The organism is Candidatus Njordibacter sp. Uisw_039 (genome assembly GCF_047730075.1).
GTDB lineage: Bacteria > Pseudomonadota > Gammaproteobacteria > Pseudomonadales > Balneatricaceae > Njordibacter.
In genome coordinates this window covers 275,687-332,500 of the sequence record NZ_CP159831.1, presented here as the reverse complement: position 1 = coordinate 332,500, position 56,814 = coordinate 275,687, and the positions used below count along the sequence as shown (strand labels likewise).

Here is a 56,814-nt window from a genome sequence, read left to right as displayed (position 1 = left end):
CACGAGTCGTCTGTTTGATCGTTGCCTAAATAAAGTTTAGGTCTTATTGCCAATCCAACAAACGCCCACACGAATTACTTGATTAAATTGTTAAAGAGCGGTCGATTAAGTCACTTGCCGTGAGGCCGTGTGCTCAACCGAGGTGGCGTATTCTATAGATCTGAGCTTATTTGTCAACACGCTTTTTCAAAAAAACTTAATTAATACGCAATTTATTAATCCGAAATCAATCTCAGTAATAATTGTTCGAAAACCAACCACTTAGGGGGTTAATGATTTACTCTGCCCAGTGCAACAAGTGGAACAACTTCTTTCCACGCTTTATCACGTGATACCGCCCGTGCAAGCCTGAAGAAGACGTTAAAACCGCTTCAACATTACTCACCTTGTCACCATTCACGCTAACAGCATTATTACCAATAAACTCTCGTGCCATCTTATTAGACTTAGCCAAACCAGAATCAACCAATATCTGAACCAACGTCATGCCTTTCTCGCTTGTCTTCGAAGCTGGCATGCCGTCTAAATAAAGCTGCTGCAAGTCTTCGCTAGTCAATTGCTCAAGCTGTCCAGAAAAAAGTGATTGGCTGATTCTTATGGCGGCTTGCAAGCCTTCCTCTCCATGGACCAAGCGTGTCACTTCAGTAGCCAAAATACTTTGAGCTTGAGGCTTACCCTCTGCTACCTTATCTTGCTCCTCAATGGCAAGCATCTGAACTTCAGTTAAGAAGGTAAAGAAACGTAAGAATTTATAGACGTCTGCATCAGCTGTATTAATCCAGAACTGATAAAAGGCATACTGCGACGTTTTCTTTGCATCTAACCAAATAGTGCCACTTTCGGTTTTACCAAACTTTGTGCCATCAGATTTTGTAACTAAGGGCAGAGTTAAACCAAATACCTGAGCACGATGCTGGCGACGAGTTAAATCAATTCCACCTGTTATGTTGCCCCACTGGTCACTACCACCTATTTGTAGACTACAATTGTATTGCTTGTAGAGCTCCGAGAAATCGAACGACTGCAGAATGATATAGGCAAATTCGGTAAACGAAATACCCTCACCGTCACGCTCTAAACGCTGTTTTACCGATTCTTTTTGAATCATCGCACTCACCGAAAAATGCTTACCCACATCTCGCAAAAACGTTAGGATATCTACATTTTTGGTCCAATCGTAGTTATTCACAACCTCTGCACTATTACCTTGATCATTAAATTCAATAAAAGCAGACACTTGCGCCTTAAGGCGATCTACCCACTGACTGATGATGTCAGTGGCATTGAGCTTGCGTTCTTGAGCCTTAAAGCTTGGGTCGCCAATCATACCCGTAGCACCACCCACCAAAGCCAGTGGTTTGTGGCCTGCTTGCTGGAAACGGCGCAATACCAACAAGGGAACCAAACTACCAATATGCAAACTATCGGCTGTTGGATCAAACCCACAGTACAGCACGCGAGGCTTTTGCAAATGCTTTGTAAGCTCTTCGGGGGAAGTCATTTGATTAACCAATCCGCGCATTTGTAAATCGGCGAGTAAGTTAGTATCTACAGCAGTCATAGTAAGTCGCTTATTTGTACAGTTATTTAAGGCGTTTGAGCCAGCCAATGGTGCGGACTGGAAAAGCGCATATTCTAGCTCGATTTAGGGGTAATAGAAAAGCGCTCCCGCGCGCCTCAATTAGTGTAATTTGGCGTAAAACGGACTATTTTTGCCACTCAGGCGTGTTATCATACGCCACTTACGCTATTTCCTTGTTCAAATTTCTTATATCCACACCTTATGATAGTCCTTTCCAAACTTTTCCAGCACTTCCCAAAACCATATTTGCTAATTCTAATTTTTCTTTTGTTAGTGATGCGAATTATTGTCCTTTGGTCCGACTACGATGAGCCTATCAGCGCAAACACCAGTCAAACCCTCGACTTAAGCCTAAAACTGCCCGTTGAAAGCTCTCAAACCCCAGTGCAACCAAAGACCAAAGCTAAGGTTGAAAACTGGTCCTCTGTTACGGTTAAGTCTGGCGATAGCCTCAGCACCCTATTCCAACGCGTCGGATTATCGGCGCGAGATGTATACCGAGTAACCCAAGCCACCAAAAAGTCTAACTCATTGCGCACCCTGTTCCCCGGAGACACTTTAGACTTTGTAATTAATGCCGGGCAGTTGCAAAAAGTTCGCCTCATCAAAAGCCCTTTGCAGCAGATTATTATCACCCGCCAAGAACAAGGCCCCTACAAGGTTGAAACGATTACTCGCCAACCTGACATCGAAACTCTTTTTATACAAGGAGCTATCAGCAACTCATTGTTTTTAGACGGTCAACGTGCAGGCCTAAGTCAGAAGAAACTCATGGAACTGACCAATATATTTGGCTGGGATATCGACTTCGCTTTGGATATTCGAGTACAAGACCAATTTGCACTCATCTATGAGGAGAAATATCTAGATGACCAGTTCATCGGTGAAGGCCATATCTTAACAGCGCAATTCACCAATCGGGGTCAAGTATTTAATGCCATCCGCCACAGTGACGGTAATTACTACTCCCCAAAAGGCTACAGCATGCGCAAGGCGTTTTTGCGCAGCCCTGTAGACTTCTTTCGCATTAGCTCAAAGTATAATCCAAACCGCAAGCACCCTGTTCTTAAAACCATCCGCCCTCACCGAGGTGTAGACTACGCTGCAGCCACAGGCACCCCAATCAAAGCATCTGGCGATGGCAAAGTGATCTGGCGCGGCACCAAAGGTGGCTATGGGCGCACTATTATCTTACAACATGCTGGTATTTACACCACGCTGTATGCACACATGTCAAAATACAACAGCAAAGTAAAAAAAGGCAGTCGCGTGAAACAAGGGCAAATTATTGGTTATATTGGTTCTTCTGGCCTAGTCACCGGCCCACATTTACACTATGAATTTCGCGCAAACGGCGTACACAAGAACCCACTAAAAGTGAAGTTTCCTAACGTAAAACCACTTAACAAAAAGCAGATGAAAGAATTTAAACCTATGGCCAATGCCATTTTGGCTCAGCTTCAGTCATACCAGCTAGGCAGTCCGTTGGCGTCTAATTAGCAAACCTATATGGAGAAACTTGAACCACAGCCACAGGTTGTGGTTGCGTTGGGGTTGGTGACAGAAAATTGCGATCCTTGTAAACTTTCTTTGTAATCTACCGTGGCTCCCATGAGGTACTGAATCGACATGGCATCCACCACCATAGTTACCTCACCGTTTTCAATCTGAGTATCATCTTCTGCCACTTTATCATCAAAGGTAAAGCCGTAGGAAAACCCAGAGCAGCCGCCACCAGTGACATACACACGCAAACATAAATCCTGGTTATCCTCATCTTCCATGAGGTGAGTTACTTTCTTTGCTGCAGAGTCGGTAAAACCCATCGCTGGTGGCGTAGCATCGGAATAATCGTGTTCGTCAGTGTGGGGCATAACGCTCTCTTCGACATTTTCAGGGCAGGAATTATGCGCTTAACCTAGTAATTTAGTCAAGTATTAGCACCGGCTATCTGCGCCTTAACTAGGCCCACAACTAAGGTGCAAGAGGCACAATATCTAAACCTGCAGTTTCTTCTAGCCCAAGCATCAAGTTCATATTATGAATGGCTTGTCCTGCGGCACCTTTAACCAAGTTATCAATAGCCGACAATATTACCAAGGTATCCTTTCCTTGAGGTTGATGCAAGGCAATACGACAGATATTTGAACCCCGCACGCTACGAGTTTCTGGGTGACTTCCCAGTGGCATAACATCCACAAAAGGGTGATCAATATATCGCGATTCAAACTTTGCCTGAATGGATTCTAGCGATTGTTGGCCGCTGATCAAGCGCGCATACAAGGTGGCATGAATACCACGGATCATAGGCGCTAAATGGGGTACAAAGGTCAACCCTACTGGTCCCCCGCTTGCTATTGATAGGCGTTCTTTTATTTCTGGAAGGTGTCTGTGTCCCGCCACCCCATAAGCTTTAAAGCTATCGCCTGCTTCACACAACAAACTACCCACGGCTGCACCACGCCCAGCACCACTGACACCCGACTTACAGTCGGCGACGAGGTACTGCGTATCAATCAAGCCTTGCTCAATCAAAGGCAACAACCCTAACTGCACAGCCGTTGGGTAACAACCGGGGTTGGCCACTAAACTAGCGCTCTTGATCACACTTTTATTGACCTCCGGCAAACCGTAGATCGCCTGCGTCACCAATTCAGAGCACGCATGTTCCATACCGTACCAGTGAGACCAAATATCGATATCTTGAATACGAAAATCGGCTGCCAAATCAATGACTTTAGTCCCCGAAGCCAGCAAATCAGGCACTTGCTTCATCGCTACACCATTAGGCGTAGCAAAGAAGACTAGATCAGCTTGAGCCAAGGTTGCTGTTGTTGGCTCAGTAAAAGCAAGATGGTACTCACCTCTTAAACTGGGGTATATATCAGCCACCGATTTACCGGCCTCTGAACGAGACGTAATAGCACATACCTCAACGTGAGGATGGCGCGCCAAAAGACGCAACAGCTCAACTCCCGTATACCCAGTACCACCAACAATGGCTACTTTTTTCACACTTATTCCCTTTCCATAAAAGACTCTACTAATGCCATGATAATAGACCCAACAGCAAAGCTAAAGGGGGGGCAAGATAATAATGACTATGTTGCAATTAGTCAGCATGATGAATGTAAGGTAAACTGCATACATCGTCGCTCGTATTTATAAAAACATAATATAATGTATTAACGAGTAATTACCTATGGTCAATCTAAAACAAAAACTGGCTGAGCGCCTAAACCCAATGCACTTCGGGGCTAGCCATTTTCGGCGGCGCCTAGCCTATGACGATGCCCTACCACAAATTTGCTTTCTTGGTTTTGTAAGCGGCGTAGCCGCGGCCTTAGTAATTGTTGCGTTTCGCAGTTTATTTGAAATCCCCCTTGAACATTGGCTCCCAGGCGGCACGGCCGAAAGTTTTGAGAACTTAGACCCTATTTGGTATTTCTTCCTGCCTGTTATTGGCGGTCTGCTACTTGGGCTGTGGCTCATGCTGTTTGCGCCCGATGAGCGCAAAACAGGTGTGGCGCATGTCATGGCTCGCATGGCTTATCACCAAGGAAAAATGCCATTTAAAAACACCATTGTACAATTTTTTGGGGGTGCCATAGCCATTTTGACAGGCCAGTCTGCTGGACGAGAAGGCCCAGCAGTTCACCTAGGTTCTGCCGTGAGCTCACAAATAGGTAGCTTCTTCCATCTACCCCACAACAGCGTACGCCTTATGGTGGGTTGTGGTACTGCAGGTGCTATAGCCGCCTCGTTTAATACCCCAATGGCGGGCGTTATTTTTGCCATGGAAGTGGTAATGCTGGAATACAGCATTATGGGTTTTACACCAGTCATCATCGCAGCAGTTACCGCAACCCTATTACATAACAACCTGTATGGCGCAGAAATGGCCTTTATGGCACCCGATATTAGTATGGCTAATATGAATGAGATGCCACTTATTCTGGTTTATGGGGTGGTACTTGGTGCGATAGCTGCTCTGTTCACCAAAACAGTCACCAGCATTCAAAACTTTGCAGCTCAGCCAGTCCTTGCTCGTATGTTGATAGCAGGCACCTTTACTGGCTCTCTTGCCTACTTTGTACCTCAGGTAATGGGCATGGGCACTGATAGTATTCTGATGGCTATTGAGGGGCAATATGCGTTAGGTTTACTGGTAGCTTTGGCGCTGGCTAAATTGTTTGCTACCGCTATTAGTGTAGGCTTAGGCATGCCTATCGGCTTAATTGGCCCCACCCTTCTTATGGGAGCGTGTGCAGGTTCCGCCCTAGGTCATATTAGTAGCTATGTGCTAGACGGGCCCACATCAGATGCTGGCTTCTACGCTATGCTAGGCATGGGTGCAATGATGAGTGCGGTATTACAAGCGCCCTTAGCCGCCCTGATTGGGCTCATGGAATTAACCCACAATCCTGGCATTATTCTGCCAGGCATGGCCACCATTGTTATCGCAAACGTCAGCTGTAGTTATTTTTTCAAACAAGACTCTGTGTTTGTTGAAGTATTGCGCAAACAAGGTTTAGATTACCAAGCTAATCCAATCACACAGGCGTTAAATCATCAAGGCGTCACCAGCTTAATGCATTATGACGTAAGTCATCATCATGATGATGATATTACTGGTTATCTATCAGCCTTAGATCGAGGCATTAATTGGTTAGTCATTAATAGCGACGATGAAGAAGTCGAGCATGTATTATATCAAAGCCAGATCACAATCGATGAGGATTCTGCAATTGGCCTGATTGAAGCGGCAGGATCCCCAATCCCAGCCTTTGGTTTTTGTTCATCGCGGGCCACCCTTAAGGAGGCTTGGGATTTGTGTAAAAAGCGTGAATACGAGCAACTGCTCATCACCGATGTTGATGGCAGTATTATAGGAGTTCTGCCAGCAGAAGAAATCCTAAAATACACTCAAAAGGATTAGCAGAGAAGGTGTTTTCAGGAGATAATAGCCGCTTAACTTTGTCCTTTGTTGAGATCGCTCTATGTCATCCACCCAAACACCTATTTCTGCCCAACTATTTGAAGCGGCCCAACAACATATCCCAGGCGGTGTAAATTCTCCAGTGCGTGCATTCAAGGGCGTAGGTGGTCATCCGCTGTTTTTTAAACACGGATCTGGTGCTTGGCTAACCGATGAAGACGATCGTCAGTACGTAGATTATGTTGGATCTTGGGGCCCAATGATTTTGGGGCATGCACATCCTAAGGTATTGGCGGCAGTAGCTAAGAGCATTGAAAATGGCTTAGGTTTTGGTGCACCCACACGCGTAGAGACAGCTATGGCCGATAAATTATGCAGCCTGCTGCCACACATGGATATGGTGCGCATGGTAAGTTCGGGCACAGAAGCTACCATGAGCGCAATCCGACTCGCTCGCGGCCACACTGGCCGCGATAAGATCGTTAAATTTGAAGGTTGCTACCACGGCCACTCAGACTCGCTGCTGGTTAAAGCAGGCTCTGGCGCGCTTACTCTTGGTGTTCCTAGTTCTCCTGGCGTTCCAGACAGCATTGCTGAACACACGGTTACCCTCAGCTATAACGACAGCGACAGTGTTAAACAAACCTTCGCCACCATGGGCCAAAAAATAGCCTGTATTATTGTGGAACCGGTGGCAGGCAATATGAACTGTATCGCCCCACAAGATGGTTTTTTGCAGTGCTTACGCGAGGTTTGTGATGCCAGTGGCGCACTATTAATCTTTGATGAAGTGATGACAGGTTTCCGCGTTGGTCCTCAATGTGCTCAAGGGCGCTATGATATCGCACCCGACTTAACCACCTTAGGTAAGGTGATTGGAGGAGGCATGCCCGTGGCGGCTTTTGGAGGGCGCAGTAAAGTTATGCACTCTCTTGCTCCCTTAGGCCCTGTGTATCAAGCAGGCACACTGTCAGGCAACCCCGTGGCCATGAGTGCTGGCTTAGTTATGTTGGATGAGGTTAGCCAGCCCGGTTTTTATGAGCAACTTACAGACTACACCAGTCGACTAATGGCAGGCCTAAAAGAGCGAGCCATTGCAGCTAACGTAGCCTTCCACACCAACCAAGTAGGGGGTATGTTTGGTTTGTTCTTTACTGACCAAACCCAGGTCACCTGCTTTGCAGAAACCATGGCCTGCGATGCAGAAAAATTTAGCCGTTTCTTTCACTTAATGTTGGCGCAAGGTGTGTACTTAGCACCCTCAGCTTTTGAAGCTGGGTTTGTTTCTAATGCACATGGCGAAAAAGAACTAGTGCATACACTAGCTGCAGCCGAACGAGCTTTTGCTCAGCTTTAGCCTATGTTGAGCTTCATTTACCTACTACTGTCGGCCAGCCTTATTGCCTTTGGGGTATTGTTGTGGCGCTTTAAGGGCCTGCACGACACACACAAAACAGCTGCGCTGTGCCTTTGCTTAGGTGCTTATGCGTGCATCACCAATGCACCTGTTTTTAGCCTATTTATTGAGCCTGAGATGGCTATCCTTGGCGTCAATCTCAGTTTGTACGTAGGTGTTCCTATGATGGCATTGGTGTTGTTAGATTTAGCCATTGGCTGGCAGTGGAAGCGAGCTACCTGGGGACGTATTTTTCTCGCTTTGGCAGCCATGTTTGAACTTATGCGACGTGCAGAGGCCGGCAATAATTACGGTAAGTTCATCCTCATGGCCTGCACATTAGCTGTGCTTTTCGCTATCTTTAGGATCACCAAAAGCGCTATACCCAAAGGCCAAGCCATTAACAAACTCTACATTATGTTAGGCTTTTACCTTGGACTGATGCTAGCTAGCCTATGGTCATTTAATACTAGTTTTGCTTTGCTATGGAATGGCTTAAGCCTACTGGCCTTTGGTGGCTATTTATATTTTTTTGCTTCAGCTATGGCCTTGGCTTCGCCTTTAGTATCTCCTAAATGACTTCGGCTGGCGCCAATCAACTTCCAAAAATAATACTGGTAGCTATTTTTATTAGGCACCAATGTCAAACCTTTAAGTGCTAACTGTTCAGCACGTGATGCTTCACCTAAGGATAGCTGCAAGGCTGCTAAACGCGCGTAAACCTTAGGTTCCCGCGGAGCGATTCGCTGAGCTCTTTGAAGCTGAATAACTGCCTGAGTCACCTTACCCTGAGCTTTTAGCTGATCAGCTTCGGCCAACAACTGCTCCACCACGGCTTGATTTGATGGAGGTAACGGCGATTCTTGCACAACCGGCAGTATGATTTCTTGCACCACTGATCCCGTCGCAACTTGGTTTGATATTGGCTGCGCTGTAATAGTAACGTCTGCTTTAGGCGCTACGTAAGGTTTAGGCTTTGCTGTGACTACAAGGGTAGGTGCCTGAGATGTTACTAAGGTATCAGTAGGCGCATTAGTAGATGAAGAAGGCATTCGTTCAGAAGGCCTTGCCTGCACACTCAAATCTTCTACAATAGGGCCATACCCAGGAGCTGCGCAGCCCCCCAAAAAAATCACTAAGCATATAAGTAATAAGTGTTTAAAAGGTGTGATTTCGTTGTTATACATTACTAACTAATATCCACAGGTTGTATTAATGGGGGGTGCTAGAGTTTTAAGCATGGGCAACCAAACACCGTTAGGGCAGTTGTCAGGCATGGCCTTGCCTGTTGTTATATTGAGATAATAATAGTCTATCGATTGGGGTTTGATGTCTTCATGGTCTGTATACGCCAAATGTTGCATCATCTGCCCCCAAACATTTAGTGCTCCCCCTGCACCCGTTAACGGTGTAGGTTTGGCATCTTCCCTACCAAGCCAGACGGTCGCAACATGTCGGCCACTAAAACCTGCAAACCAGCTGTCTCTCTGGTCATTGGTGGTGCCCGTTTTCGCAGCCACTTTTTGTTGCTTGGGTAGGAAACGATAAACTCCTCTGGCCGTCCCTTCCCGTGCCACCATACGCATTTCATGATGTAGTAAATAAATTGAATCATTGCTGGCTGACTGCCGAACCGCAAATGGAAAGTGGCTTAGTAGCCGGCCATTAGCCTCTGTCACTTGGCGAACTAGGCTCAAGGGGCTATAAAAACCATTACTGGCGATGGTCTGATACACTTGATTCACTTGCAAAGGCGACATTTCAACAGCACCCAATAATACTGAAGGATAGGCAGGAATAGACTGCTCTACACCCATTCGCCTCAACTGCTGCAACACCTTATCCACGCCCACCTGCAAACCTAAACGTACATTAGCCTGATTATAAGACTTTACCAAGGTCTCATACATAGGCACCTTGCCGTGGGACTTGTGGTCGTAATTTTGCGGTTGCCACAAGCTCCCATCGGCTTGAGGTAGCGCGATTGGGGCATCATCAATGCTAGTAACAAGGCTATATTGACCAGTTTCTAAAGCAGCAAGGTGCACTACAGGCTTTAATAGAGAACCTACTTGACGGCTTCGGTCCAAGGCCCAGTTATGGCCCGCATAACCACCGTTATGATCGCCCACAAGGGCTAGCAATTCGCCACTACCTCTATGGCTTACAACTGCAGCACCTTGCAAGCCTTCTATATTGCCATGGCGCTGCTTAAGCTTGTTCACTTGCTCAACCATAGCTGTGTCAGCTTGATGTTGCACCCATGGATCTAAACTAGTAAAAATACGTAACCCATGATTAGATAAGGCTGATGCCTGATAGTGTTGTTGTAACTGCTGCCTTACTACATCCATATAGGCCGGATAGCGGCTTACCTGACTGGCCTCAGTCAGGTCTAACGGCAGACCCTGATAGTTCATTTTTTGGGCCTCTGAAATTAAGCCCTGTTGAGCCAAAATAGACAACACCAAGTTGCGCCTTTTAATAGCTCTCTCTGGGTGTCTCTGGGGATTGTAATAAGAAGGACCTTTAACCAAGCCTACCAAGAGCGCAACCTGGTGCAATTTCAATTCACTCAAAGGCTGACCAAAATAAAAACGGCTAGCGAGGCCAAATCCATGAATTGCTCGCTTACCAGCTTGCCCGACAAAGACTTCATTGAGGTAAACTTCTAACACCTCATCTTTACTGTAATGGATATTTAACAATAGTGCCATCGGCGCTTCAATGAGTTTACGCCATAAGGTCTGTCGGTCTGTAAGGTAAAAATTCTTAACTAACTGCTGAGTTAAGGTACTGCCACCTTGCACCACGGCACCCGCCTTAACGTTGGCCCACATTGCTCGCGCAATACCCCAAGGAGAGACCCCATAATGGGAATAATAATGGCGATCTTCCACCGCCAACAAGGTTTCGATAAAACCATTAGGTAAATCATTCAACTGAATTAGCTCTCGGTCTTCATTATGTGCTGGATAAATGCCACCCACTAGCTGTGGTTCAAGTCTTAACAACGCTATACTTGCACCAGAGGTTTGACGCAACCCAGTGATTTTATTTCGTTTTAGGCTCACCTCTACCTCATGGCCTTTTTGATCACCATCAGCGAAACGAAACCCGCGACTAAAAATAACTATACCTTGGTTTGTTTTTTGTACTTGCCCTGGTGCTTTTGCACGGTTTACCCAACGATAACCTAACTGGGTGAGCTCATAGTCTAGCTGTCCTGTGGCCAGCTGTTGGCCGGTGAAAAGTTCGAGTGGACGCGCGTACACTTTAGCTGGCAAAGACCAGCGATGGCCTTCAAATCGGTGTCTAATTTGCGCATCAAGGTACACTAGTGCCACGGCACCCACCACCAACAACACAGTGGCAAACTTGAACAGCCACAACCACGATATCCAACCTCCAGAATTTTTTGGGCTAGCTTTATTTCTCATGCGTCGCTTCGTCAATACACGGCCCCAATTCTGTTATGCTACACATCTATTTATTCCTTATGTTGATCAAACTTATGCCTCCCACTCAACAACCCACGCTGCTTATACGCAGTCACGAGCTTGGGGAAGGCCAAAGCAAAGGGTTTATAATTCACGACACAAATCTGTTTATTGTACGCCATCAAGGCAAAGTCATGGCCTATCGCAATCGCTGCCCTCATCAAAAAGTCCCGTTGGAATGGCTGCCCAACCAATTCTTAGACTACGATAAGCAGTTTATCCAGTGCGCCACTCATGGGGCCTTGTTTACTATTGATGATGGTCTTTGTATTAGCGGGCCATGTAATCAAAAATCTCTCACCAGCCTAAGCGTAGAAGAACGTGATGATAAAATCTACTGCACTATTCCCAAAACTTAAGCTTTAGGCATCATGTTTAGCGGAACAACACGTACCAAACTCATTTCAGTTAAGCTAATCGCTGCTCCATAAGCCATCACTTCCACACCTTGCTCAATAGCCCAAACCAAAGTCTCAGCATAGGCTGGGTCTACATCCCATGCTGGGGATACCTGGGTTATTCCCGTATGAGCAACACAATACACCAATACGGCTCGCTGCCCCTGAGTCACCATGTGCGCTAATTCTCGTAGGTGCTTGCGCCCCCGTTCTGTAATAGCATCAGGAAACAGTCCTTGTCCTTGAGCTGTCATAAGAGTGACATTTTTCACCTCTACATAACAATCTTGCAGATGTTTATGTTGGCTTAAAAAAATATCTATACGACTGTTTTCCAGACCATATTTTACCTCAGTTTGCAGCTTTCCATAGCCCTGTAATTGAGTAATTGTGGCATTATTTATGGCCTCTACAACCAACCCATTAGCTCGCTGGGTATTAATACAAGCCAAGAAACGCTGTTCTATCTCTACTAGTTCCCACGTACATGGATATTTACGCTTTTCGTTTGCTGAATCCCAGAACCAAATTCGACTATTAGCTGCAGCACAGTTCTTCATAGAGCCCGTGTTAGGACAATGTATTGTTAATGGCGTTCCATCGGCTGTCTCCACATCAGCCAAAAACCGTTTATAGCGTCGGTGTAAGGTAGCGGCCTGCAATGGTAATGAAAAGTTCATTTGATATATCCAATGATTAGAACTATGGTATACATAATGTTAATAAGTGCTTTAACTTCGCTTTTGGTAACAGCAACTAAACATAGTGAAGTCTATGAATTATAACTGAAAATACTCTCAATCGGCGGCATCATCAGGTACAATAAGTTGAAAATAGATCTAACACAGACGCATTTTCACTAGATTTAGCAACATTATTCTGCTATTTTGTCGGCCGTAAATCACCTATAGAAATTGGGCTGTGTATTTTAGTAAGAAAACTAAACGCTACCGCCCTCAACAACGAATCAAGTTATGTCAGACGCAAAAGAATCACTGTTAAAACACTTTATCCCTTATAAGGCAAAAAAGGGTGAAGAGTACATGAATTCAGGCCAGCGAGATCACTTTAAAGGGATCTTACACGCCTGGAAACAAGACTTAATGGAAGAGGTTGACCGCACCGTTAACCACCTAAAAGAAGATGCTGCTAACTTTGCTGACCCTAATGACCGTGCCAGTCAAGAGGAAGAGTTCTCTCTTGAACTGAGGGCCCGTGATCGTGAACGCAAGTTAACCAACAAAATCAATGACACGTTAGAGCTCATTGAGCAAGACGAATATGGTTATTGCGACACTTGTGGTGTTGAAATTGGTATCCGTCGGTTAGAAGCCCGCCCTACTGCGACTTTATGTATTGACTGCAAAACCCTTGCAGAAATCAAAGAGAAGCAGCTAGGTAAATAGGCTTAGCATGAGCTATGTAGGCCGCTTTGCTCCAACACCGAGCGGCCCTTTACATTTTGGTTCTTTAGTCGCTGCCGTTGCAAGTTACTTAGATGCCCGTGCTAACAAAGGTCGCTGGCTAGTCCGCATAGAAGATTTAGACCCACCCCGCACTGTCCCTGGTTCCATTGATGCCATTCTCTCCGGCCTAGACACCTTTGGCTTACATTGGGATGGCGAACCTATGCTTCAGAGCCAACGCCAACAAGCCTACTGTGAAGCCCTAGAACTACTTCGACAGGATGGCCAAATTTATACCTGCAGCTGCAGCCGCGCGCAATTTCGCACTAACCCTCTTTACACCTGTCACTGTTTAACCCACCCGCCATCCCAAAAAGATGTAGCAATACGTATTGCACTACCCCACCAAATAATTACCGTAGACGATGTTATCATTGGCCCCCAAAGCCAAAATCTAGCCCATGAAGTGGGCAATTTTGTGGTGCAACGAAAAGACCAACTGTTTTCCTATCAGCTGGCTGTAGTTGTAGATGATGCTGAGCAAAACATAAGTCATATTATTCGTGGCAGTGACCTTTACCATCAAACACCTCGGCAAGTTTGGTTACAAACCTGCCTAAGCTACAAACAACCCATTTATGGACACCTTCCTATCGTTACCAACAACCAAGGACAAAAGCTCAGCAAACAACATTTAGCGAGGCCATTAGATATAACCCAGGCACCCGCTTTATTGTCTGAGGCCCTAGAACGCTTAGGCCAAGCCGCTCCATGCAACTTTCGCCAAGCCCCTGTTGAAGAACAATTAGCTTGGGCAGTGACGCAATGGGATATCAACAACGTGCCCAAGCGTATGCAGGACCCTATTGCCTTTGTCTAGCTAGCAAGGCAATGGTAGAATGCGCGCTACATTTGTTTTTTGATTTTCCACCGAACTGAGTCGACGACTTCTATGGGTTTTATTTCTAAGCTGGTTAACATGGTCAAAGGTGACCAGCCAGCAGCAGCAGCGCCAACCGGTCCCAACGTCATCACCCGCGATCACCATGATATCTCTCGCCGCGACATTAGTGACAATGCCCTAAAGGTGCTTTATCGACTAAAGGATGCGGGCTACCAAGGGTTTCTGGTAGGCGGAGGTGTGCGCGACATTCTCTTGGGCAAGCAACCAAAAGATTTCGATATTGCTACTGATGCACACCCGGAACAAGTGCATAAGCTGTTTAGGAACTCCATTCTTATTGGCCGTCGCTTTCGCCTAGTGCATGTGCGCTTTGGCCGTGAAATCATTGAAGTGGCTACCTTTAGAGCCAGCCATCACACCAGCGAAAATAGCAACCAAGCCAAGCAAGCCGAAAATGGTATGTTATTGCGTGACAATGTTTATGGCACCGTAGATGACGACGCCATGCGTCGAGATTTCACTATCAACGCCATGTATTACAACATTAATGGCTTCACCATCCATGACTTTGCTGGCGGCATTGAAGACATAGAAAAACGTAGTATCCGCATGATTGGTGAACCTCAAGCTCGGTACAGAGAAGACCCCGTGCGTATGCTTAGAGCCATTCGTTTTGCTGCTAAATTGGACTTTGAAATCGATCCAGACACAGCGGAGCCAATTCATACCTTAGGCCACTTGTTGGAACCTATTCCAGCAGCCCGTATGTTTGAAGAAATATTAAAGTTGTTGTTATCTGGCAATGGCGAACAGACCTATTATCTGTTGCGCGATTATGATTTATTTAAGTTCTTATTTCCTGCCACTGACGCTGCCATTGAGAACGACGAAACGGAAGACTTCCAAGTTGAAGATTTTGTTGTTTTAGCCCTGCGCAATTCAGACGAACGTATCGCTCAAGGAAAGAGTGTAACGCCAGCCTATTTGTTGGCCGCATTGTTATGGCACCCTCTCCAGCAAAGGCTGGCTCAAATTCGCAACATGCCACCGATTCCTGCAATGCACCAAGCAGCGCAAGATGTAATTTTACAACAGGTTAAACGCACCTCCATTCCACGACGGTTTAGCACCCCCATGAAGGAAATTTGGGATATGCAGCTAAGACTGCCACGACGCCACGGCAATCGAGCAGCAGAACTGGTAGATAATAAGCGTTTTAGGGCTGCTTATGATTTTATATTATTGCGCGAAGCTAGTGGTGAAGATCTAGAGAACCTAGGTGAATGGTGGACGGAGTACCAGTTTGCCAGCGGTGAGAGACGCGAACAAATGACTAAAGAACTAGGCAAAGCTGCACCAAAAAAACGTGCACCAAAAAAACCAAACGAGAGCGCAGATGGTTAACGCATACATTGGTTTAGGCAGTAATCTGGACAATCCCATAGGCCACGTTAAACAGGCTTTAGAGGACCTAAAGCAACTGCCACAAAGCCAATTACTGTTAGCGTCTAAACTATACTTGAGTAAACCCGTTGGCCCTCAAGACCAAGATAATTTTGTCAATGCTGTGGCCTTGATTATAACTGAGCTTGAGCCTCTGTCCCTGCTGGACGAGTTGCAAACCATAGAGCAACAGCATCAACGTGTACGTGAACGCCACTGGGGACCCCGCACCCTTGACTTAGACCTATTGTTATTCGGTGAACAAAGTATTCAACACCCACGTTTAACTGTGCCTCACGCTCAATTAAGTAGGCGTGATTTTGTTGTTGGCCCGTTACTCGAGCTATGTCCAGAGTTGGTCCTACCTAGCGGCACTCAGTTACAAGAACTCTTGCAGCAATGCCCAATAGATGGTTTGATCTGCATTGACACCTAACTCACTACCCGTGCCTTACTCAACTATTCGGAGGTAATGCCCCATGTCCAAAACCACGTTGCACAGCCTAACTTGCCTGAAAAAAGCCGGTGAAAAAGCAACTTGCATTACCAGCTACGATGCCAGCTTTACCCAGCGAGCGAATCAAGCCGGAGTCGATATCATCTTGGTAGGTGACTCGTTAGGCATGGTATTACAAGGCCACGACTCCACGCTCCCTGTGACCATGGAGCAAATGGTGTATCACACTCGTTGTGTAGAGGCGGGTAATAGCGAAGCCCTGATAATGACCGACATGCCATTTATGAGTTACCGTACCATCGAACAAGCCATGACCAACGCTACAGACTTAATGCAGGCAGGGGCCCAAATCGTTAAATTAGAGGGTGGGCTTTGGCTCAAAGACACTATCCATAAACTCTTTGAACAAGGTATCCCCGTATGTGCCCACCTAGGACTCACGCCTCAAGCTGTAAATAAACTTGGTGGCTATCGAGTGCAAGGAAAAACCCCGGAGCATGCTGCTAGCCTACTGAATGAAGCCGTAAAATTAGAAGCTGCGGGGGCCAGTATGATTTTATTAGAATGTGTACCAAGCAGCTTAGGAAAGGCCATTACTCAAGCTGTTTCTGTGCCTGTTATAGGCATTGGAGCAGGGCCAGACACCGATGCACAAGTCCTTGTCATTTATGACATGTTAGGCATTACACCCAACAAGCCTGCTCGTTTTGTGAAAAACTTCTTACAACAAGAAGGTGACGTCCTAAAAGCATTAGAAGCCTACGTTTCAGAAGTAAAATCCGGCCTTTTTCCTGCGCCAGAACATTGCTTTAGCTAAACCTGCGACACCAAAACTATGTATACCATCGACAGCATCAACCAGCTTCGCAACCACCTTTGGCAAGCCAAACTAGATCATAAGATCATCGCTTTTGTACCTACTATGGGCAATCTCCATGAAGGCCATTTACAGCTCATTGACCGAGCTTTAGAAGAAGCCGATTTAGTTGTTGCGAGCATTTTTGTCAACCCACTGCAGTTTGGTCCTGGGGAAGATTTTAACGGTTACCCACGCACGTTTATGGGGGACCAAGAAAAACTAATGAGCCGCGGCTGCCATGTGTTATTCGCGCCCACTGTAGATGAAATGTACCCCACTACTAACGTTAGTTCGACTGTGGTGAAAGTGCCTCACCTGGATCAGCTTTTATGTGGCGCTAGCCGACCAGGGCACTTCACTGGTGTAGCTACGGTAGTGAGTAAATTATTTGGGATTGTTCAGCCTGATTTGGCTATTTTTGGACTCAAGGATTACCAACAGTTCTTGGTGATTAAACAACTGACCAATGACCTTTGCCTACCGGTAAAAATCATCGGCGCGCCTATTGCGCGTGCAGAAAGTGGTCTAGCGTTAAGCTCACGAAATGGTTACCTAAGTGAGAAGGAATTAAGGCAAGCAGCACAACTATATGGTTGCTTAATAGCCTGCCGAGTGGCCCTTGAATCGGGTGAAACTGAACTATTAAAATTAGAAGAGCAGGCACAATGCCAGCTAGAATCTGCTGGCTTCAAGCGTGACTACTTCAAAATTTGTCGCCAAAGCGACTTGCAACCTGCAAACATTGATGACAATGAACTGGTGATTATAGCCGCCGTTTATTTAGGCAAAGCAAGGCTCATCGATAACATTCGTTTTACCTTGCTGTTATAAAGATTTTGCCTGAGGTTTAAATAGCTAAAGTCCATACATATCTGCCATAGCTTCTAGGCCAACAGGGCGAATTTTACTGGCATTACCCGCCGCACCAAAGGACTCATAACGAGACTGGCACAAGGTCTGCATCGCATTCATTGTAACCGTAAGAAATTTTCGTGGGTCAAACTCGCTTGGATTTTCGGCCAAGAAACGACGTACTGCGCCGGTAGAGGCCAAACGTAAATCCGTATCGATGTTCACTTTACGCACACCGTGCTTAATACCTTCTACGATCTGCTCTACAGGAACACCATAAGTCTCTGGAATAGCGCCACCGAATTCATTAATAACAGCTAACCAATCCTGAGGCACAGAAGAAGAGCCATGCATCACCAGATGGGTGTTTGGAATCTTACTATGAATTTCACGAATACGGTCTATGGCTAAAATATCGCCTGTTGGGGGGCGTGTAAACTTGTAGGCACCGTGGCTGGTACCACATGCAATAGCCAAGGCATCTACTTTGGTTTTGGCTACAAAATCTTCGGCTTCATCTGGGTCTGTTAACATTTGTTCTAAAGTTAATTTACCCGCTGCACCAACACCATCTTCTTCACCTGCCTCGCCTGTTTCTAAAGAACCTAAACAACCCAGCTCACCTTCTACAGAAACACCACATGCATGGGCCATTTCTACCGCACGCTTGGTAACTTCTACATTATAGTCATAATTGGTTGGTGTTTTGGAATCTTCCCCTAAAGAGCCATCCATCATTACTGAAGAGAAACCCATAGCAATGGCCCGCTGACAAGTAGTGGCAGAATTACCATGGTCTAAATGCATACACACAGGAATATGAGGAAATTCTTCAATGGCTGCTAAAATCATATGTTTTAAAAAGTTTGAGCCAGCATACTTACGGGCTCCAGCAGAAGCTTGCACAATAACAGGGCTATCAGTTGCATCGGCCGCCTGCATAATGGCACGCATTTGCTCAAGGTTATTCACATTGTAAGCTGGAATACCGTAACTGTGTTCTGCGGCGTGATCCAACAGTTGACGCATGCTGACTAAAGCCATGGGTGTTCTCCATTCTATCTAAGATAGGGTAAGTTAACTTCTAATTACAGACCACGTTGTTCTAAAATGGCCACTGCAGGCAATTCTTTGCCTTCTACAAATTCAAGGAATGCGCCGCCACCTGTGGAAATATAAGACACTTGATCAGCAATCTCGTATTTGTCTACGGCAGCCAGTGTATCACCACCACCGGCGATAGAAAACGCAGAAGATGCGGCAATGGCGTGAGACAAAATTTCGGTACCCCCACCAAACTGATCAAACTCAAACACCCCCAACGGCCCGTTCCAAATAATCGTACCTGCATCTTTAAGGATACTGGCAAGGTGGTGAGCGGTTTCTGGGCCCACATCCATAATCATATCGTCTGCCATAACATCTGCCGCACTTTGAGTAGTTGCCACAGCAGTTTCGCTAAACTCTTTTGCGGTCACTACATCTGTAGGTAAGGGGATGGAGGTTTTTTCCATCAGTGCTTTTGCGTTAGCTACTAAATTAGCCTCGTATAGAGACTTACCCACGGGAAACCCAGCTGCTGCCAAGAACGTATTGGCTATACCACCACCGACGATCAGCTGATCTACTTTATCAGATAAGGTCTCCAACACAGTGAGCTTAGTAGACACTTTAGAGCCGCCAACGATGGCCACCAATGGTCGTTTAGGGTTATCCAAGGCTTTGCCTAAGGCATCTAGTTCCGCTACTAACAAAGGACCAGCACAGGCTGTTTTTACAAATTTGGCAATGCCATGGGTACTAGCCTGTGCACGGTGGGCAGTGCCAAAAGCATCGTTTACATATACGTCACACAAAGCTGCCATTTTTTTTGCCAAGGCATCATCATTGGCTTTTTCACCAGTGTTAAAACGACAGTTTTCCAAAATCACCAATTCACCGTCAGCAATGTCCACCCCACTTAACCACTCTTTTTGCAACCGTACATTACATTGTAATTTTGCCGCTAGGTAGTTTGCCACTGGCGCTAAAGAAAACTGCTCATCATAAACACCCTCTTTAGGGCGCCCTAGGTGAGACGTCACCATCAGTTTTGCGCCTAAGTGCAAGGCCATTTTAATGCTAGGCAGAGCGGCTCTTAAACGTGCGTCACTACTCACCACGCCATCTTTAATAGGCACATTAAGGTCTTCACGGATCAACACCCGTAGGCCACGCAAATCTAAATCGGTCATTTTAATGATGGTCATGGGTTTTCCTGAGGAGTTAATATGTCTGTCTTTAACATTGCCAAGGCTACGTCAATCATTCTATTGGCGTAGCCCCATTCGTTATCGTACCAAGCTAAAATTTTAATGAGTTGGCCCATTTTCATAGTTTGAGTGGCGTCAAAGGTAGCCGATTTTGAGCAGTGATTAAAATCGACAGACACCAAGGGTTGTTGGTTGTAACCCAGTACATCATGGCTATCATTGGCCACAGCATCCGCTATAATTTGATTTACTTCAGCCACTGTCACATCGCGGCTGGGACGGAATACTAAATCCACTACAGAGACATTGATAGTAGGCACACGCATGGAGATACCGGTAATTTTATCTGCCAATTCTGGCAATACCCAGCCCAAGGCTTCAGTGGCATGGGTAGAGGTGGGTATCATGGATTGGGTTGCTGAACGACCGCGCCGTAGATCGGCCTTATCGATCACTGTGTCCGTGAGTACCTGACCGTTAGTATAAGCGTGAATGGTGGTCATTAGGCCATCTTCAATACCTATGGAATCATTTAATGGTTTGAGTACCGGTGCCATACAATTGGTGGTGCAAGAGGCATTGGAAACGATCCGATGCCACGGTTTAATCTGATCATGGTTAATGCCATAAACCACCGTAAGATCCACATCGGTGCCAGCTGCGGCACCAATCAATACTTTGCTGGCACCAGACATTAAGTGCTGTTCAGAAAGCTTACGGTCGCTCATCTTACCAGAACATTCCAACACTAGATCAATGCCTAAATCACCCCAAGGCAGAGCCGTTGCATCGCCAACTTGTAGCAAGTCAATATCATTGACGGCATCGCCCGAAACAACCTGCATGCCTCGGTCAGTGGCTTCTACCGTAGCAGGAAAAGCACCATGCACCGAATCATAACGTGTTTCATAAACCACGGATTCGGCAATACCTAAGTCATTAATAGCTACTATTTGCAATTGATGCTGCAGGTCGCGTTCTACAATGGCGCGCAGCACTGCACGACCAATGCGACCATAACCATTAATCGCAATGCGTTTGGTTTTATGCATGATAATGAACTCGTTACAACAGTTCAGTTACGGTGGCAGTAATCTTGTCTACTGTGAAACCATATATCTCAAACAATTCATTAGCAGGTGCAGACGCACCAAAATCTGTCATACCAATCACTTTGCCAGCTAAACCCACATACTTGTACCAGTAATCCGCATGGGCTGCTTCAACGGCAACGCGGGCGGTAACGGAGGAAGGTAAAACCTGTGCCTGATAGGTTGCATCTTGGCGCTCAAACAATTCGGTACATGGCAAAGAAACTAAACGCACTTTGTGGCCTTGAGTAGTAAGGACATCTGTGGCTTGTTGGGCGATACCCACTTCGGAACCCGTCGCAATAATGATAGCTTCTGGGGTGCCGTCACAGTCTTGTAAAATGTAACCTCCACGAGCTACATTGGCCAACTGGGCTTCATTACGTTGCTGGTGTGGCAAATTTTGGCGCGAGAAAATCAAGGCTGAAGGGCCATCTGTACGTTGTAGAGACGTCTTCCAAGCCACTGCAGATTCAACCGTGTCACATGGGCGCCATGTATCTAAGTGAGGGGTTAAACGTAGGTTGGCAATTTGTTCGACAGGCTGGTGCGTTGGGCCATCTTCACCCAACCCAATGGAATCATGGGTATAAACAAACAACACACGCTGGCGCATCAGTGCGGCCATCCGCACGGCATTACGCGCGTATTCCATAAACACTAGAAAAGTCGCGCCGTAAGGAATAAACCCACCGTGTAATGCCATACCGTTCATCATGGCAGACATGGCGAATTCACGCACACCATAGTATACGTAGTTACCACTAGCATCGTCTTTGTTGATGGCTTTAGTGCCAGACCATTTAGTCAAGTTAGAGCCTGCAAGATCTGCTGAACCACCTAATAGTTCTGGCAATAAAGGGCCAAAAGCATTAATAGTATTTTGTGAGGCTTTACGACTGGCAATGCTGGAACCTTCAGCTTGTAGCTGCTTAACGTAGGTTTGGGCCTGAACTTCAAAATCTGCTGGCAAATCACCAGCTACACGACGTAACAATTCAGTTGCCAATTCTGGGTGAGCCTGATGGTAGGCATTAAAAGACTGATTCCAAATCTGCTCGGCATCATCACCAGCATCGCAGGCATTCCATTCTTCGTAGATGTCTGCAGGAATATCAAACGCACCATAGGTCCACCCAAGCTCTTTGCGGGTTAAGGTAATTTCGTCAGCACCTAATGGGGCTCCATGACAATCTTCTTTGCCTTCTTTGTTGGGTGAACCAAAACCAATGATAGTTTTACAACAAATTAAGGTAGGTTGATCGATATTACCTTTGGCAGCTTCAATGGCAGCAAACAAAGCGTCGGCATCGTGGCCATCAATGGCAGGAATAACCTGCCAACCATAAGCTTCAAAACGCTTAGGAGTATCGTCGGTAAACCAACCTTCTACTTCACCATCAATAGAAATACCGTTGTCATCATAAAAGGCAATAAGTTTGCCTATGCCTAGGGTTCCAGCTAAAGAACAGGCTTCGTGAGACACACCTTCCATCAAACACCCATCGCCTAAGAACGTATAGGTGTGGTGATCGATAATATTGTGGCCTGGGCGGTTAAACTGAGCAGCCAAGGTTTTTTCTGCCAAAGCCATACCAATGGCGTTGGTAATGCCCTGCCCTAGAGGACCAGTGGTAGTTTCAATGCCCGGTGCGTAGCCATATTCAGGGTGGCCAGCTGTCTTGGAGTGCAGCTGACGGAAATTTTTCACATCATCAATGGATAAGTCATAGCCACTCAAGTGTAACAATGAGTAAAGCAACATAGAGCCATGACCGTTAGACAATACAAAGCGGTCACGGTTTAACCATTCTGGATTAGCCGGGTTATGGCTCATAAAGTCATTCCATAACACTTCAGCGATATCAGCCATTCCCATAGGGGCTCCTGGATGACCAGAATTAGCCTGTTGGACAGCGTCCATACTAAGGGCTCGGATGGCATTAGCTAAATCGCGACGGGTAGGCATGGAAAGCTTCCTTTAAAAGGTTAAATACACTATTCGGGAACAAATTTACGGTGTGTATTTTCCCTTACTCAGGCCTCAGACACAATCAACATAAGACATTCTTGCGGCAATAATCGACATTTTATAGCTCATCTCAACCAGCAGGGGATATTTCGCTAGCAATAGCACCCAATAGCGCTCTCACTTGAAGGGTCGGGTGCGAGTTAGAGAAGCGTGCGACATGACAAACTTGGCCCTTAAAGTAAGCCGTGACCAATTACCAACATGCCCCGGTACCGCATTACCCATATTCAATATCGAGTTGCAAAATGGCTAAAACCAGAAGTTATGACATAATTTAATGATTTTATAAAAATATATCGTTTTATTCTGCTTTAGCAAAAGCTATATTAATACAACAGTCGCTTTTTCGAGTTTAGCCATGCCATCAAGTCAGCGTTCGCATCTCTTTAGCCCCATCCAACTAGGTCATAAAACCCTTAAAAACCGCATTGTGTTTGGAGCCCACACGGCCAACATGTCTGTACAGGGATTACCTGGCGAGCAACACCGGGCTTATTACGAAGAGCGCGCTATGGGTGGAGCAGCCATGATTGTGGTTGAACCCATGCCTGTACATGCATGTGCAGTGTTGACTCGTGGTAATTTTTTAGCCCAAGACGATGCCGTCATCGAGCCTTTTAAGGCCATCGTTCAAGCCTGCCAAGCTCACGGTACGGTGATGATTCAGCAGCTCTATCATGTTGGCCAACATGGCGATGCAGACCTATCATTTGAACCCAACTGGTCACCTTCGGGCCGGCCCTCCTACCATGACTCCGATGGCAGCCATGCCATGAACCAAGCCCAAATTGAAGACACTATTGATGGCTTTATTAAGGCTGCCAAACGTTGCCAGGCCTCTGGTTTTGACGGTATAGAGTTATTTGCCAATTACCACGGACTCATCGAACAGTTTTGGACCCCTTGGTCTAACCTGCGCACCGATGAATGGGGCGGCAGCTTGGAAAACCGCATGCGTTTTAGTAAGCTCTTGATGGAAGGTATTCGCAACGCCTGTGGGCCCAACTTCATCATTGGTTTGGCTATCAGCCATTCTGAACGCACCCGCCATGACCTAAGCTTAGAGAATCTATTAGAAATTGTCCGCATTCACGATCAACACCAACACATGCACTACGTCACGTGCGGCACTGGTGGTTATCTTGACTACGATGTTCTAATGCCAACCTTTGTGCACGGCGAAAAACTAGGCACCAACCTCTCTAATGCCGTTAAACAAGTTCTGCAACATGCGCTAGTTACCTGTGAAAGCCACATTCGCACCCCGGAGAACGCCGACTATGTGATCGCCAGTGGCGCCGCCGACTTAACCTCCATTGTGCGCGGACAGATTGCCGATCCCCACTTGGCCAACAAGGCCCGCGACAATCGCGAGCAAGACATTCGTGGCTGCATTTCTTGCAATCAGATGTGTTGGGGGCGACGCTCCCGTGACTATTGGATTTCTTGTCTAGTTAACCCATCGGCTGGGCGCGAACATCAATGGGGTGGCGATCGTTTTGTGGCCTCCAGCAAACCAAAGACAGTGTTAGTCGTGGGCGCTGGGCCCGCTGGTTTAGAATGTGCCCGAGTGGCCGCTGAGCGAGGCCATCAGGTCACATTGTGCGAAGCTTCACCACAACTTGGTGGCCAGTTTCGACTGGCCGGATTAACCCCACGCCGAGGCCAGATATTGGAGCTATTGGACTGGTATCAAACACAATTAAACAAGCTAGCTGTAACGGTCAATTTCAACAAGTACATGGATGCGGCAGATGTCATCAATGTTGGCGCCGATGAGGTCATCCTAGCCACGGGGTCCTTAGCCGACGGTTTAGCACGCCAGCGGTGGCTAGGGCACGTAGAAGCCATGCCCGGGCTGGATCACAAGGTATATACGGTAGAAGAAGTACTGTGTAAGCAGGCGACTCTTGGCAAACAGGTGATCATACTGGATGAAGGCGGCAACTGGCGCGGTTTGGGCACAGCCATGTACCTACTGGACAAAGGCCACCAGCTCACCATCGTTACACCGGATGCGTATGTAGGCAAAGAGTTGTCTCGCACCACCGCCGATCTTGACCTCAGGGCCAAGCTAAAGCAAGGTGGCGCAATATTTATGGTGGAGTCTGTAATCAGCCAGTGGCATGGGGACGGCGCTACCGTTACCAGTATGTTGGATCATACCAGTACTCGAGTTAGCTCTAGCGCCTTAGTCGTGGCCACCACTAATATGGCCTTTAACGAGCTGGAACTAGCGCTGGCTGAATTGAACCATCACTACCATGCCATTGGCGATTGCGTAGCGCCGCGGCAAGCGCCATTTGCCTTTCATGAAGGCCGGAAACTTGGCCTGAGCATTTAGCCTACACAATTTATCACACTTTCTGGAGGCCATTATGACAGACCTAAAAGGCATTAATTTAGCCATGCAAACCCCTCACAAGGCAGATGGCAGTATTGATTATCAGCGCTGGGTAGAATTGGTGGATACCTATCTAGACGCCGGCGTTCATGGCCTAGTACTGGGTTCGGGTACAGGCCAGCACCCCTATCTGACGGCGGCCGAATGTGATCGTTTATTTGAACTGGCTTGCCCGCGCATTGCTGGTCGGGCTAACATCATTTGTCAAACTTCGGCCCTGAACATGGACGAAGTCATTGAACGCAGCAAAAAGGCCCAAGACTTAGGCGCCGATGCCTTAATGATCCTACCACCTTACCTGGAAGGCCCCCAAGACGACGATGGTTTATTTGAATTTTACGCAGCGCTAGATAGCGCCTTAAATATCGACATCGTGGGTTATAACATTCCCCAAGCCACCGGCATTGGCATTTCGTTACCTTTGTACAAACGACTCAGCCAACTGCCAAACTTTGCCTACATTAAAGACAGTTCTGGTGATTTAACCCAACACCAGCTCTATTTACAAGCCGGGCACAAGGTCCTCAACGGTGCCGACCCCATCACCCTGTACGCCATTTTGGCAGGTGCCCATGGCTGCATCTGGGGTGGCGCAAACTACATGCCCTATGAAGCTGTACAACTATGGCAATTAGCAACTACTGGCCAACACGCTCAAGCCCAAGCCCTATGGCAAAAAATGCTGCCGTCCCTGCTGCATATTTGGACCCATGATTATATCCCTTGCGTTAAAGCTGCTGCCCGTATGCGCGGTTTTGACGGTGGCGATGTACGCCGCCCCCTACGCCCTTTAAACCCTGAGCAATACGCCGAGCTCCAACGGGCGCTTGCGCCTTTGGGATAGGCCATGTTCTAAGGGTAGGTCATGCGTAATCGTGTTACAGGTAATCCAGCAACACATGTAGCCCTTTATTTGGCTACACCTGTCAACACGATCCAAGGTTCCATATCCCCGGCCATGCCCAAAGCTTCACCCAATTCTATATGCTCAATGCTAAAGCCTGCGCCCTTGAGATGAGCTTCAAATTCAGCTTGAGAGTAGTAGGCATAATAACGACCATACTTGTCGCGCCTTGAGCCTTGGCCAAGCTTCATACCTAAGTGCAACACGCCTTGTGGCTTCAATGCACGATGTAAGGCCAACAATATAGCGGCCAAGTCTTGAGGCTGCGCATGTAATAAACTGAAATTGGCCCACACTCCATGATAGATCTCAGTAGCATCAATATCGCTAAATTGCGCCTGCCGAGCACCTATATTGAACTTGTCATTGGCCAACTTCACCATCGCTTCAGCCGCATCAACAGGATCCACACATAATCCTTTGTCACGCATAACCGCAGAAGCCAGAGCCGGACCGCAACCCAAATCCAGCACATAGTCACTGACCTTAAGCCGGTCGATAAAACGCAGCAATATCGGATCTACGTCCAACTCACCAACCATTTTTAGATAAGTATCCACTTGGCCGTTATAGGCGGCAATGGTTTTTTGATCTGCCATTCTATTCACTTCCTTTTAACATACAGCGCCAAGGCCCAATGTATGATCAGGCGAAACCCCTTTGCAAATAACTCACTAGCTCACCCACCACTGTTGTAGCTAAATTATTATTACTATACACAACAACGGAATAATCAGGCAGTTCGAGTATAACTGCTAGGTGGTATGGATTGAGTTTGCTGGTGGTGACGACATCAATTATTTATCTGCGCACTTTATGCACTGCGTGTAAGAAGGATCAACTTCTAATCTGCGTATGTTCATCTCTTCCCCACAGGTTAGACATACACCATAATCGCCAGTGGTTATTCGCTGCAACGCGCCCTCTACTCTTAACAGTTGATGTTGGCGCCGCACCTTTGTTTCAATTGCCATACTTTGCGCCCGCATGGCGTCCATTCTAGTGAGCCTGCCAATAGTCGCCTGGTCCAGTTCCACGGGCTTTGCCGCGTCAACAGACGTGCTGCTTAGATTCATGAGTTCTGACTGCAGTTGAAGCAACTGTTGCCTGAAACTATCGATTTGCATTTTCTCCATCTGCTTATGCACTCAGTTCTATCGCCACTACCAATCCACTCATAGGGCCACACGGCCTCATGATAATTATTAGAGAGCGGCACTTCTAATTATCTTTTTGCTAGAGCGTTGCTCATAAAGCTCTGAAAAGTATAGGTGTTTATTGCTCCATTGCAAACCTCGTTAAAAAAAGAGCATTATGGACAGCAGATTAGGGGGGTATGTTCCCAGCGCCAAAAAACAAGCATATTAAGCCACATCAAACCCGCACCAGTGGTGTTAATAAACTATACAATCTATATATCAATAGCCTATAATGCGTTTGGTTTTGCAACCTACGCAGAACCAAAGGCACTCGCCAGAACAATGTTCTAGGCTGGTAATTAAGTCACTGCTAACGATGTCCGTAAAGCATCGATTAGTATTCAATTACGAGGCATGGTTATGAACCAATACACTCTATTTACCTCCGAATCAGTGTCCGAAGGACACCCTGATAAAATCGCCGATCAAATTTCTGATGCCATCCTTGATGCCATGCTGGAAAAAGACCCCGAATCCCGTGTTGCTGTAGAAACCCTCATTAAAACTGGCTTGGTTTTAGTGGCTGGTGAAGTACGCACTAACTCTTGGGTAGATATCGAAGAATTGGTGCGCAAAGTCATAACAGACATCGGCTACACCTCTTCTGATATGGGTTTTGATGGTGCGTCATGTGCTATTCTAAACGCCATTGGCAAGCAATCTTCCGACATTGCTATGGGCGTAGATGAAAGCGCTGATAGCAACAAAGAACAAGGTGCTGGCGACCAGGGCCTAATGTTTGGCTATGCCAGTAATGAAACTGAAAGCCTCATGCCTGCGCCCATTCATTACGCCCATCGTTTAATGCAACAACAGGCCAAAGTACGTAAAGACGGCACCTTGCCTTGGTTACGTCCAGACGCTAAAAGCCAGCTGACTTTCCGTTATGGTAGCGATGGCAAACCTTTATCTATAGACGCCGTAGTAGTTTCCACCCAGCATAGCGCCGATATCGATTTAGAGAGCCTTCGCACTGCCGTGATGGAGCATATTATTCGCCCTGTCATTCCAGCCCATTGGCTCACGGAAGACACTCAATACCACATTAACCCAACGGGTAATTTTGTAATTGGTGGCCCAGTGGGTGATTGTGGTTTAACCGGCCGTAAAATCATTGTTGATACTTACGGCGGTATGGCTCGCCATGGTGGCGGTGCATTCTCTGGCAAAGACCCTTCTAAGGTAGACCGCAGTGCGGCCTACGCGGGTCGCTATGTGGCTAAGAATATTGTTGCCGCCGGTTTAGCTGAGCGTTGTGAAATTCAAATCTCCTACGCCATTGGTGTAGCAGAGCCAACTTCCATTAGCCTTAATACCTTTGGCAGTGGCAAAATAAGTGATGCAAAAATTGAAGCTTTAGTACGTCAACACTTTAACTTAAACGCTGGAGGTCTGGTTGAAATGTTAGATTTAAAGCGCCCTATATACCTTGATACTGCAGCCTATGGCCACTTTGGCCGTGACAACCCAAACTTTACTTGGGAATACACGGATAAAGCTGAAATTTTGCGTAAGGCAGCCGGCTTATAAGCTATGCGCATACCTCGCCTACATATCCTGCAGCCGCTACCATTAGAGCAAACCATTGTTCTTGAAGCAGCAGCCAGCCATTATGTAGGCAAGGTTCTTCGGATGCAGGAAAAACAGGAAGTAGTCCTTTTTAATCACCTTGGCGAGCAAGTAAGTGCTCACATTACTAGCGTTAGTAAGAAGGCTGTTAGCGTGTTTTTGAGCGCACCCCTAGCTGGCCCCCCAACCTCTCCATTACATACCCACTTAGGTCAGGTCATGTGCCGTGGCGAACGCATGGACTATGTTATTCAAAAAGCCACTGAGCTTGGAGTGAATGAAATCACTCCTCTTTTTAGCAGCCGCTGTGAGGTTAAGCTCGACCACCAGCGCCAAACTAAGCGCATTGCCCATTGGCAGCAAATTGCTATTAGCGCCTGTGAACAAAGCGGGCGTATCGATGTACCTTGCATCCACGAGCCAGAAGCTTTGGAGTCATGGACACAAAACACTCGAACCGAAGCTAAGTTAGTATTGCACCCCCACCAAACTAAACCCTTAGCATCACAAGCAACACCCTCTAGTTGCGCCTTACTCATTGGCCCAGAAGGTGGATTAACTCAACAGGAAGTTGAGCAAGCCCAAACACAGGGCTATACTGGATTAAGTTTAGGACCACGTATACTCCGTGCAGAAACAGCACCCTTAGCAGCCTTAACCTTGCTGCAGTATACTTGGGGCGACCTTTAACGCCCATTAACTGAGACATAGAACAGATGACCATACGCCTTGGCATTGTCATGGACCCAATCCATCACATCAGCTACAAGAAAGACAGCTCCCTAGCCATGTTGTGGGCCGCACAAGATTTAGGATGGGAATTGTTTTATATGGAGCCACAGCACCTGTACGCAGAACAAGGCGTCGCTATAGGACTGATGTCCCAGCTAAGGGTGATGCGAGAGCCAAATAATTTTTACGAAATAGGCCAGCAACAAGTGCTGCCACTGGGCAACCTTGACGTCATCTTAATGCGCAAAGACCCACCTTTTGATACACAGTTTTTGCACACTACCTATTTATTGAGTCAAGCTGAAGACGCTGGCGCTTTAATTATCAACAAGCCCCAAAGCTTGCGCGACTGCAACGAGAAGCTATTCGCCACGCAATTCCCTGAATGCTGCCCAGAGGTACTGGTAGCCAGCGATGCTAAGGTACTTAAAGCGTTTCATGCTCATCATGAGGATGTGATTTTTAAGCCCCTTGATGGTATGGGTGGTGCCTCTATTTTTCGAGCACGTAAGGGCGAACCTAACCTTAATGTGATTATTGAAACCCTTACTGAGTTTGGTCGACAACAAATTATGGCTCAACGTTATTTGCCAGAAATTAAAGATGGCGACAAGCGCATCTTAATGATTAACGGCTACCCCGTAGATCACGTATTAGCACGCATCCCTTCTTCTGGTGAGACACGTGGCAACTTAGCCGCCGGTGGTTCTGGTGTTGCTAGACTGCTGACCGATCGTGATCGCTGGATCTGCGAACAAATAGGCCCCACACTTAGGGCTAAAGAAATCCATTTTGCAGGTCTTGACGTCATTGGTGATAGTCTCACTGAAATCAACGTCACTAGTCCTACCTGCATCCGTGAGATTGATGACCAAACGGGTTCTAACATTGCCGCTGTCCTGATGCAGCACATTAGCCAACTATTATCTGCAAGGAGCGCTTAGTGTCTGAAAAACCTAGCAAAAACAGTCTGCATCATTTCATGCTGATTTCTATGCCAAGAATGGAAGATGAGAACTTCACCCGCAGTTTAGTTTATATCTGCGAACATAGTGAAAAAGGCGCCATGGGTTTAGTGATTAATCGAGCTAACAACATTGCCTTTACAGACATACTGCCACAACTTGATATCTTGGATTCAAATATTACAGATGTAGAACAACCCATATTTACAGGCGGTCCAGTGCAGCCAGAACATGGGTTTGTACTACATACCCCATTAAGAAATAAGCAGTGGAAATCTAGCATTCGTGTTTCAGAGGACTTATGCCTAACCACTTCCTCTGATGTCATTAACGACATAGCCCACTCTGCTGGCCCCGAGCATAGCCTGATTGCCCTGGGATATGCTGGCTGGGGACCTGGTCAGCTTGAGCAAGAATTGGCAGACAATTCCTGGCTATGCTGTCCGTTTGACGCGAATATCGTGTTTAAAATGGCTCCAGAAGATCGCTTCCAAGCTGCAGCTGACTCACTTGGTATCGACATCAATCTGATTTCTAACCAAATTGGCCATGGATAAACCCCTTAATTTGCTAGGCTTTGACTTTGGCAGTAAACGCATAGGCGTAGCCTTTGCCAGTAATCCCCACACTCAACCCGTTGTGCTGGCACCCATAAAAGCCCAAGATGGCATCCCAAGTTGGCAGATCTTGGAAGGCCTAGTAGACGAGTGGCAAGCACAAGCATTTGTAGTGGGAATTCCGTATAATATGGACGGTTCAATCAGTGAAATGGCATTAAGGGCACGAAAATTTGCCAATCGCATGAGCGCTCGTTTTGATTGTCCTTGTTATGTAGTAGACGAACGCCTATCCACCCAAGCCGCCAAACGAGAGCATCTTGAAGCGGGTGGTGGCACCGATTGGAAAAAGCATGGTGTCGATGGTATCGCCGCTGGGTTAATACTCCAAAGCTGGTTTAATGAGACTGAACACCGTTTATCAAATGTGCCCTTGTTAGAATAGTTACGATAGCTACAATAATTACCATAACAAGACACGCCTAAAACCTACCAAGAGGAAGCCTAATGGGAGCTACACAACACCCGCAACACCCAGAATTGGCAGACACTCCCGCCCTCGTTAACAGTTTATTAAATCAAGTCGATCAACTTATTACTACGCAAAAACTAGGCCAACCCCTCGTTATTGGTATTCACACAGGTGGAGTATGGTTGGCAAAAGTAATTGCCGAACATCTTCACGCGCCTTTTGGACAACTAGACATCGCCTTTTATCGAGATGATTTCTCTAAAAATGGCCTGCATCCACAAGTAAGCCCCTCTTCACTACCGTTTAACATTAATGATCGTCACCTGTTGTTAGTTGATGATGTTTTAATGACAGGCCGTACCGTTCGTGCGGCAATGAATGAACTGTTTGACTTCGGCCGCCCCGCCAGTATAAAGCTGGTTACCTTATGCAGCGTTAACCAACGAGAATTACCCATTCAAGCAGATGCCTGTGCACTTACATTGGATTTAGAAGTGGGTCAATACCTGCAACTTGATGGCCCAGAGACTCTAAAACTATCTATTATCGAGCGTGCTAATCATGAGTAACTTAGCTGATTTACAGCTCACCAAAAGTGGTGAACTGCGCCACTTTTTGACCCCAGAAGGGCTAGATCGCCTTATGCTTGAGCGCATCCTAGATACAGCCGATTCTTTTGTTGTGGTGGGCAATCAGGAGGTGAAAAAAGTACCACTTCTGCGGGGTCGTACGGTGGTAAATTTGTTTTTTGAAAACTCTACACGCACACGCAGTACTTTTGAACTGGCCGCCAAGCGTTTATCTGCTGACGTGCTTACCCTAGACATCAAAACCTCAGCCACCAGCAAGGGCGAAAGCCTGCTTGATACCTTACAAAACTTACGTGCCATGCACAGTGATATGTTTGTGGTACGACACGGTGATTCTGGCGCCGCGCACTTTATCGCCTCCCAAGTTACCCCTGATGTGGCCATTATTAACGCCGGCGATGGGCGCCACGCACACCCTACACAAGCCATGCTCGATATGCTCACCATTCGCCGCAATAAGGGTTACTTTGAGTCTCTCTCAGTGGCAATTGTGGGTGACATTTTGCATTCTCGAGTTGCCCGTGACCAAATCCATGCCCTTAAAACCTTAGGTTGTAGCGACATCCGTTTAGTCGGCCCAAATACCCTTATGCCCCAAGCCATCGATAGTATGGGCGTAACCACACATAACAACATGGACAGCGGCATCGATGGTGTTGATGTTGTTATCATGTTGCGATTACAAACAGAGCGTATGGACTCTGCCTTCTTACCATCTGCAGGAGAGTACTTCCGCTTATACGGACTCACTAAGGAACGTTTGGCGCAAGCTAAGCCTGACGCTATAGTAATGCACCCTGGCCCAATCAATCGCGGTATAGAGATTGAGTCCGCCGTAGCCGATGGTCCCCAATCCATGATACTTAATCAAGTGGGTTATGGTATCGCCCTGCGCATGGCTGTGATGTCCATGGCCATGAGCGGCCAAATGCAACAGCGCCAAGCCCAAGCCAACACCCCGTCCAGCCTAACAGGGAAGCTACGCCCATGAGCATAATTATCCGCGGCGCACGCCTAATTGACCCCAGCAAACAATTGGATCAAGTCACAGATTTACACATAAAAGACAGCCATATCCAGGCCATTGGAAACCTCACTGGTGTTCGTGCAACCTCAGAAATTGATGCTAAAGGTATGATTTTAAGCCCCAGTTTTGTAGACCTTCACACCTGCTTAAGGGATCTTAATCAAATACAAAAGGGCACCATTGCTAGTGAAACTCAGGCAGCTGCCAGTGCTGGTTTCACGCATTTATGTCCCAGCCCAGATACCCAACCATGCAGTGATGCTGGTTCCGTTATTAGCATGATCAAAAACAAGGTTGCAGCCGCAGGATTTTGTGACTTACTGCCGGTGGCCGCGCTCACCAAAGACTTAAAAGGCACTCAACTAAGTAATATGGAATCGCTTTCTCGTGCTGGCTGCATTGGCTTTAGCAATGCAAGTTACGACATCAGTGACAACACCGTGTTGTTGCGTTGTTATGAATATGCCGCTACCTTTGGTTTAAAGGTATTTGTGCAGGCGCAAGACCAGCAATTAGGTGATGGCCACATGCATGCCGGCCCCACTGCAACACGGATGGGTTTAGATGGTATTCCTGTGGTTGCTGAAACCCTTTCTATTAGCCGTCATTTACAATTCATGCAGCATACTGGCGTAAGCGGCCATTTCAACCAGCTCACAAGTGCGGCGGGCGTAGCTCTGATCCGTCAGGCAAAGGCACAAGGAATGAACATCACCGCCGATGTGGGTATTGCCCATCTTTGCTTCACCGACACTGCCATAGAGGGCTATCGTAGCCAGTACCATGTTCAACCGCCTTTAAGAGCAGAATCAGACCGTAAAGCCCTACTCGCTGGTATTAAAGATGGCACCTTAGATGCGATCTGTTCCGCTCATCAGCCCCATGAATCTGCTGCCAAATGTGCTCCTTTTGCAGCTACGGCAACAGGCATGGCGATTTATGATATGTTGGTCCCACTCATCCAAGGGCTAGTGGCCGCAGAGGATCTTACCTGGGCACTGGCTATTCAAGCATTGAGCTCTAATAGTGCCACCATTGCTCTTGGAAAAACCACAAGCCTAGCTATAGGTGAAGAAGCCAACCTCACCTTAATTGATCCCAGCTATCCTTGGACACTTAATTCGTCTAGCCAACTGAGCCGTGGCACCAATCAAGCATTAGCCAACCAGCAACTCAAGGCACGTGTGAAATTAACCATAAAAGGTGGCCTCACGAGTTACATAATGTAACCAAAACCCCACGAAAATTGACACTTTTTATGGGTTTTTTATCTATTTAAAAATGGTAATTTTGATAATAATAGACCTATTATCATTTTAGATGAAAAACCGCACATGAGTAGCATCGACCTCTCCACAATGTCTGAGCTTACCACTCGCCAGGCAGCCACATTACTTAACGTCTCTGTACGCTCAGTTCAACTTTGGGTAGAAAGTGGTGTATTACAAGCGTGGAAAACAGCCGGCGGCCACCGCCGTATCAGTGTAGGCTCTATCCAACAACTGCTCGATGAAAAACATGAAAAACAAACACCTATTCGCAGGCCCAGCACCAAAGGCACTGTTACAGTCCTGATTGTAGATGACAATAAGGACACCTTATTATTGTATAAAATGCTCATCAATAATTGGTTCCCTAGCCTACAAGTAGAAACTGCAGAAAATGGCATTGATGCCCTTGTTAAGATTGGCGAATTCAAACCAACAGTACTTATTACCGACCTACAAATGCCGCAGCTCGATGGTTTTGCCATAATTGAGCGATTACAAAATGACCCCAAATATGATCACCTCACACCAATTGTTGTAACGAGCGTGGATGAAGCAGAAGTAGCTGCAAGCAATTTACCTCATAGTGTGTCTGTATTACGCAAACCCATACCGGTAGAAGAGCTCAAGGAATTAGTATTGCAGGCAGTGAAAAACTAACCTGAGAAAGCTACATCATGCACAAAGTTTGGTTAAAAAAACAGACTACAACTCAGACCGCCTAGCTAATTGACCTAAGCAGATAGGACTTAAAGGAGGTCGTACGGTCAAAGGCTCTACCTCTGACATCGGCCGCTGCTGAGCGTGGGCCACCAAATAGCCTAAATTGAGGCCACACTGGCGACCCTGACATGCCCCCATACCTGCACGAGTAAAACTTTTCAGTTGATTTACACCGGCACACCCTGTGTTGGCAATGGCCGTAATAGCCTCTGCACTCACCTGTTCACAGCGACAAACAACGGTGTCCCCAGAAGGTTCCGAAAGCCACGCTGCTGGTTGGTATAGACGATCAATTAAACCCCGAGCCCAGTGTAGTTGTTTGATCCTAAAACGCAGCCATAGGTTAACTAACTTGTTTCGCCGAGACCGGAGTTCTGCTGCACTATTTACTCTAGCAAGGCCTGCAATTCTACCCTCAAGTTGAGCCAAGTAGGCACCCCCAATGGCGCCAGCATCTCCTGCTACTTGCAGGCCATCGATTGGCGTTTGACCAGCTGCACCCACTTGCGTCTGCCAACACTGTTTAAAGTCATTCCACACCTGAGGACACCCTAACAGTTGTGCCATTTGGGTTTGAGGAATAAGCCCTTGATGTAACATTATCAAGTTACAGGCGATGTCATAAACCTTGCCCGATACAGTGTAGCGCACTCCCGATGCATGCTCTTTGCCTATCACTTCAATGTGAGACACTCCACTAATGTAAGGTATCTTAATGCGCTGCACCAAGGTTAACCAAAGGCCTTTAAACAGCTGTGTTGGCGTGGTTAAGCCCGCCATTAGCCACGGTATAGCATACCAATAGTTGGACTTAGGCGTGGTGTCGAGTAAGGCAGTAATAGTGACACCAGCGGCACGATATTGTTGCGCCAACAGCAGCAGCAAAGGACCGGAACCGGCCAAAACAACCTGTTTAGGTAATAAAGCGGAAGACTTTAGTAAAATTTGCCCTGCCCCGACAGTCATAACCCCAGGCTTATCCCAGCCGGCTATAGCTATAGGTCTTTCCATAGCCCCATTAGCTAATAATAGATGACTAGTGACATAAGTTATTGACTCACCAGAAACCAGCACTGCCACCACAAAACCCTTTTCATGGGCCTCGATATGCCATACTTGCACCAGAGGTTGGTAATCGCATTTAGCAGCCATAAACCTGGCCAATAAAGGCTTACCCGAAACATAGTCAGGGCCCAATACTTTAGCTTGCTTACTTTCAGCCTGACCTAAATTACGGTAAATTTGACCACCAGCACTTGCGGCCTGGTCCAGCACTAATACACACAACCCTGCTTTACTTGCTTCTATTGCAGCAGACATACCCGCTGGCCCTGCACCAATCACCAAATAGTCATATATCTTGTTCATTAGTTTAACCCTGCCATCAGGGTCTCAATACACATGTATGGCGTGATTTGACGTAAGCAAGCCCTCTGTTTGTGCTGCCCATCAATGCTTACTAGACATTCAAAGCACACTCCCATATGACAAAATGGCGCCCTTGGTTCGCCACTAACAGGATGCTGACGGGTGGCCAAGTGACCTAAATATAACAAAGCCGCAGCTACACTAAGCTGAACTGGCACCTGGTGCTCAACACCGTTGACGACGATGGGGCACTGTGGCGGATCTTTAATCAAGGATCTAAACAGAGAATCGGTCATTGTTCATGGCTTCTATAAGTATTTTTTGGTCTCTATCAAGGGTGTTTAATAGCCAATTAGTCAATGGTCCTGCGTGTGCTGCAGCAAGGGTAACACCACTGTGGCAACACACGCCAAAGGCCCCTTTGTACTTGTCAGAGTGCTGGTAAATAGGGCCGCCATCAGGTGACATCACTCGTAGCGCACCCCAACTCCTAACTAATTGTAAGCGTGCTAATTCTGGCATTAAAGCTACTACATCGTCGGCAATGGCTTGCATCACTTCAAGGCTCGAGCGGTCATCTAGGCCTGTGTGCTCATGGGAACCACCTATCTGAATCGTGCCTTCGGCAGTTTGACGCAGCTGTGGGGAAGCATATGTAAACGTACCTGCCGCAGCTCTTTCGGTAATGAGTATTTGACCTTTAACGGGGCTCACAGGCAAGTGCATGGCTAGCTGCTTACCCAAGCGCTGATTATCTAGGCCAGCACAGAGGACAATCTGTTTAGCCGCAAAGCCTGCAACATTAAAACCTTGCGTCAATACCTCGATATTTTCAACCGTACAACGGGATTGGTATTCCACACCGTGCAATTGGTTTGCCTTATGCAACGCTGACAATAGATATAACGGATTAACTTGACCATCTTGTGGGCTGTAAACTGCCCCCACTACAGATTCACCAAGGCCTGGCTGTAAAGCTAACGCAGCGTCCCGATCAAGTAACGTATATTGAAACCCACCCTGAGTATGGTGCGCCATGGCAGCCATTTCTTCACTTAAGACACTAAGATGTTGTTGGCTTAGAGCAAACTCTAAACCACCTTGTCTTTGATAAGCTATATCAATTTGACTTTCGTGGATCAACTGACGGGCAAACTGGGGCCACAAGTCCGCTCCTTGTAGACTCCAATTGGCGTATGCGGGGAAGTTATGACCTTTACCTTGCACCCAAATGAGACCAAAATTACCCACAGATGCACGGTGATCCGTATCCGCGCCGTCTAGCACTAAAATACGTAATTGAGGTTGTTTTTGAATTAGACCGTAGGCAATTGATGCCCCTACCAGACCACCACCAACGATGATCCAGTCATAGGGCTCTAACTGATTATAAGCGGGGATCAATGACAACACGTTCTTGCAAGTGTCCACTCATACGCTTTTCCCACGCAGCAATAAATATACCAAAGCATAGGTCATAACTAAATACATAGCGGCAGCGGTGATATAAAACTCATACGAACCTCATCGTTCAATTATTGTGGTTATAGTTTGCCAAAAAGCTAGGGCTTAATAGCTCGATGCCAAAAACTGGCGGCACCGTTCTGATTTTGGATTTTGAAAAACCTCTTCCGGCGTGCCTTGTTCTTCAATCATGCCTTGATGAAGAAAAATAACTTTAGAGGACACTTCGCGAGCGAAGGTCATTTCGTGGGTAACTACAATCATGGTGCGGCCTTCTGCGGCCAGCTGACGCATAACTTTAAGTACCTCTCCAACTAATTCAGGGTCTAATGCAGATGTCGGCTCGTCAAACAACATTACTTCTGGGTCCATAGCCAATGCGCGTGCAATGGCTGCTCGCTGCTGTTGACCGCCAGACAAGTGATCTGGATATTGATGGGCTTTATCGGCAATACCCACTTTTTCCAACAACTGCATAGCCTTAGTATGAGCTTCAGTTTTAGTTTGGCCTAAAACGTGTACCGGTGCTTCCATAATATTTTCTAGAATAGTCATATGGCTCCAAAGGTTAAAACTTTGGAATACCATGCCCAACTTAGTGCGGATGCGATCGACTTGCTTTTGGTCAGCAGGCAGGCGATTACCCTTACTGTCAGTTTTCATTTCCATCAACTCACCGTTGACTCGCACTTCACCACTGTTGGGTGTCTCTAACAAGTTAATACAGCGTAAGAAGGTACTTTTACCCGAGCCGCTGGCACCAATTAAAGAAATCACATCGCCTTTATTGGCTTCTAAGGACATGCCTTTAATCACTTCGTTTTCATTAAAGCTTTTATGTAAATCTATAATGGATAGAGCTAAAGTCATCATGGATCCAAATGCTGTGGGCTATTTTAAAAATCTAAACAATAGGCCATGATATTGGCTAATACCCTCAAGCTCAAGCTATTCGCACCATAGACCTATGACTGGGTCGCTCTGTGTTAACTTTAAGTCCGTCTCCCTCAATTTTTACCCTTAACAGCGCCCTATGACACACACGCTAGAATTGTTACCATAATAAGTACCGCTTACTTGTGACATTTTACTGCGCTTGCTTATGACCTCTTATGCTACCCAACAGACCATCCCCCAAGCTCTCATCCGTACCCAACAGCGTATTAATGAGGCCTGCCAAGCATCTAGCCGACTCACACATGATGTGATGTTATTGGCGGTCAGCAAAACCAAACCTTTGAGTGCCGTTATCGAGGCCTATAATCATGGCCAGCGCCACTTTGGAGAAAATTACCTACAAGATGCTTTGGAGAAAATTGAAGGCTGCCCCCATGACGATATTGAGTGGCATTTTATCGGTGCCATTCAGAGCAACAAAACCAAGAGTATCGCAGCCCAGTTTGATTGGGTCCACACCTTGGATAGAGATAAAATCGCCCGCCGCCTTAGCCAACATAGACCATCTCATCTACCACCATTAAAAGTGCTCATACAAGTTAACATTAGTAACGAAAGCAATAAAAATGGCGTGCCACTGAAGCAATTAGAAGAGCTTGTGGATCAGGTTTCACAATTACCTAATTTGTTATTATGCGGCTTAATGTGTATACCTGCTGCAGGTCAAACCGAGTCTAGCCAACACCATGCTTTTAATAAAATGGCGGCTGCAAGAGACCAACTTAACCACGCTTACCCACAAATAAAACAGCTTTCTATGGGCATGTCTGGCGATCTGACTAGCGCCATTGCTTGCGGTTCAACCATAGTCCGTATTGGCACGGATATCTTTGGTGCCCGCAACACCCTTAACCCTGAGCTATAACAACCTAAAACTACATACAATAACGTCAACAACTAGGACAAGACCATGCCACAGACTCCCCACATTGCATTTATCGGTGCCGGCAACATGGCACAAGCCATTCTCAAAGGCATGCTTGCAGCGGGGTACCCGCAAAGCAAAATTTCCGCCAGTGGCCGCACCCAATCTAAATTAGACGTGTTAGCAGCAGACACGGGCATCCATACCAGTACCGATAACCTAGCCCTGTGTCATCAAGCTGACGTCATTGTATTAGGCGTAAAACCACACATGATGGGAGATTTGGTACAAAGCATTGCACCTGCAGTAGACGTCTCCAGACAACTGATTGTCTCAGTGGCCGCTGGCATTTTAGCCAACAGTATAGAAATTTGGCTGGGGAAAAAAGTTCCTATTGTGCGTTGCATGCCCAACACCCCCTCATTGGTAGGCCAAGGTGCTGCAGGGTTATTTGCTACAGACAGAGTTTCCCCCACACAAAAGCAAACTGCCAGCACGATCATGCAGTCAGTAGGTTTAGCCTTGTGGGTGGAAACCGAAGCCCATATTGACGCTGTTACAGCTGTTTCAGGCAGTGGGCCAGCTTATTACTTCTTAATGATGGAAGCCATGATCGCTGGTGCCGAAAAACTCGGACTAACTAATGATGTGGCACAACAACTGGTACTTCAAACAGCCGCAGGGGCTGCCCAGATGGCTCAACAAAGCCAGCAAACACCAGCTCAATTACGGGTTGCCGTCACTTCACCCAATGGCACAACAGAACAAGCCATAAATACCTTTAATGACGGTGATTTTAGCCAACTCTGTAGCCAGGCTATGACGGCGGCCCACCATCGTTCTAAAGAGTTAGCTCAGCTATTTAAGGCCTAATGACAGCCATATTTAGCTAAGCCGAGTATCCAAGATATTTCAGCTAATCTGGGCATAACGGCAGCAACGAACTGCTTTAAGCCAGCTTTTTATACTTCACTCGCGTAGGCTGGTGGTCCTTGCCTGTACGGGCCCTATAATCTTCGGCATATTCCGAGTAGTTACCTTCAAAGAAAGACACCTTAGAATCACCTTCGTAGGCCAATGTGTGGGTACAGACACGGTCTAGGAACCAACGGTCGTGAGAGATCACGATGGCAGCGCCAGGAAACGCTAACAGAGCCTCTTCTAGGGCACGTAAGGTTTCTACATCTAGGTCGTTAGTTGGTTCGTCTAGAAGCAACACGTTGCCACCTTGCTTTAACAGTTTAGCAAGGTGTAACCGGTTACGTTCACCACCAGACAAGTCTTTCACAAACTTCTGCTGATCATTACCTTTAAAGTTAAAACGCCCAGCATAAGCACGAGAAGGCACCTGATAATTGCCCACGGTAATGATGTCCAGACCGTCGGACAATTCTTCCCACACAGTTTTAGTACCGTCTAGCTCACGCATCTGGTCTACATGGGCTAATTCAACAGTGTCACCTATTTCTATGCTACCTGAATCTGGCTGTTCGCTGCCCGTAAGCATCTTGAACAAGGTTGATTTACCAGCACCGTTACCACCTACAACACCAACAATAGCACCTTGGGGCATACTGAATTGCAAACCTTCCACTAACATCTTGTCGCCAAAGGCTTTACTTACACCACTCACGTCAATTACTTTGTCACCTAAACGCGGGCCAGGTGGAATATAGATTTCAGAAGTTTCGTTTCTTTCTTGGAATTCACGTGAGTTTAATTCTTCAAAACGCGCTAAACGAGCTTTAGATTTAGCTTGACGCCCTTTGGCATTACTGCGTACCCAATCCAACTCTGACTTCACCGACTTTTCGTGGGACGCTTGCTGGCGCCCTTCTTGAATCAAACGCGCTTCTTTTTGCTCTAACCAAGACGAGTAGTTACCTTCGTAAGGGATACCGTGACCCCGATCTAGCTCCAAAATCCAACCAGCAGCGTTATCAAGGAAGTAACGGTCGTGGGTGATAGCCACAACGGTGCCGTTATAATCTACCAAGAAGCGCTCTAACCAAGCCACAGACTCAGCATCCAAGTGGTTCGTTGGCTCGTCTAGCAACAACATATCTGGTTTGTTCAGTAGTAAACGACACAAAGCTACACGGCGGCGTTCACCACCAGACAGATATTCTACTTTTTCATCCCAGCCAGGCAAACGCAAGGCTTCTGCCGCCACTTCTAAGGTGCGTTCTAGATTGTGAGCATCACTGGCTTGAATGATATCTTCTAGCTTCGCTTGCTCGGCTGCCAAGGCATCAAAATCTGCATCGGGTTCTGCATAAGCGGCATATACAGAGTCTAATGCTGTTAAGGCATTTTTTGCTTCTGCAACGGCTTCCTCAACCACTTCACGTACAGTTTTGGAGTCATCTAACTGTGGCTCTTGTTCTAAATAACCCACATTGATGCCAGGTTGTGGACGCGCCTCACCATTATACTCTTTGTCGACCCCAGCCATGATGCGCAACAAGCTAGATTTACCAGAACCATTTAAACCCAAGACGCCAATTTTGGCACCAGGAAAGAAGGACAAAGAGATGTTCTTTAAAATTTCACGCTTGGGAGGAACCACTTTTCCAACCCGATTCATCGTATACACAAACTGCGCCATGTGATTTCCTGATTAATTCAAAAATATGCAGTTATTATACCCTGACACGCCATTAAAAGGGGGAAAGCACTCCCCATAGTATTTTGCCATCCGGCCACTTGTGATATGGTTTGCAGCCCCCACCTAATGGGGATACTATATTTTGATCACCGTTGTTGTTTAAGGAATTTCCGTGTCTACTATCCATGTTGCCTCCTCATTGCTGCCGACCCCTTACGGCACTTTCGATATGCATGGTTTTGCCGATAGCGAAACTGGCAAAGAGCATCTAGCCCTAAGCATGGGAGACCTTACTGATGGTACCGCCGTGCTAGCACGATTGCACTCGGAGTGCTTAACGGGTGATGCCTTGTTCAGTATGCGTTGCGATTGTGGTTATCAGTTACAAGAAGCCCTAAAACGCATTTCCACAGAAGGCCGTGGTGTGCTTTTGTACTTGCGCCAAGAAGGCCGTGGTATCGGTTTATTAAACAAAATAAAGGCTTACAATCTACAAGACCAAGGAGCGGACACTGTAGAAGCCAACGAGCGCTTAGGTTTTGATGCGGACATGCGCACCTACGATATGACCAAAGATATGTTTGATTACCTACAAATCAAGTCCGTGCAATTAATGACCAACAATCCAAAAAAAATCAAAGCCCTCACAGATCTTGGCATTACCGTAGAACAACGCCAACCACTAGAAGTGGGGGAAAACAGCCATAACAAAGCCTACCTAGCCACCAAGGCTAGCAAACTAGACCATTTATTCGGCAAATAATCGTGTTTTCCAAGCCTTAATTTTCCTTGTCATTGCAGCCTCAGATAAGCCCGTACTGTGCAACACCTGTTCGCGGTTTCCGTGAGGCAGTGATCTGTCTTCGTGGCCTAGACACAACAATCTCACTTGAGTTTTTTGCTGCACCAACCACTCACTCACAGCAGAACCTGCGCCACCGATACGGCTATGATCTTCTATGGTGACAAAACCATTATGTTGAACTAGTAATTGTTGCAGTAGAATTTCATCTAATGGTTTCACGAAACGCATATCTACCAAGGTGGCATCGTGAGCCTCTGCCAAGGCTGCTGCCTTGTCTAACAAAGTCCCAAAATTCAGTATAGCAATAGCATTAGGTTTATTTGCAGAGCGAATCACCTGCCCTCGACCCAGTTCAATGGGGCCTACCAATGGGGCTCCCTCTAACGCCTCTCCACGGGGATAACGCACCGCAGCAGGTCCACAATATGCATAACCAAAACTTAGCATTGCGCGAGCTTCAGTAGCAGTACTAGGCGCCATCACTAGCAGATTAGGCAAACAACGCAAAAAAGCCAGATCATAAGCGCCCGTATGGGTTGCTCCATCTTCACCCACGACTCCAGCACGATCAATGGCCAACAATAGATCCAAATCCTGCAACGCAATATCATGGATAAGTTGATCATAACCACGCTGCAAAAAGGTAGAATAAATAGCCACTACAGGTTTAGCTCCTTCACACGCCATACCCGCTGCCAAGGTAAGCGCATGCTGTTCGGCAATAGCTACATCAAACAAACGGGTGCTAAACTCTTTGGCAAAAGGCTCAAGACCTGAACCACCAACCATGGCAGGGGTAATAGCCATCAAACGATCATCTGTTCGTGCCTTTTCGCAAACCCACTTGCCAAACACTTGAGCATAAGTGGGGCCCTTTTTAGTGACCACAACTTCAATTGGGTCAATTTTTGAGAGCGCATGATAACCAACTGGATCAAGCTCAGCTGGGCCATAACCTTTGCCTTTTAAGGTGTGGATATGCAACAGCTTAGGCCCAGGAAGGCTCACCAATTCACTAACCGCTAACATTAATTGTGGCAAATCATGACCGTCCACAGGGCCTCGGTAGGTAAAGCCTAACGCCGTAAACCACTGGGATGGCCCACCGTAGCCATGGTGATCATCCAAAAAGGTCGCCAAACCACCCAGATTTTCATCAATCGCCATATCATTATCGTTGACGATAATGAGCGCATTGGCTTGGCAATGGGCCATGTGATTTAACGCTTCAAAGGCCATGCCCGCCGTAAGGGCTCCATCTCCAATCACCGCCACATGGCGGGCCAGAGGATTATTGCTTGCCAACACCATACCTAATAAAGCACTAATAGAGGTACTGGCATGGCCCACACCAAAAGCATCAAATGGGCTTTCTTCTCGTTTGGGGAATGGTGCTAAACCACCGGCCTGCCGCATGCTTAACATGGCTTGCTTGCGCCCAGTCAGCATCTTATGTGGATAGGCTTGGTGGCCCACATCCCAGATCAACCGGTCGTTCGGCGTATCAAGCAAATAATGCAAGGCAATGGTGAGTTCTATCACCCCTAACCCGGCACCCAAATGACCTCCAGTTTGACCCACGCTGTATAACAACGCCAAGCGTAATTCATAAGCTAATTGAGGCAATTGCTCTAGCTTTAGCTTACGCAAATCGACCACACCATCCACCTGATCAAACAAAAGGGTGGTCGGCATTTGCCGTGGAATTTTTAGGATAACTGGGAACATGTTACTAGTGCTTACGGTTGACAATAAAGTCTGCCAGCCAAACCAAAGGCTCTGCTGCAGCACCAAATCCTGCAACGGCGTCTTTAGCCTGTTGATGTAGCTCCATCAACCGTGCTTTAGCAGCAGTCATACCCAGCAATGCCGGGTAGGTAGATTTGTCATTGATTAAATCTGAACCTTGGGCTTTACCTAAGGTTGCCGTATCGCCTTCAATGTCCAAAATATCGTCTTTCACCTGGAAGGCTAAACCAATGGCTTGCGCATAAGCACGTAAATTATCAATTTGTTTAGGGCTAACATGGCTCTGTGACAAAGCGCCAATCTCTACGCTTGCAACAATCAAAGCGCCCGTTTTTAAACGATGAAGATGCTCCAACTGTGCTAAATTAACTGCATCATGTGCTGCTGCCATATCCAACATTTGTCCAGCCACCATACCTTTAGCACCGGAAGCTTGGGCCAAACAGGCCACCATAGCCAAACATTGCTCGGCACTTATTTTCGGGCCTTGTGCACTAGCCAGAAACTCAAAAGCCAAAGCTTGCAAGGCGTCACCTGCTAGAACGGCAGTGGCTTCATCAAAGGCAACGTGACAGCTGGGTTGACCGCGGCGTAAGGCATCATCATCCATAGCTGGCAGGTCATCGTGAATCAAAGAATAGGCATGCATTGATTCAACGGCAGCTGCCAGCGGGTCTAATGCGGCATGGTCAACACCACAAGCACGGGCGGCGCCATACATCAGAGCTGCCCTCACTCGCTTACCGCCTTGGACGGCACTATAGGCCATAGCTTGAGACAAAACTCCGCTGGCACGGCGCTGACCAATGGCCGTATTTAGATACTGCTCTACCCTAATTTGAGAATGGCTAAGAAAGCCTTCTAATGAATCAAAGTCCAAACCTAAGACTCCTTACTAAAGGGCTGTTCAACAACCCGGCCTTGAGCATCTTGCATCAATACATTTACCTTTTGTTCCGCTTGCGCTAACGCTGTTTGGCAGCCACGGGTCAATGTAATACCACGTTCAAAGGCAGCAAGAGAGTCTTCTAAGGTTAAGTCACCCTGTTCCATTTGCTTTACTAAGCTTTCTAACTCAGCCAAAGAAGCTTCAAAATTAAATGCGCTTGTAGTTTGATCCTTGGTCATCACTATAACCCCAAAACCAAACCACGGGGCATACTGAAATTCGAAGCTAAATTCTGAATCACCAGCATGTCTACTAAATTAATCATAATAAATACCAGAATAGGCGAAAAATCTAAACCACCCAGATTAGGCAACATACGCCGTGCTGGCGCCATAACTGGCTCTGTAAGCTGATGTAGCAAATAGGCGCCCGGATGTTTAGTTTGAGGGGCCAGCCAACTCAAAACAATGCTTGCAAGTATCGCAAAGAATAACAAGTCGAGCACTTGAGATGCCAAACCTATTAGGCTCCATATGGCCAAACTGACCGGATTGGGCAGACCAAAGCCAGCAATTAACAACACCACCACAATCAATAACAACTGCACTAAAAATGCTAACACAACAGTAGCTAAACTGAAGCGCCCTGTACGCGGCATTACCTTTTGCAAGATTGAAACAAACGGTTGAGTTAATTTCACCACCGCTTGAGCTAAAGGATTGTAGAAATCGGCCTTAGCCAACTGCAACATAAAACGGATGATTACCATCATTAGGTACAACCCAAAAACCGTTTGTACTAAAAACACACCTGCATTTGTCATGATGAATCAACACCCTTAATAGACTTAGAAAGACCTTTGCATAATAGTGTCTCATATTGGATGCATGGAGACTACTAGGGATGTGAGCTTAACAGTGCTCTAGTTTGAGCATCAGCTTAATCGTGTGAAAAGTATGGCATTTTACTCAACTAGCCTGTCCGTTAAACTGGCGTAAAATCCGCAGAAGATACATTGACGATAGCGCCACCTCGTCCTCCATGCTTTAATGCCATGCGTTTAATGGCCTCTCTCCAGCACAAAAAATAGCTTGTAACATTGGTAGTAAGTAAACGATTAATGCGCTCAGCGTCCATCTGCTCCACCGACATTTGCGGTAGCAAAATACCTGCATTGTTAACTAACCCAGTTAAAGAGCCTAGACGTGCATCAATGGTGTTAAATAAATCAACCACCTGTTGTTCTTGAGAAACGTCCACCTGCGCTGCTATGGCCTTTAGCCGCTAAAACCTGTGCCGTTGCTGCTCCAATCCCTCGGCTGGCTCCAGTAATTAAGATATTACCCATTTTCACTGCTCTTGATTTAGCTTTTACTTTTTGGAACGGATCACGCACAATTAGAGGCTCATTAAATACCCTATGTAATAGGTCTAAAGAAGCCAACATATCATGAACCTTACACGTTACCTTAGCTTTATCTATTGTTTATTACTAGTTTCATTGGCACTTTCATTGGCACTGCCCAGCTATGCAGAACAGGCCATCCATAGCCAAAAGTACGACATCCATTACAATGCCTTCAACACCATGATGGTGACCCCTGATGTGGCCCAAAGTTATGGCTTCACTCGCGCCAGAAACCGTGCTTTATTAAATATATCAGTGATCGATAAGGCCACAAAAAATCCTCTACCAGCCATGGTTACAGGCACCCGAACTAATATTATTGGGCAAAGATTGCCGTTAGATTTTCAACAAATTAAGGAACAGAACGCCATTTACTACATCGCACAATTACGTTTCACCGAAGAAGAAATGTGGCGTTTTGAATTAAAGATACAGCCAGATTTGAACGTCGAGGCAATCCCGTTAAAATTTAGTCAGACGTTTTATTTAGAAAAGTAATCTAGTCAAAATAACTTAACAGGTCATTTAGAAAGCGCCACCCTAAAGGGCTGGCTTGAAGCCGATCTGGCATCATCAGCCCTGCCTGCCTTGCAGAAGCAATAGCAGTTTCCACTTGAGCCAAAGATTGTCCAGTAGTGGCTAGGTAGCTCGCTGTAGTTACGCCTTTCTGAAGGCGCAGGACATTCATAAAGAACTCCAGCTTTAGCTCTTCTGGCGCAACACAATGGTTTGAAGCCAGTGGATATATTGCTGCCATATAGGCCTTCGGTTGGCGTAACTTCACCCTACGCTCTATGACCAATGTACCATCATTCCAACTGCTAACTTTGCCATGGGCTCCTGCCCCTACACCAATATAATCACCAAAATGCCAATAGTTAAGATTATGCTGAGCTTGACTGCCTTGTTTGGAGTAAGCCGAAATTTCGTACTGCTTTAACCCAGCTTCTTTGATCAAGGCTTGGCCTTGATCTTGGATATCAACAAGAATATCTTCATCGGGCAAATTAGGCGGCCGGCTGTGAAATTCAGTATTAGGTTCAATAGTGAGCTGATACCAGGACAGGTGATCAGTATCAAACTCCAAAGCTTGCTGTAAGTCAGCTAAACCCTTTTCCAGGGTCTGCCCTGGCAAGCCATGCATCAAATCTAAATTAATACGGTTAAAGCCTAATGACTGAGCTTTATCGATAGCTAACTTAGCTTGTGTGGCACTGTGTATACGCCCTAAGACCTGTAAACACTCATCATCAAAACTCTGTACGCCAATAGACAAGCGATTAATACCCTGTTCAAGAAAGCCTGCAAATTTAGCTTGCTCAAAAGTCCCAGGATTCGCCTCTAATGTAACCTCCATATTTCTTTTGCATTTAATATTGGCTTTAACGAAACTGAGAATTTCACCAATACCCGCAGCACTCATTAAGCTAGGAGTACCGCCGCCAATAAAAATACTATGCAAGGTGCGGCCGCTGACAGTGGCCAGCTCTTTGCTTAAATCGGCTAGTAAGGCTGTTATATAACTGCTTTCAGGAATGGCTTCCCCACCTTGGGTAGCATGAGAGTTAAAGTCACAATAAGGGCACTTACGTACACACCACGGAATGTGGATATAGAGGCTTAGTGGAGGCAATAGTAGCTGATTAATAGGTGACGGCATCAAGCTTCAGCTAATGCTCTTTGCAATTTCGCCAAGGCTTTTCCACGGTGGCTGATGGCAATCTTCTGTGTAGGTGTTAGCTGTGCAGCACGGCAGCCCTTTTCTAGTACTTGAAAAATAGGGTCATAACCAAAACCATGTTCGCCCTGCACACCATCCATAATCAAACCTTCCCACGCCGCCTGGCAAATGAGCGGTGTAGGATCAGTGGCATGGCGCATGTACACCAACACACATTGAAATCGAGCAGTGCGCTGGCTCATTGGAATGTGTTCAAGGTCAGCAATAAGTTGAGCACTATTAGCGGCGTCTTTGGCTTGGCCGTTTAATGTGGAGCCTGCGTAACGAGCCGAATAAATGCCGGGGGCACCGCCTAACGCGTCTACTTCCAAGCCTGAATCATCGGCTAAAGAAGGCATTCCTGATGCGGCGGCAGCATGACGCGCTTTAATAATGGCGTTTTCGACAAAACTAAGACCTGTTTCTTCCACTTCTTCGGTAACAAACTGGTTTTGTGGGACTAACTCAATACCCAATGGCGCTAAACGCTGGCCGAATTCTTTTAACTTACCGGCGTTGCCGCTTGCCAATACCACTTGTTTCATTATTTAGCCTTGTGAAAGGACGTTTTAGGGGTCAGAGTGCCACACACACCCAAAGCACTAGCGCATCGTCTTTGCTAGTGGATACCACTGCATGGCCCATGGTGCTGTCAAAATAGGTACTATCCCCTTCGCTAAGGGCTAAAGGCTCATACTCTTCAGTATACACCAGCACGTCTCCATCTAGCACAAGCAGTAGCTCTTCACCTTCGTGTCTTACCCAGCCGCCAAACTCATCCAAAGTGCGAGCACGGACACGGCTTTTAAAAGGCACCATACGTTTTGAATCTAGCTCTGTTGCCAACAACTCATGCTCGTATGTAGCAGTTAGGTGTTCGCGGCCTTGCTGTTTTTTGGTGACACTGCGCCGGCCAGAAATGCGCACTTCTTTGACTGGGGCAAACAATTGAGGCATGTCGATACCTAAACCAAGAGCCAACTTTTGCATGAGATTGAATGTAGGCGAAAGCTGGTTATTTTCCATTTTTGACAAAGTTGATTGTGCTACACCAGTCACTTTACTGGCTTGTTGCAAGGTCATTTGACGATCTTGTCGCAAGGCCCTAAGGCGTTCACCAAAATTACCTTGCTGGGCAGCAGGGCTAGGAACGGATGGCAATATACCCGCTTCTGGGCGCAATGTAGACATTAATTTCTCCGTCTAATTAACAGTTGGTCACGTTGACCGCAAGACCGCCACGGGAGGTTTCTTTGTATTTATCCTGCATATCTGCACCAGTTTCACGCATGGTTTTAATCACGTCATCTAATGATACCAAATGCTCACCATCACCTCGCATAGCCATATGGGCCGCGTTAATAGCTTTGATCGAACCCATAGCGTTACGCTCAATACATGGCACCTGAACCAAACCTGCAATAGGATCACAGGTAAGGCCTAAATTGTGCTCCATACCAATTTCAGCAGCGTTTTCCACTTGCTCAGGGGTACCACCAATCACTTCGGCTAAACCTGCAGCAGCCATTGCGCACGCACTACCCACCTCACCCTGACAACCCACTTCTGCTCCTGAAATAGAAGCGTTGAGCTTACATAAGATACCAACTGCGGCGGCAGCCAATACGAAGCTTACAATACCTTTATCGTCAGCCGATGGATAGAAGTTATCGTAGTAATGTAATACCGCAGGAATAATACCTGCAGCACCGTTAGTGGGTGCAGTAACAATACGACCACCAGCAGCGTTTTCTTCATTAACGGCCATAGCATAAAGGTTTACCCAATCCATGGCGGATAACTGCGGGGTAATCACCTTCACAGAACCCAAGCTGCTGAGTTTGCTATACAAGTCTGCGGCGCGGCGCTTAACATTAAGGCCACCTGGCAAAACACCTCCCGTGTTGCAACCATTGCGAACACATTGTTGCATCACCTGCCATAGGTGCAAAATTTTACTTCTTACTTCTTCTTCTGTGCGCCAAGTTTTTTCATTCTCCATCATCACCTGACTAATACTCATACCCGTAGCCTTACAGTGGGCAAGTAATTCAACACCAGAGGTAAATGGGTAAGGAACTTTGGGCTGGTCATCGTCTATAGGTAGTTCGTCGGCTTTGGCAGCCGTTTCATCTACAATAAATCCACCACCTACGGAGTAATAGGACATCTCTAACAACACATCCCCCACATCGTCGAAAGCGCTCATGGTCATGCCATTAGGGTGGTAAGGCAGTGATTCTTCTAAGTTAAGGATGATGTCACGGTGCTGGATAAACTCAATATCATGCTCACGCTTAAGGGGCAGCCGCTCATTGGCCGAAATTTCGTCCAACATTGGCTGTACCTGCGGTGGATCGATGGTATCAGGCGCTTCACCCAACAAACCGAGAATCACAGCAATATCACTGGCATGGCCTTTACCCGTCGCGCCAAGGGAACCAAACAATTCACCTTTCACTCGCGTCACTTGAGTTAATTTACCTTCGCTCTTAAGCTGCTCAACAAAGGCTAAAGCAGCCCGCATGGGGCCGACGGTGTGTGAACTAGATGGGCCAATGCCAATTTTTAGCAAGTCGAATACGCTTAAACTCATGATCAATGCCTTTGTTGTGGTCAGACCACTAGGTTAATTTATTAACCTTGAACTATCACCTAATACTTCCTATGCCATCTATCTTGGTGCGACACAGAAGTAGCTTTAAGCTCCAGACACCCTACTTTGTAACACATGCAGCCTGTCAAGCAGGCCTTTACCACAAATATTAACCCCCACTACGCCATTGTCCTCAATAATACAGCTAGTAAAAATCAATCGCGTCACTGCCCGTTGTCCTGGCTAAAATATCGACCCCTTGTTGTTTCCAAAAATGTAACAGATCGATAAAAACCCAGTTTTCGGCCAGTTTATCACCGTCCCGACGATAAATATCAATGACGCGCATATCACCTGACTTACCTGTTGCCGGCATGCCCATAAAACCTCCTAAAGGTTCTAAGGTTAAATTTGGCCAACCAAAAAAACCTCCGAACTCACCTTCAGCCATACGACAAACATGACCATTAAACGCGCGGTCTTTAAATGCAGCTCTAAAGGGTCCAGAATGCTGCTGGGCATAGCGTGGAATGGTGTAAGTGGCGCCTATACCCGTAGGGCCCCACCAAGTCATGTCTTCGTGCCAGCTCAAGCGCAGTTCATCTTCCAGGGAGAGTTCGTGATCCCAGTCACCCAGAGCAATGATCATGTGATTGATGGCAGCTAAGGTTGTTTCACCCTGAGTAGGTTCCTGCTCATTAAACATTAATCCGTTGTGAGACATGGGGCCAGGCTGTACAAGCTGCGCAGCGGTCTGCGGTGGGAATGGCTGCAAACCTGCTTGCACCATCAAGTGTGGAATATCAAAAAACATGGCTGTTTCAGATATTTTGCCGTTTTCAACCTTGTTGAATTCACAGTACCTGAGCATGGCAATTTTTCCCGTAGGTCTGATGCCCAACCACGGCTCATCGAACAAGCCCATGAGGTGCCCCATGGACACCACCCAAATAGATGAAAAATCATCCATTTCGTTGCGCCCAGCCATAAAAATGTCTTGGCGGCGCTGCAGATGTTTTAGCGAGTTCCGCAGTGGCTGCCAGAATAAATGAGCTACTTGAGTTGCAGAGGTTTGCTCATGGAATGGATGGTAACCGCGCCAGAGGTAATTGTCAGTTGTGTGGTCCTCCACCACGTCACCCAATACTTCTGGGGTAGCACTATCTAAACGCTTGTAAAAATCGAATACTACAGCCTTTGCTGCCTGAATATCATTTTTCATACTGAATAGATTACCCTTTCACTGCACCGGCAGTTAAACCAGAGACTATTTGACGCTGGAAGAACATTACCAAAATAAATAATGGAATCATCGCTGACACTACGGCGGCTACTGCAAACATAACGTTACCTTCTACCTGCGTAGTGCCGAGGAAACTGGCGATTTTCGGTATCATAGTTTGGTTATCTTGACTTAATAAAGATGCGGTTACGGCAAAGTCGTTGTAAGCCAGTAAAAAGCTAAACAAGCCAGTAGTGATCACCCCAGGCCACATGACTGGGATAATAACGTGCCAGAATGCCTGAAAGCGGGTACAGCCATCTACCATTGCACTTTCATCCATATCTTTGGGAATATTCAAAAAGAATGAGTGCAGCATCCACAAAGTAAAGGGTTGGTTAATGGCTACCAAAACTATAATTGAAGTAGGCAAGTAACCCCAAATATTCCACTCGAAAAATGGCAGCAGGTAGCCCGATACCAAAGTAATATGTGGCATTGCTCGAAACACTAAGGCTAACATAAGGATCCAGAAGGAGTATTTAAACCCCGATCGGGCTAAGGCGTATCCACCCAGCGTGCCTAAGGTAAGAGAAATAATCACAGTGGACACAACAACGATGGTGGTGTTGATGACAGATTCACCAAACCCGTGTTCTACCCAAGCACCGTAGTAACCATTAGTGGTGAAAAAATCGCCCGTTTCCACCATAGTGCGTACTCCATAGAGCGCATTGGTCCAGTCTGCTTTGGAAAAGAAATCTCCCTGTACTTTAAAGGATCCCCAAAGGGTCCATAAAAAAGGTCCAGCGGCAACCATAAGCCATAGCACAACGAAACCTGTGGAAATAATAGCTAGGCTAGTAGAGCGACGTTGAGCTGGGTTTGTCATGATGTGCTCCTTACTTGTGCTTTAATGTGCTGTGCGGCTAAAGTCGCGCCAAGTTCGAAAGAGCACGGGTAACAATAAAATAGCAACACCAATAATAGTGAGCATGGAAGTCGCTGCAGCTGAGCCAAATAACTGCGTATCTGAAGTTAGATCTTTGTAAATGATCCAGCTTAATGATGTAGCACTGGCCTCGGACGCAAAGCTAACAATAGGCTCAAGTACTCTGAAGTTGTCCATAAGCTGCATGAGCATAATGAACACAACCAACGGTTTCATATAGGGTACAACTACGTAGCGAATCCGTTGCCAGCGATTCGCCCCGTCTATGGTAGCAGCTTCAAGGGTATCTGCTGGAACCGTTTGCAACCCTGCATAGAAAACAATAAAAGAAAACGGTGCTGAATGCCAAATACCGTAAACGATAAGCATCATCCACGTTAAGGCGGGGGAGGCTTTTAAGGATAAGCCGGGGTCATTAAAAAGATATTGTATAGAAGCGCCAATAATGCCTTCTCCATCGATCATCCAAAACAAAATTAACGAGCCAATGAGCGGGGTCACAATCATGGGTAAAAGAGATACAAAAATGGTGGGGCCCTTAGCGAATTTAGGCAGTGCATTTACGCCTAGGGCGATAGCAAGACCCAATACAATAACGAAAGGCGTAACCACAAAGGTGTAGGTTAAGGTAAACGCAAGTGCTTTATAAAAAGGTAGATTGAGTAATTTTTTAATAAAAATACCAATATTTTCGCTGCCTTCCCAGGCCAGACCTACCTCATCAAAAGCAAGGTGGTTGCGATTAGTATAGTTATCAAAACCACTGAATTGTCCCAGCGGCTGATCAGCTCTTAGCTGAGTGGTGGCCGCTACATCAACAATAGTTACTTGTTTGCAACCGAATGGCCCACAGTTTTCGGAACTGATGAGAACTTTCTCATGCTCTACGTGCAAAGACTGGGTTATTACAGAAATTACCGGCAAGGCGATAAACAATATCATGGCCGCTAAAGACGGAATAATAAACCAAAAAAATGTACGATGAGGCATGCAAGTAATTCCCGTTTATACAAAAGGCTTATTCAAAAGGGTTACTCAAAAGAAAGGGGCCAAGGCTTATTGGCCTTGCCCCCTTTGCTAACAAGTGTCAGCAGGGTTTATAAAAACCCTTTTTCTTTGGCAGCAACGTTATACGCTGCTTCCATGTCAGCTAGTGCTTGCCCTGCGCTTTCACTGCCTTGTAGGAAGTCAGATAGCTCAGAACCTGCAGCACCGTGTAAAGCTCCCATAAATGGATACATTGGATAAGGTGCCGCGCCATTCATAGCCGTGGCTGTTACCCCAGAAGCTGCCTTGCTAGGCTTGTAACCTTCTATCAACCAAGTAGCTGCATCATTATTCGCTTGTACCATTTCAGTAGAAATACCATTCATCATGGCAATAAAGCTAGCTTCGGCATCGGCATCGGAAACGTTCTTGGATATAATAAAGCCATCCCACCATAGGGACGATGCTGGGATGGTGCCACCATTAAAGCTTGGGGCTGCAGCAAAGTCAGTGTTCATGACTACCTGTTCAGTAGATCCTTCAGCATCTAATACACCTGCTGTTCGAGAACCCCACATGGTCGCCAATGCTAGCTTATCGCCTTCCCAAAGAGCTTGGGTTGCATTGGAATCAAACGTTAGGTAATCGGGATGAGAGTAACTAACAAGGCTCTTTAGCATGTTCAAGGTAGCAACGCCGTGAGCGTTATTAATGCTCACTTTAGCTGTCCCTGGTACAAACATATCTGCACCAGTGCCAAGATACATGTTGACAAACTCTTCACCCAAGTTCCAGCCCGCCTTAGTATTCAGTGCAACCGGGTATTCCATAAGCCCAGCGTCGCGAATCCTCTTAGCGGCAGTCAACACCTGCTCATAGGTTTGCAACTCATCTGCACTCATGCCAACTTGCTCTAAGATATCTGAGCGGTAGAAAAGGTGTTGAGCGTTGGCCATAAAGGCCACTGCCATCACTTTACCGTTAACCGTCACCAACTGTGATTTATTCAAGCCCGAACCGTGCTTAGCAACGAGATCATCCAATGGTCTAACCAGATCATCGTTCATCAGTGTAACCAGCGTGCCATTTGACACAGTTAAAGCGGTGTATTCAGCTGGATTTGCCGTCAGAGCTGGCACCATGAGGTCTTTGTAGTCTTTGTTATGATTTTTAGTCACTGTAACGCCATCGCCTGCACATTGCTCAGCTGCGGAAAATACAGCGTGAAGTGCAGGGAAGTCGTTACCCATTATGCTCACGTTAGCATTGCCTGCGATGCCGCATGCGGCAAAAGCGGCGGAGCTAGTTAGAATTGCAGCAGCAGTTGCGGTGAGAGCTATCGTTTTTATTGTGCCCATGATGAACGCATCCTCTTTAAATTTATTAATGTAAGACCAGTGCGGCCTTGTTTTACATACGTATTCTTCCACATCACTTCAATAATATTAGAAAAGGTTTGCATGCGTAAGCAAAATTCTACTATTTTTTTACAGAGCTTGGCAACTATTTAAGTGCTCAGTCAGTAAGTAATATGCGAATACAAACACAACTAATTGTTTTAATTAAATAAAATATATAATAATGCCAAATATATTTTTAAACTATGATTGTCGAAAATAATAACAACCTCAAAATAAACGATTAAATCAACTAATTTAGCACGATATCTATTGCCGGAATGAATAAATTCTGATAATTTTTGC

57 protein-coding genes are annotated in these 56,814 nt (G+C 46.5%); 26 read left to right on the top strand and 31 right to left on the bottom strand.

The genetic code is table 11. The annotated features are described in order from the left end of the window. Positions 1–277: 277 nt before the first annotated feature. Positions 278–1,561 (bottom strand): tyrosine--tRNA ligase, encoded by a 1,284-nt coding sequence (tyrS, locus tag ABXT70_RS01560; RefSeq protein ID WP_443641432.1) that lies wholly within the window; start codon positions 1,559–1,561, stop codon positions 278–280. A 267-nt stretch (positions 1,562–1,828) separates the two neighbouring features. Between tyrS and ABXT70_RS01555 the strand changes: the two genes are divergently transcribed. Then, positions 1,829–3,082 (top strand): OapA family protein, encoded by a 1,254-nt coding sequence (locus ABXT70_RS01555; RefSeq protein ID WP_443641431.1) that lies wholly within the window; start codon positions 1,829–1,831, stop codon positions 3,080–3,082. Positions 3,083–3,087: 5 nt separating this feature from the next. Here ABXT70_RS01555 and erpA read toward each other — a convergent pair whose 3' ends face one another. Together erpA and argC are read right to left on the bottom strand one after the other, a co-directional pair. Continuing rightward, positions 3,088–3,456 carry an iron-sulfur cluster insertion protein ErpA gene (erpA, locus tag ABXT70_RS01550; protein WP_443641430.1) on the bottom strand — a complete coding sequence of 123 codons (369 nt, stop codon included), beginning with the start codon at positions 3,454–3,456 and terminating at the stop codon, positions 3,088–3,090. Positions 3,457–3,556: 100 nt separating this feature from the next. Beyond that, entirely contained in the window at positions 3,557–4,597 is a 1,041-nt protein-coding gene (argC, locus tag ABXT70_RS01545; RefSeq protein WP_443641429.1) for an N-acetyl-gamma-glutamyl-phosphate reductase, read from the bottom strand. Between the two features lie 187 nt (positions 4,598–4,784). On the opposite strand from argC, the gene ABXT70_RS01540 reads away from it, so the two are divergent. From ABXT70_RS01540 to ABXT70_RS01530, 3 genes are all read left to right on the top strand, one after another. Beyond that, a complete protein-coding gene (locus ABXT70_RS01540) occupies positions 4,785–6,521 on the top strand; it encodes a chloride channel protein (protein WP_443641428.1) in 1,737 nt (578 codons plus the stop codon). A 61-nt stretch (positions 6,522–6,582) separates the two neighbouring features. Continuing rightward, positions 6,583–7,878 carry a glutamate-1-semialdehyde 2,1-aminomutase gene (hemL, locus tag ABXT70_RS01535; protein WP_443641427.1) on the top strand — a complete coding sequence of 432 codons (1,296 nt, stop codon included), beginning with the start codon at positions 6,583–6,585 and terminating at the stop codon, positions 7,876–7,878. A 3-nt stretch (positions 7,879–7,881) separates the two neighbouring features. Further along, positions 7,882–8,496, top strand: a complete 615-nt coding sequence (locus tag ABXT70_RS01530) for a hypothetical protein (RefSeq protein ID WP_443641426.1) — start codon at positions 7,882–7,884, stop codon at positions 8,494–8,496. Here the strand turns inward: ABXT70_RS01530 and ABXT70_RS01525 are convergent. Together ABXT70_RS01525 and mrcB are read right to left on the bottom strand one after the other, a co-directional pair. Then, on the bottom strand, positions 8,436–9,104 hold the full coding sequence (locus ABXT70_RS01525) for a hypothetical protein (protein ID WP_443641425.1): 669 nt from the start codon (positions 9,102–9,104) through the stop codon (positions 8,436–8,438). The genes ABXT70_RS01530 and ABXT70_RS01525 overlap by 61 nt on opposite strands. Before the next feature lie 6 nt (positions 9,105–9,110). After that, positions 9,111–11,357, bottom strand: coding sequence for a penicillin-binding protein 1B (mrcB, locus tag ABXT70_RS01520; protein ID WP_443641424.1), 2,247 nt, complete (start codon positions 11,355–11,357; stop codon positions 9,111–9,113). 74 nt (positions 11,358–11,431) lie between these two features. On the opposite strand from mrcB, the gene ABXT70_RS01515 reads away from it, so the two are divergent. After that, positions 11,432–11,776: a Rieske (2Fe-2S) protein gene (locus ABXT70_RS01515; RefSeq protein WP_443641423.1), complete on the top strand. Its 345-nt coding sequence runs from the start codon at positions 11,432–11,434 to the stop codon at positions 11,774–11,776. Here the strand turns inward: ABXT70_RS01515 and sfsA are convergent. Beyond that, positions 11,773–12,495: a DNA/RNA nuclease SfsA gene (gene sfsA / locus ABXT70_RS01510; protein WP_443641422.1), complete on the bottom strand. Its 723-nt coding sequence runs from the start codon at positions 12,493–12,495 to the stop codon at positions 11,773–11,775. The two genes, ABXT70_RS01515 and sfsA, sit on opposite strands and share 4 nt — an antisense overlap. Positions 12,496–12,789: 294 nt before the next feature. Here sfsA and dksA point away from each other — a divergent pair, with 294 nt between their 5' ends. The 6 genes from dksA to panC all read left to right on the top strand — a co-directional run bounded on the left by dksA (position 12,790) and on the right by panC (position 17,715). Next, on the top strand, positions 12,790–13,221 hold the full coding sequence (dksA, locus tag ABXT70_RS01505) for an RNA polymerase-binding protein DksA (protein ID WP_443641421.1): 432 nt from the start codon (positions 12,790–12,792) through the stop codon (positions 13,219–13,221). Positions 13,222–13,228: 7 nt separating this feature from the next. Then, positions 13,229–14,101: a tRNA glutamyl-Q(34) synthetase GluQRS gene (gene gluQRS / locus ABXT70_RS01500; RefSeq protein ID WP_443641420.1), complete on the top strand. Its 873-nt coding sequence runs from the start codon at positions 13,229–13,231 to the stop codon at positions 14,099–14,101. A gap of 72 nt (positions 14,102–14,173) precedes the next feature. Further along, complete coding sequence (pcnB, locus tag ABXT70_RS01495; protein ID WP_443641419.1) at positions 14,174–15,529, top strand: polynucleotide adenylyltransferase PcnB; 1,356 nt, start codon at positions 14,174–14,176, stop codon at positions 15,527–15,529. Beyond that, positions 15,522–16,004, top strand: a complete 483-nt coding sequence (folK, locus tag ABXT70_RS01490; protein ID WP_443641418.1) for a 2-amino-4-hydroxy-6-hydroxymethyldihydropteridine diphosphokinase — start codon at positions 15,522–15,524, stop codon at positions 16,002–16,004. Before pcnB ends, folK begins: the two co-directional genes overlap by 8 nt. A 43-nt stretch (positions 16,005–16,047) precedes the next feature. Continuing rightward, on the top strand, positions 16,048–16,842 hold the full coding sequence (gene panB, locus ABXT70_RS01485) for a 3-methyl-2-oxobutanoate hydroxymethyltransferase (protein WP_443641417.1): 795 nt from the start codon (positions 16,048–16,050) through the stop codon (positions 16,840–16,842). A gap of 18 nt (positions 16,843–16,860) precedes the next feature. Then, complete coding sequence (panC, locus tag ABXT70_RS01480) at positions 16,861–17,715, top strand: pantoate--beta-alanine ligase (protein WP_443641416.1); 855 nt, start codon at positions 16,861–16,863, stop codon at positions 17,713–17,715. Positions 17,716–17,739: 24 nt separating this feature from the next. Here panC and fba read toward each other — a convergent pair whose 3' ends face one another. The 4 genes from fba to tkt are packed head-to-tail and all read right to left on the bottom strand — an operon-like array spanning position 17,740 to position 23,048. After that, positions 17,740–18,780 (bottom strand): class II fructose-bisphosphate aldolase, encoded by a 1,041-nt coding sequence (gene fba / locus ABXT70_RS01475; protein ID WP_443641415.1) that lies wholly within the window; start codon positions 18,778–18,780, stop codon positions 17,740–17,742. 44 nt (positions 18,781–18,824) lie between these two features. Then, positions 18,825–19,985 (bottom strand): phosphoglycerate kinase, encoded by a 1,161-nt coding sequence (locus ABXT70_RS01470; RefSeq protein WP_443641414.1) that lies wholly within the window; start codon positions 19,983–19,985, stop codon positions 18,825–18,827. Then, positions 19,982–21,040, bottom strand: a complete 1,059-nt coding sequence (gene gap / locus ABXT70_RS01465; RefSeq protein ID WP_443641413.1) for a type I glyceraldehyde-3-phosphate dehydrogenase — start codon at positions 21,038–21,040, stop codon at positions 19,982–19,984. Before gap ends, ABXT70_RS01470 begins: the two co-directional genes overlap by 4 nt. 13 nt (positions 21,041–21,053) lie before the next feature. After that, the gene (tkt, locus tag ABXT70_RS01460) at positions 21,054–23,048 is read right to left on the bottom strand and encodes a transketolase (RefSeq protein WP_443641412.1); all 1,995 of its coding nucleotides are present in this window, start codon (positions 23,046–23,048) and stop codon (positions 21,054–21,056) included. A 421-nt stretch (positions 23,049–23,469) separates the two neighbouring features. Here tkt and ABXT70_RS01455 point away from each other — a divergent pair, with 421 nt between their 5' ends. Beyond that, positions 23,470–25,455 carry an oxidoreductase gene (locus ABXT70_RS01455; RefSeq protein ID WP_443641411.1) on the top strand — a complete coding sequence of 662 codons (1,986 nt, stop codon included), beginning with the start codon at positions 23,470–23,472 and terminating at the stop codon, positions 25,453–25,455. 34 nt (positions 25,456–25,489) lie between these two features. After that, entirely contained in the window at positions 25,490–26,359 is an 870-nt protein-coding gene (locus ABXT70_RS01450; protein ID WP_443641410.1) for a dihydrodipicolinate synthase family protein, read from the top strand. A gap of 65 nt (positions 26,360–26,424) precedes the next feature. On the opposite strand, the gene ABXT70_RS01445 is transcribed toward ABXT70_RS01450, so the two are convergent. Next, a complete protein-coding gene (locus tag ABXT70_RS01445; protein ID WP_443641409.1) occupies positions 26,425–27,018 on the bottom strand; it encodes a class I SAM-dependent DNA methyltransferase in 594 nt (197 codons plus the stop codon). 198 nt (positions 27,019–27,216) lie between these two features. Beyond that, positions 27,217–27,546 carry a TraR/DksA family transcriptional regulator gene (locus tag ABXT70_RS01440; RefSeq protein WP_443641408.1) on the bottom strand — a complete coding sequence of 110 codons (330 nt, stop codon included), beginning with the start codon at positions 27,544–27,546 and terminating at the stop codon, positions 27,217–27,219. Between the two features lie 432 nt (positions 27,547–27,978). Here ABXT70_RS01440 and metK point away from each other — a divergent pair, with 432 nt between their 5' ends. From metK to ABXT70_RS01395, 9 genes are all read left to right on the top strand, one after another. Continuing rightward, positions 27,979–29,148 carry a methionine adenosyltransferase gene (gene metK / locus ABXT70_RS01435; RefSeq protein ID WP_443641407.1) on the top strand — a complete coding sequence of 390 codons (1,170 nt, stop codon included), beginning with the start codon at positions 27,979–27,981 and terminating at the stop codon, positions 29,146–29,148. A gap of 3 nt (positions 29,149–29,151) precedes the next feature. Continuing rightward, positions 29,152–29,877 (top strand): 16S rRNA (uracil(1498)-N(3))-methyltransferase, encoded by a 726-nt coding sequence (locus ABXT70_RS01430; RefSeq protein WP_443641406.1) that lies wholly within the window; start codon positions 29,152–29,154, stop codon positions 29,875–29,877. A 26-nt stretch (positions 29,878–29,903) separates the two neighbouring features. Beyond that, the gene (gene gshB / locus ABXT70_RS01425; protein WP_443641405.1) at positions 29,904–30,863 is read left to right on the top strand and encodes a glutathione synthase; all 960 of its coding nucleotides are present in this window, start codon (positions 29,904–29,906) and stop codon (positions 30,861–30,863) included. Continuing rightward, positions 30,863–31,441 carry a YqgE/AlgH family protein gene (locus ABXT70_RS01420; protein ID WP_443641404.1) on the top strand — a complete coding sequence of 193 codons (579 nt, stop codon included), beginning with the start codon at positions 30,863–30,865 and terminating at the stop codon, positions 31,439–31,441. The genes gshB and ABXT70_RS01420 overlap by 1 nt, the downstream gene beginning before the upstream one ends. Next, positions 31,434–31,886: a Holliday junction resolvase RuvX gene (ruvX, locus tag ABXT70_RS01415; RefSeq protein WP_443641403.1), complete on the top strand. Its 453-nt coding sequence runs from the start codon at positions 31,434–31,436 to the stop codon at positions 31,884–31,886. Before ABXT70_RS01420 ends, ruvX begins: the two co-directional genes overlap by 8 nt. A 62-nt stretch (positions 31,887–31,948) precedes the next feature. Beyond that, positions 31,949–32,482: a bifunctional pyr operon transcriptional regulator/uracil phosphoribosyltransferase PyrR gene (pyrR, locus tag ABXT70_RS01410; protein WP_443641402.1), complete on the top strand. Its 534-nt coding sequence runs from the start codon at positions 31,949–31,951 to the stop codon at positions 32,480–32,482. Then, positions 32,475–33,494: an aspartate carbamoyltransferase catalytic subunit gene (locus ABXT70_RS01405; RefSeq protein ID WP_443641401.1), complete on the top strand. Its 1,020-nt coding sequence runs from the start codon at positions 32,475–32,477 to the stop codon at positions 33,492–33,494. Before pyrR ends, ABXT70_RS01405 begins: the two co-directional genes overlap by 8 nt. Continuing rightward, complete coding sequence (locus ABXT70_RS01400; protein WP_443641400.1) at positions 33,491–34,759, top strand: dihydroorotase; 1,269 nt, start codon at positions 33,491–33,493, stop codon at positions 34,757–34,759. Before ABXT70_RS01405 ends, ABXT70_RS01400 begins: the two co-directional genes overlap by 4 nt. Before the next feature lie 105 nt (positions 34,760–34,864). Then, entirely contained in the window at positions 34,865–35,458 is a 594-nt protein-coding gene (locus ABXT70_RS01395) for a response regulator (RefSeq protein ID WP_443641399.1), read from the top strand. Positions 35,459–35,503: 45 nt separating this feature from the next. Here ABXT70_RS01395 and ABXT70_RS01390 read toward each other — a convergent pair whose 3' ends face one another. The 4 genes from ABXT70_RS01390 to ABXT70_RS01375 all read right to left on the bottom strand — a co-directional run bounded on the left by ABXT70_RS01390 (position 35,504) and on the right by ABXT70_RS01375 (position 39,226). Then, positions 35,504–36,889, bottom strand: a complete 1,386-nt coding sequence (locus ABXT70_RS01390; protein ID WP_443641398.1) for an FAD-dependent oxidoreductase — start codon at positions 36,887–36,889, stop codon at positions 35,504–35,506. Further along, positions 36,889–37,185 (bottom strand): (2Fe-2S)-binding protein, encoded by a 297-nt coding sequence (locus ABXT70_RS01385; protein WP_443641397.1) that lies wholly within the window; start codon positions 37,183–37,185, stop codon positions 36,889–36,891. The genes ABXT70_RS01390 and ABXT70_RS01385 overlap by 1 nt, the downstream gene beginning before the upstream one ends. Beyond that, positions 37,166–38,302: an NAD(P)/FAD-dependent oxidoreductase gene (locus ABXT70_RS01380; RefSeq protein WP_443641396.1), complete on the bottom strand. Its 1,137-nt coding sequence runs from the start codon at positions 38,300–38,302 to the stop codon at positions 37,166–37,168. Before ABXT70_RS01380 ends, ABXT70_RS01385 begins: the two co-directional genes overlap by 20 nt. A 156-nt stretch (positions 38,303–38,458) precedes the next feature. Then, on the bottom strand, positions 38,459–39,226 hold the full coding sequence (locus ABXT70_RS01375) for an ABC transporter ATP-binding protein (protein WP_443641395.1): 768 nt from the start codon (positions 39,224–39,226) through the stop codon (positions 38,459–38,461). Between the two features lie 229 nt (positions 39,227–39,455). Between ABXT70_RS01375 and ABXT70_RS01370 the strand changes: the two genes are divergently transcribed. Next, positions 39,456–40,175: a YggS family pyridoxal phosphate-dependent enzyme gene (locus ABXT70_RS01370; protein WP_443641394.1), complete on the top strand. Its 720-nt coding sequence runs from the start codon at positions 39,456–39,458 to the stop codon at positions 40,173–40,175. Positions 40,176–40,220: 45 nt separating this feature from the next. Next, positions 40,221–41,048, top strand: coding sequence for a pyrroline-5-carboxylate reductase (proC, locus tag ABXT70_RS01365; RefSeq protein WP_443641393.1), 828 nt, complete (start codon positions 40,221–40,223; stop codon positions 41,046–41,048). A 76-nt stretch (positions 41,049–41,124) separates the two neighbouring features. Here the strand turns inward: proC and ettA are convergent, their stop codons facing one another. Then, positions 41,125–42,783: an energy-dependent translational throttle protein EttA gene (ettA, locus tag ABXT70_RS01360; RefSeq protein WP_443641392.1), complete on the bottom strand. Its 1,659-nt coding sequence runs from the start codon at positions 42,781–42,783 to the stop codon at positions 41,125–41,127. 172 nt (positions 42,784–42,955) lie between these two features. Between ettA and ribA the strand changes: the two genes are divergently transcribed. Next, positions 42,956–43,546: a GTP cyclohydrolase II gene (ribA, locus tag ABXT70_RS01355; protein WP_443641391.1), complete on the top strand. Its 591-nt coding sequence runs from the start codon at positions 42,956–42,958 to the stop codon at positions 43,544–43,546. On the opposite strand, the gene ABXT70_RS01350 is transcribed toward ribA, so the two are convergent. From ABXT70_RS01350 to ABXT70_RS01325, 6 genes are all read right to left on the bottom strand, one after another. After that, a complete protein-coding gene (locus tag ABXT70_RS01350; RefSeq protein ID WP_443641390.1) occupies positions 43,532–45,316 on the bottom strand; it encodes a 1-deoxy-D-xylulose-5-phosphate synthase in 1,785 nt (594 codons plus the stop codon). The genes ribA and ABXT70_RS01350 overlap by 15 nt on opposite strands. Before the next feature lie 4 nt (positions 45,317–45,320). After that, entirely contained in the window at positions 45,321–46,217 is an 897-nt protein-coding gene (locus ABXT70_RS01345; protein WP_443641389.1) for a polyprenyl synthetase family protein, read from the bottom strand. A 2-nt stretch (positions 46,218–46,219) separates the two neighbouring features. Next, a complete protein-coding gene (locus tag ABXT70_RS01340; protein ID WP_443641388.1) occupies positions 46,220–46,465 on the bottom strand; it encodes an exodeoxyribonuclease VII small subunit in 246 nt (81 codons plus the stop codon). A 2-nt stretch (positions 46,466–46,467) separates the two neighbouring features. Then, entirely contained in the window at positions 46,468–47,049 is a 582-nt protein-coding gene (locus tag ABXT70_RS01335; protein WP_443641387.1) for a YggT family protein, read from the bottom strand. Positions 47,050–47,210: 161 nt separating this feature from the next. After that, positions 47,211–47,486, bottom strand: a complete 276-nt coding sequence (locus ABXT70_RS01330; RefSeq protein ID WP_443641386.1) for an SDR family NAD(P)-dependent oxidoreductase — start codon at positions 47,484–47,486, stop codon at positions 47,211–47,213. Beyond that, positions 47,455–47,673, bottom strand: a complete 219-nt coding sequence (locus tag ABXT70_RS01325; RefSeq protein WP_443641385.1) for a hypothetical protein — start codon at positions 47,671–47,673, stop codon at positions 47,455–47,457. The genes ABXT70_RS01330 and ABXT70_RS01325 overlap by 32 nt, the downstream gene beginning before the upstream one ends. 3 nt (positions 47,674–47,676) lie before the next feature. On the opposite strand from ABXT70_RS01325, the gene ABXT70_RS01320 reads away from it, so the two are divergent. Beyond that, positions 47,677–48,132, top strand: coding sequence for a DUF4426 domain-containing protein (locus tag ABXT70_RS01320; protein ID WP_443641384.1), 456 nt, complete (start codon positions 47,677–47,679; stop codon positions 48,130–48,132). A gap of 1 nt (position 48,133) precedes the next feature. Here the strand turns inward: ABXT70_RS01320 and hemW are convergent, their stop codons facing one another. The 8 genes from hemW to ABXT70_RS01280 form a co-directional block, all read right to left on the bottom strand. Further along, positions 48,134–49,294 carry a radical SAM family heme chaperone HemW gene (gene hemW, locus ABXT70_RS01315; protein WP_443641383.1) on the bottom strand — a complete coding sequence of 387 codons (1,161 nt, stop codon included), beginning with the start codon at positions 49,292–49,294 and terminating at the stop codon, positions 48,134–48,136. After that, entirely contained in the window at positions 49,294–49,899 is a 606-nt protein-coding gene (gene rdgB, locus ABXT70_RS01310; protein ID WP_443641382.1) for an RdgB/HAM1 family non-canonical purine NTP pyrophosphatase, read from the bottom strand. The genes hemW and rdgB overlap by 1 nt, the downstream gene beginning before the upstream one ends. A gap of 31 nt (positions 49,900–49,930) precedes the next feature. Further along, complete coding sequence (locus ABXT70_RS01305; RefSeq protein WP_443641381.1) at positions 49,931–50,545, bottom strand: helix-turn-helix domain-containing protein; 615 nt, start codon at positions 50,543–50,545, stop codon at positions 49,931–49,933. 16 nt (positions 50,546–50,561) lie between these two features. Further along, a complete protein-coding gene (locus ABXT70_RS01300; protein WP_443641380.1) occupies positions 50,562–51,950 on the bottom strand; it encodes an L-serine ammonia-lyase in 1,389 nt (462 codons plus the stop codon). Between the two features lie 205 nt (positions 51,951–52,155). Continuing rightward, the gene (locus tag ABXT70_RS01295; protein WP_443641379.1) at positions 52,156–53,172 is read right to left on the bottom strand and encodes an ester cyclase; all 1,017 of its coding nucleotides are present in this window, start codon (positions 53,170–53,172) and stop codon (positions 52,156–52,158) included. Positions 53,173–53,182: 10 nt separating this feature from the next. Further along, the gene (locus tag ABXT70_RS01290) at positions 53,183–54,064 is read right to left on the bottom strand and encodes a carbohydrate ABC transporter permease (protein ID WP_443641378.1); all 882 of its coding nucleotides are present in this window, start codon (positions 54,062–54,064) and stop codon (positions 53,183–53,185) included. 21 nt (positions 54,065–54,085) lie between these two features. After that, positions 54,086–55,114 carry a carbohydrate ABC transporter permease gene (locus ABXT70_RS01285; RefSeq protein ID WP_443641377.1) on the bottom strand — a complete coding sequence of 343 codons (1,029 nt, stop codon included), beginning with the start codon at positions 55,112–55,114 and terminating at the stop codon, positions 54,086–54,088. 107 nt (positions 55,115–55,221) lie between these two features. Beyond that, positions 55,222–56,469, bottom strand: a complete 1,248-nt coding sequence (locus ABXT70_RS01280; RefSeq protein ID WP_443641376.1) for an ABC transporter substrate-binding protein — start codon at positions 56,467–56,469, stop codon at positions 55,222–55,224. Positions 56,470–56,814 lie beyond the last annotated feature (345 nt).

Excerpts from the sequence above, each read along its gene's own strand:
- ABXT70_RS01295 (WP_443641379.1), bottom strand. The coding sequence starts at position 53,172 with ATGAAAAATGATATTCAGGCAGCAAAGGCTGTAGTATTCGATTTTTAC.
- ABXT70_RS01540 (WP_443641428.1), top strand. The coding sequence starts at position 4,785 with ATGGTCAATCTAAAACAAAAACTGGCTGAGCGCCTAAACCCAATGCAC.
- tkt (WP_443641412.1), bottom strand. The coding sequence starts at position 23,048 with ATGCCTACCCGTCGCGATTTAGCTAATGCCATCCGAGCCCTTAGTATG.
- mrcB (WP_443641424.1), bottom strand. The coding sequence starts at position 11,357 with ATGAGAAATAAAGCTAGCCCAAAAAATTCTGGAGGTTGGATATCGTGG.
- ABXT70_RS01300 (WP_443641380.1), bottom strand. The coding sequence starts at position 51,950 with ATGAGTTTAAGCGTATTCGACTTGCTAAAAATTGGCATTGGCCCATCT.
- gluQRS (WP_443641420.1), top strand. The coding sequence starts at position 13,229 with ATGAGCTATGTAGGCCGCTTTGCTCCAACACCGAGCGGCCCTTTACAT.
- erpA (WP_443641430.1), bottom strand. The coding sequence starts at position 3,456 with ATGCCCCACACTGACGAACACGATTATTCCGATGCTACGCCACCAGCG.
- ABXT70_RS01470 (WP_443641414.1), bottom strand. The coding sequence starts at position 19,985 with ATGACCATCATTAAAATGACCGATTTAGATTTGCGTGGCCTACGGGTG.
- panB (WP_443641417.1), top strand. The coding sequence starts at position 16,048 with ATGTCCAAAACCACGTTGCACAGCCTAACTTGCCTGAAAAAAGCCGGT.
- hemL (WP_443641427.1), top strand. The coding sequence starts at position 6,583 with ATGTCATCCACCCAAACACCTATTTCTGCCCAACTATTTGAAGCGGCC.
- ABXT70_RS01405 (WP_443641401.1), top strand. The coding sequence starts at position 32,475 with ATGAGTAACTTAGCTGATTTACAGCTCACCAAAAGTGGTGAACTGCGC.
- ABXT70_RS01370 (WP_443641394.1), top strand. The coding sequence starts at position 39,456 with ATGACCTCTTATGCTACCCAACAGACCATCCCCCAAGCTCTCATCCGT.
- gap (WP_443641413.1), bottom strand. The coding sequence starts at position 21,040 with ATGCATAAAACCAAACGCATTGCGATTAATGGTTATGGTCGCATTGGT.
- ABXT70_RS01285 (WP_443641377.1), bottom strand. The coding sequence starts at position 55,114 with ATGCCTCATCGTACATTTTTTTGGTTTATTATTCCGTCTTTAGCGGCC.
- ABXT70_RS01515 (WP_443641423.1), top strand. The coding sequence starts at position 11,432 with ATGCCTCCCACTCAACAACCCACGCTGCTTATACGCAGTCACGAGCTT.
- hemW (WP_443641383.1), bottom strand. The coding sequence starts at position 49,294 with ATGCCGTCACCTATTAATCAGCTACTATTGCCTCCACTAAGCCTCTAT.
- ABXT70_RS01325 (WP_443641385.1), bottom strand. The coding sequence starts at position 47,673 with ATGTTGGCTTCTTTAGACCTATTACATAGGGTATTTAATGAGCCTCTA.
- ABXT70_RS01385 (WP_443641397.1), bottom strand. The coding sequence starts at position 37,185 with ATGACCGATTCTCTGTTTAGATCCTTGATTAAAGATCCGCCACAGTGC.
- ABXT70_RS01390 (WP_443641398.1), bottom strand. The coding sequence starts at position 36,889 with ATGAACAAGATATATGACTATTTGGTGATTGGTGCAGGGCCAGCGGGT.
- ABXT70_RS01320 (WP_443641384.1), top strand. The coding sequence starts at position 47,677 with ATGAACCTTACACGTTACCTTAGCTTTATCTATTGTTTATTACTAGTT.
- gshB (WP_443641405.1), top strand. The coding sequence starts at position 29,904 with ATGACCATACGCCTTGGCATTGTCATGGACCCAATCCATCACATCAGC.
- ettA (WP_443641392.1), bottom strand. The coding sequence starts at position 42,783 with ATGGCGCAGTTTGTGTATACGATGAATCGGGTTGGAAAAGTGGTTCCT.
- pyrR (WP_443641402.1), top strand. The coding sequence starts at position 31,949 with ATGGGAGCTACACAACACCCGCAACACCCAGAATTGGCAGACACTCCC.
- sfsA (WP_443641422.1), bottom strand. The coding sequence starts at position 12,495 with ATGAACTTTTCATTACCATTGCAGGCCGCTACCTTACACCGACGCTAT.
- ABXT70_RS01530 (WP_443641426.1), top strand. The coding sequence starts at position 7,882 with ATGTTGAGCTTCATTTACCTACTACTGTCGGCCAGCCTTATTGCCTTT.
- ABXT70_RS01445 (WP_443641409.1), bottom strand. The coding sequence starts at position 27,018 with ATGGCAGATCAAAAAACCATTGCCGCCTATAACGGCCAAGTGGATACT.
- ABXT70_RS01455 (WP_443641411.1), top strand. The coding sequence starts at position 23,470 with ATGCCATCAAGTCAGCGTTCGCATCTCTTTAGCCCCATCCAACTAGGT.
- pcnB (WP_443641419.1), top strand. The coding sequence starts at position 14,174 with ATGGGTTTTATTTCTAAGCTGGTTAACATGGTCAAAGGTGACCAGCCA.
- ABXT70_RS01450 (WP_443641410.1), top strand. The coding sequence starts at position 25,490 with ATGACAGACCTAAAAGGCATTAATTTAGCCATGCAAACCCCTCACAAG.
- ABXT70_RS01440 (WP_443641408.1), bottom strand. The coding sequence starts at position 27,546 with ATGCAAATCGATAGTTTCAGGCAACAGTTGCTTCAACTGCAGTCAGAA.
- ABXT70_RS01525 (WP_443641425.1), bottom strand. The coding sequence starts at position 9,104 with ATGTATAACAACGAAATCACACCTTTTAAACACTTATTACTTATATGC.
- ABXT70_RS01430 (WP_443641406.1), top strand. The coding sequence starts at position 29,152 with ATGCGCATACCTCGCCTACATATCCTGCAGCCGCTACCATTAGAGCAA.
- ruvX (WP_443641403.1), top strand. The coding sequence starts at position 31,434 with ATGGATAAACCCCTTAATTTGCTAGGCTTTGACTTTGGCAGTAAACGC.
- fba (WP_443641415.1), bottom strand. The coding sequence starts at position 18,780 with ATGGCTTTAGTCAGCATGCGTCAACTGTTGGATCACGCCGCAGAACAC.
- folK (WP_443641418.1), top strand. The coding sequence starts at position 15,522 with ATGGTTAACGCATACATTGGTTTAGGCAGTAATCTGGACAATCCCATA.
- proC (WP_443641393.1), top strand. The coding sequence starts at position 40,221 with ATGCCACAGACTCCCCACATTGCATTTATCGGTGCCGGCAACATGGCA.
- ABXT70_RS01395 (WP_443641399.1), top strand. The coding sequence starts at position 34,865 with ATGAGTAGCATCGACCTCTCCACAATGTCTGAGCTTACCACTCGCCAG.
- ABXT70_RS01335 (WP_443641387.1), bottom strand. The coding sequence starts at position 47,049 with ATGACAAATGCAGGTGTGTTTTTAGTACAAACGGTTTTTGGGTTGTAC.
- panC (WP_443641416.1), top strand. The coding sequence starts at position 16,861 with ATGTATACCATCGACAGCATCAACCAGCTTCGCAACCACCTTTGGCAA.
- ABXT70_RS01350 (WP_443641390.1), bottom strand. The coding sequence starts at position 45,316 with ATGTTCCCAGTTATCCTAAAAATTCCACGGCAAATGCCGACCACCCTT.
- ABXT70_RS01305 (WP_443641381.1), bottom strand. The coding sequence starts at position 50,545 with ATGTCTACATTGCGCCCAGAAGCGGGTATATTGCCATCCGTTCCTAGC.
- ABXT70_RS01280 (WP_443641376.1), bottom strand. The coding sequence starts at position 56,469 with ATGGGCACAATAAAAACGATAGCTCTCACCGCAACTGCTGCTGCAATT.
- metK (WP_443641407.1), top strand. The coding sequence starts at position 27,979 with ATGAACCAATACACTCTATTTACCTCCGAATCAGTGTCCGAAGGACAC.
- dksA (WP_443641421.1), top strand. The coding sequence starts at position 12,790 with ATGTCAGACGCAAAAGAATCACTGTTAAAACACTTTATCCCTTATAAG.
- ABXT70_RS01375 (WP_443641395.1), bottom strand. The coding sequence starts at position 39,226 with ATGATGACTTTAGCTCTATCCATTATAGATTTACATAAAAGCTTTAAT.
- ABXT70_RS01290 (WP_443641378.1), bottom strand. The coding sequence starts at position 54,064 with ATGACAAACCCAGCTCAACGTCGCTCTACTAGCCTAGCTATTATTTCC.
- ABXT70_RS01400 (WP_443641400.1), top strand. The coding sequence starts at position 33,491 with ATGAGCATAATTATCCGCGGCGCACGCCTAATTGACCCCAGCAAACAA.
- rdgB (WP_443641382.1), bottom strand. The coding sequence starts at position 49,899 with ATGAAACAAGTGGTATTGGCAAGCGGCAACGCCGGTAAGTTAAAAGAA.
- tyrS (WP_443641432.1), bottom strand. The coding sequence starts at position 1,561 with ATGACTGCTGTAGATACTAACTTACTCGCCGATTTACAAATGCGCGGA.
- ABXT70_RS01340 (WP_443641388.1), bottom strand. The coding sequence starts at position 46,465 with ATGACCAAGGATCAAACTACAAGCGCATTTAATTTTGAAGCTTCTTTG.